Here is a 57,671-nt window from a genome sequence, read left to right on the forward strand (position 1 = left end):
AAAATTTTTACGGGCATCGTGAGTGAAGAAACAAACTTGGACGAGAAGTTAGCACGCATGAACGAACTGAAAACGAGTGAAGCGCTCGGCTTGTATCTCGTTAACTGGGCAAACGATTGTTTGGATGTAAATAATCTGAATGTAAATAAAGACGTACACGAGACGGTCTAAAAAATGGAGTGTGGATGATGAAGTATAGCGAACAAAAACGGAAAATCGACTTTATTCTTTCTTTAATCGGATTGATTGTCCTATCGCCATTGTTTATCGGGATTATGATTGCAATCAAACTTGAATCAAAAGGTCCGGTCTTCTTCAAACAAAGACGTGTTGGATTTCATCAATCGCACTTCAATATCTTAAAGTTTCGGACGATGCGGATCGATGCACCTAAAGATATGCCGACTCACTTATTAACAGATCCAGACCGGTACATCACGAGAACAGGAAAATTTCTTCGGAAAACAAGTCTTGATGAATTACCACAGATCATTAATATTTTAAAAGGTGAGATGGCAGTGATAGGTCCCCGACCAGCACTTTGGAATCAATATGATTTGATTGAAGAACGTGAGAAATATGGCGCGAATGACGTTTTACCAGGTTTGACAGGATGGGCTCAAATCAACGGGCGTGATGAATTACCTATTGAAATCAAAGCAAAACTAGATGGTTATTACATTCAGAAATTATCATTTTGGATGGATGTACGTTGTTTTATCGGAACGCTCTTAAGTGTTATGAAAAGTGATGGGGTTTTAGAAGGCGGAACGGGATCGATGATTAAAGAACTTGCTTCAACAACGGAGCAAGCTGAGAGTACTAATCATGAAAAAAAATAAGCATATTTTAGTGATTAGTCAGTATTTTTTTCCGGAAAACTTTAGAATCAACGATATATGCAAGGAATGGGTTCATAAAGGTTATAAAGTTACCGTTGTTACTGGTATTCCAAATTATCCTGAGGGAGAGTTTTTTAGTGGGTACAGTTTTACTAAAAGACGGACGGAAAGATATCATGGTATAGACATTATACGTTTACCGATTATTCCAAGAGGAACCTCAAAAATTTCTCTTATTTTAAATTATTTATCGTTTGTGGCATCTGGATATATTTGGTCTGTATTCTCGAAATTAAAACCAGACAATGTTTTTATTTTTGAGGTTTCCCCGATGACACAAGCATTACCAGGCGTGTGGTTTGCTAAAAAGAAAAAGATTCCTTGCCATATATATGTTCAAGATTTATGGCCGGAAAATGTAGAGATTGTGACTGGTATTAAATCAAAAAGAATCCTTGAACCTATTGGAAGAATGGTCGATTATATTTATTCAAACTGTGATCGTATTTTTACAACTTCTCATAGTTTTGCTAATTCTATCCTAAATCGCGGAGTTCAAAAGAACAAAGTATTTTATTGGCCACAATATTCTGAAGAACTACAAATTAATATTAAACACAAAAAGAAGGTTAAAGAAGAACTTTCGGTTGTGTTTACGGGGAATATTGGAGAAGCGCAAGGGCTAGAACAACTTGTTCCGCTATCACAAAAATTGAAACAGTTAGGTTATGAGGATCGGGTTCATTTTACATTAGTAGGTGAAGGACGCTTCAAAAATTATTTAATAAAAATGATTGCTGATAAAAAACTTACAGCTATGTTTACGTTCACGGGTCGTGTATCTGCAGACAAAGTACCGACAATATTGAGATCACACGACATTGCTTTATTGTCCCTTTCACCGAATCCGCTATTTGATAAAACCATTCCAGCGAAATTGCAAACATATCTCTCGGTTGGAATGCCTATCTTTGGTTTAGTAAATGGAGAAGCGAAGAAAAGTATAGAAGAGTCTAAAACAGGTCTTGTGGCCAATCACGGAGATATTGATAAACAAGTTCATCTCATTCTAAGTTTTTTAGGAAAAGCAGAAGCTGAAATGATTGAATATAGAAATAATGGAATGGTTTATTCAGACATACATTTTAATAAAGATAAACTAATGGATGTTATGGATAAACATTTAAATAATCAACCACTTGAAGAGAGTGGTGAAATGAAGAAGGAGAATATCTATGTTTAATAATAAAACATTACTCATTACTGGAGGTACAGGGTCTTTTGGTAATGCAGTAATGGAACGTTTCCTTGAAACTGATATTAAAGAAATTCGGATTTTCTCGCGCGATGAAAAAAAGCAAGAAGACATGCGCAAAATGTATCAGAACGATAAGTTAAAGTTTTATATTGGTGATGTACGAGATCAGAATAGTGTAAAAAATGCCATGTATGGCGTTGATTATGTTTTTCATGCAGCTGCATTGAAGCAAGTGCCATCATGTGAGTTTTTTCCGTTAGAAGCTGTAAAAACAAATGTGCTTGGAACTGAAAATGTTTTAAACGCTGCAATTGAAATTGGCGTCAAGAAAGTAATTTGTCTTTCAACAGATAAAGCAGCGTATCCAATCAATGCAATGGGAATTTCAAAAGCGATGATGGAAAAAGTTTTTGTGGCAAAAGCTAGAACGATTGATTCGAATCAAACATTAATCTGTGGAACTCGCTATGGTAATGTTATGGCTTCTCGTGGATCCGTTATTCCATTATTTATTGAACAAATTAAAAGTGGAGATCCATTGACTGTTACAGATCCAAATATGACACGTTTCTTAATGAGTTTGGAAGAAGCAGTTGAATTAGTCGTATTTGCATTCAATAATGCGGCAGCAGGAGATATCATGGTTCAAAAATCACCAGCATCCACGGTGGGAGATTTAGCTGTTGCTTTAAAAGAGCTTTTTGAAGCGGACAATGAAATCAAAGTAATTGGTACCCGTCATGGAGAGAAGTCCTTCGAAACACTATTGACTCGTGAAGAGCACATCGTAGCAGAAGACATGGGTGACTTTTATCGCGTACCTGCGGATACTCGTGATTTGAATTATGATAAATACTATAGTGAAGGCGATCAAAAATTGACACAAGAAAATGAATATAATTCGAATAACACACAGCGCTTAACAATCGAGCAAATTAAACAACGACTATTGACGCTTGATTATGTTAAAGCTGAACTTGAAAAGCGAGTAAAATCATGAAAATTCTTATAACAGGAGCAAACGGTTTTGTTGGAAAGAATCTTGTGGCAGAGTTAAAAAATCAAGGTTATAGCGACTTACTGTTATGTGATCGTGGTACAACAGAATTCGAATTAGCGGAATTCGCGAAAAAGGCAGACTTCGTTTACCATCTCGCTGGAGTGAATCGTCCTAAGACTGAAGCAGAGTTTGAAGAGGGAAACAAAGGGTTCACTGAAAAATTATTAGAACTACTCTCGAAAAATCAAACACCACCGCCAGTTATGTTTGCTTCATCAACTCAAGCCGAGCTTTCGAACGCATACGGAATGAGTAAAAAAGAAGCCGAATCATTGATAATATCTTATGGACAAGAAGAAACTGTAAACATAATGATTTACCGTTTCCCAAACTTGTTTGGGAAGTGGTGCAAACCAAACTATAATAGTGTAGTTGCGACATTTTGTCACAACATCTCACATGGGATGCCGATTCAAGTTAATGATGATAAAGCAGAGCTTACGTTGGCTTATATCGATGACGTTGTTTCTGAGTTGATTAGTCAACTTGATGAAAACGATAGTAATCAAACGGTATATTGTGAAGTTAATCCAACTTACAAGATTACATTAAAGGAGCTCGCTAGATTATTAAGCTCTTTTAAAGAGACAAGAAATAATTTATCAGTTCCAGAATTAAATGATTCGTTAATTAAAAATTTATACAGTACTTACTTAAGTTATTTACCAGAAAGTCAATTTTCCTATGAACTGACAATGCATAAAGATCATCGTGGATCATTCACTGAATTTATTCGAACACCCGACAGAGGTCAAGTCTCGGTCAATATCTCTAAACCGGGAATTGTAAAGGGTAATCATTGGCACCATACAAAAAACGAGAAATTTCTTGTGGTAAGTGGTAAAGGTGTTATTCGTTTTAGAAAAATTGAGTCCGAAGAAATTATTGAGTACGTTGTGAGTGGCGATAAGCTTGAAGTAGTAGATATTCCTGTTGGGTATGCACATAACATTGAAAATTTAGGTGACTCTGACATGGTCACAATTATGTGGGTGAACGAGTCATTCGACCCTATGAACCCTGATACATATTACGTGGAGGTTTAATTTATAAATGAAGAAATTAAAAGTTATGACGATTGTTGGAACGAGACCAGAGATTATTCGACTATCTGCAACCATTAATCGTCTTGAAAAATCAGAAGCAATTGATCATATTTTAGTGCACACAGGACAAAACTATGATTATGAATTAAATGAGGTATTCTTTGAAGACTTCAATTTAAGAAAACCAGACTTTTTTTTAAATGCAGCAAATGGAACAGCTACAGAGACAATTGGTCATATTCTTATTGCGGTTGATCCTATTTTAGAACAAGTTAAACCAGAGGCTATATTGATTTTGGGGGATACTAACAGTTGTCTATGTGCAATCGCAGCGAAGAAACGTAAAATTCCAATTTTTCATATGGAAGCAGGGAATCGTTGTTTTGACCAACGGGTACCGGAAGAAACAAATAGAAAGATTGTAGATCATATTGCTGATATTAACCTGACTTACAGCAGCATCGCTAGAGAGTATCTTTTAAGAGAAGGGTTATCAGCGGATCGGATTATTAAGACAGGAAGTCCGATGTACGAAGTTTTGCAATCTAAGCGATCAGAGATTGAGAATTCTGACGTTTTATCTAGACTAGGTTTAGAAAAAGAAAGATACTTTTTAGTATCAGCCCATAGAGAAGAAAATATAGGATCTGAAAAGAACTTTTTAAATTTAGTGAAATCATTGAACACTATTGCAGAGAATTATAACTTGCCAGTCATCCTTAGTACACACCCACGTACAAAAAATATGATTTCAAAAAAGAAAATTCAGTTCCATAAAAATATTATCACATTAAAACCTTTGGGGTTCATTGACTATAATAACCTTCAAATAAATGCGAAAGCAGTTTTAAGCGATAGTGGAACTATAAGTGAGGAGACATCTATACTTGGACTTCGGAGTTTAAACATTAGAGAGGCTCATGAAAGACCAGAAGCCATGGAAGAGTCTACAACGATGATGGTGGGATTAGAGATAGATAGAATTTTACAAGGATTAAAGGAATTAGAGGATAATGTCAATATGCCTAAATCAATAGTTGAGGACTATAACGTAAACAACGTTTCATGGAAAGTGCTAAGAATTCTTATTTCTTATACAGATTATGTTAAAAGAAATGTGTGGAGGGAAATCAATTAATGGCTGATTTAACTACCATTATTTTAACTTACAATGAAGAACTCAATATTGAAAAGTGTATAAAATCAATATCTTCTATTTCTAAAAGAGTAATTGTTGTGGATAGTCATAGTACAGATTCTACTGTAGAAAAAGCTAAAAAAATGGGAGCAGAAATTTATCTTAATCCTTTCATTAGCCATTCTAGTCAATTTGAATTTGCAATTGAAAATTGTGACATAAATACAGCGTGGATTTTGAGGCTTGATGCAGATGAGCGACTAACAGAAACCTCAAGAAATGAACTTAATTCCTTATGTAACAAGCATGAATCCGAAAAATCTATAACAGGAATTGTGTTGCGATTTGAAGTTAATTTTTTAGGAAAAAAATTGCGGCATGGTGGAATTTATCCTTTTAGAAAACTATTAGTTTTTAAAAACGGCGCTGGAAAGATTGAAAGACGCAACATGGATGAACATATTTATCTAGCTTATGGTAAATCTATAGAAATGAAATCAGATTCATTACATGAAGATTATAAAAATTTATCTCGATGGATAAGTAAGCATAACAATTATTCGGACAAAGAAGTTTTAGATTACAAAGGTGAATTAATGACAACTAATTCTAAATTACACATTAATGCCAAGTTTAAAAGATGGACTAAAGTAAACATTTACTATAAATTACCTTTAGGCATAAGGCCGTTTATTTATTTTATGTATAGATTTGTTTTGAAAAAAGGATTTTTAGATGGTAAAGAAGGATTTATTTTTGCGGTTTTACAAGCTTTTTGGTATCGTTTTTTAGTCGACGCAAAAATTTACGAGGATCAAAAGACAAATGGGGTAAGCAAATGAGAAAAAAAATTTTAGTTTTAGCAGGTCATTACTTACCTTCTATAAATGCAGGAGGACCAGTACAGTCCATTAAGAATTTAGTTGATCACCTCAATCATGAGTATGAGTTTTATATTATTGCTTTAGATAGAGACTTCAATTCAGACACTCCTTATAGTGGAATTAAAACTGATAAATGGACCACTATAGATAATACTAAAGTTATGTATATAAGAGAAAGTTATAAAAATATAATAGAAATCAAATCTATAATTAATAAATTGCAACCAGACGTATTGTATTTAAATAGTTATTTTTCTTTCAAATTTAGTATTTTACCACTATTACTAAAAAAAATCAGATATATATCAACCCCCAAAATTATTGTAGCACCTAGAGGGAATTTCTCTGAGGGAGCTTTAAATTTGAAAAGAAATAAAAAAAGTATATTTATTCTACTTTCCAAATCTCTTTCTCTGCACAAAAATGTAATTTGGCATTCGACATCTGTTGTAGAAACAAGAGATATCGACAAAATAATCACATATTCTAACAAAAAAGTCTTTCTTTCTCCTAACCTGACCAAAAACTATCAAGGAATAAAGTATAAAAAAAATAGTGTTAAAGAAATTGGTAAACTAAAAATTATTTCAATTTCTAGAATTCATCCAAAGAAAAATTTACTCTATCTATTAAAAGTATTACCGGACATAAAAGGTGAAATAACATTGAATATTTTTGGGCCCATTGAAGACGAAAAATACTGGAATTCCTGTGAAAAAATTATTAACGAATTTCCATCAAATATAAAAGTCAAATACTGCGGAATAATTGAAAATGAAAAAGTAGTAACAGAATTCCAAAATCATGATATCTTTATTTTTCCAACACTAGGAGAAAACTTCGGCCATATCATTTCTGAAAGTTTAGTGGGGGGCTGTCCAGTAATATTGAGCGATCAAACTCCTTGGAATATGCTAGAACAAGAAAATGCCGGATTTAACATTCCTTTGGCACAAAAAGAGAGGTACGAGAGCTGTATTCAACTTTTTGTTGACATGGATTTAGAAGAATATAAAAAAAAATCTCACTCTGCTTTTGATTTAGGGATTAGAAATTCAACTAATAGTTCAGTCGTGAATGCTGCTATAAACTTATTTAAGTAATCTGTTGAAAAATATGACTATGAATATTTTGAAGAAGAGATGAAGCTACTAGTTTCTTAGAGCGAGTAATTACTAGGAACAAATATTTATAGAAATAGTTAGAGGAGAAGCATTATATGATAAATAAGAAGTTATCAATTGTAAATATAGGGGGTTCAAAAAGGGGAATTTTCTTTTCATTTTATTTCACCTATGCATTTCTAATGATTGTAAACTTTTTTTTGACACCTAATCCGTATGCGGCGCTACATTCTGGTAAAGCTGGATATCAATCATTAGTTCATAGTACATCTTTTTTTATAAACCCAGCTATTATTCTGTTGATTTCGCTCTTAATTGTATGGTCTATAGTAGATAAAAAAGCGATATTTGATATTAGAATCCTGCTACTTATTTCTTTGATGTGGATTTCCTCTTTGTACAATAATTTAATAGTTAGTTCCTTTACAACGCTAGCGTATGATTCTATAGTTTTTTTACTGGTCTCCATTTTTGCTCTAAATCTACAGAAAAATAAAGATGGACAAAATTTCACTTTTAAAACTTTAAATAAAGTATTAATAATTATTACATTTATAGTTATTTTAGGTTTCATTCTGACTTTACTGAAGCCAAATGTGTATGGATATCTTCCTTTTGAATTTTCTAGACTTTCAAGAGGTGAAGTAACATTGTGGAATATTACTAGCGTTTTTTTGATTTATACTACGTTATCTATAATTGCGTATAGAAAATTTAAAATAAAAGTTTATTTATTTATATCATTTTTTATTTTGATAATTATTGCATCGACTATGACTCGATCATTAATTCTATTAACGGTTTTACCTTTTCTTATTTATGTATTTTTTCTTTCCAAACCTATAGTAAAGGCATTATTTGTTTTACTGAGTATCTTGTTCATTTCCATAATCTTCAAAATTGGTATAACAAATTTTTTGATGACCGGATTAGATAGTGCCGGAAATTTCAGTTTAGAAATTTTCCTTAATGGAAGATTAGAGTTATGGAGTTTTCACTTTAACGAATTTTGGAAATCACCTTTTCTTGGGAATGGTGTAGGATTTATGAAAGAAAGTTTCTATAGTGCGGATGCAGTTTCTGAAGTTGGCTTGCTACTGTTTTTTTCTGAAAAAGGACTATTTTACGGCTTATTAATATCTTACTTTTTATTAACGGCTTTATTTAGAAGCATTAAAATCTTGTCAGGAAAATCTAATAGCAATAGTACGGATTTACAACTATTCATGGCAATTATATTTTTAACAATGCTTCCAAATTTTCTTCAGGATTATGGTCGGATACTAAATATCGAAGACGCAATTTTTTGGTCGGCACTATTATTTCTAAATTACGGATTTAAAGGAATTCCAAATATAATAATAAGTGAAAAATAGGGGGACTTATGAAAAAAATAGCGTTTCTAATACCTACACTTCAGGGTGGTGGGGCTGAGAAATTAGTATCTATTTTATCTAAAGAACTAGATAAGCATTATGACCTAACAATTATATTCTATAATGATTCTAATAGAGCCTACTCATATTCCGGGAAAATGATCAACTTGAATATAAGTAATGATGGGAATTTTTTTAGACGAACTATCAATTTCTGTAAAAAGATAAAAGGTATAAGGAAGATTAAAAGTGATAATAATTACGATGTAGTAGTAAGTTTTATGGATGGCGCAAATATAGTGAATTTATTAACGAAAAAAAATGAGAAAGTAGTTACCTCTTTACACACTATGATTTCTGAAAGAAATAAAGATATTAACTTTTATTTGTACACCACTGCTGTAAAATTTCTTTACAAAAAATCTGATTTAATAATAACTGTTTCTAAAGCAATTAAACTTAATTTAATAAAAAAATATAAAATTAAATCTTCCAAATTAAAAGTGATTTACAATCCAATTGAGTCTGAGTTAATAAGTTCTAAAATAATCGAGCCTTTAGAAGAAGGTGAGCACAAAATTTTTGATAAACAGACAATAATTAATGTAGGAAGAATAGAAGAGGTTAAAGGACAAATTCATTTGATCAGAATTTTAAGTGAGCTCAATAAGCAAGGAAGCGATATAAATTTAATTGTTGTTGGCGAAGGAAATCTAAAATCGAAGTTATTAGAGGCTGTAAAGTTTTATGGTGTGGAAAATAATGTGTTTTTTCTTGGCTTTAAAAATAATCCCTATAAATATTTGAAGAGATCCTCGTTATACGTACATACTTCGTATTTTGAAGGTTTTGGCAATGTTTTAATTGAAGCAATGGCATGCTCACTTCCTGTGATTGCTACAAATTGTCCGGGGGGGCCTTTAGAGATACTTTCAGGTGAAGAAAGTTCTCAGTTAAGTTCATCTTTTACAATTTCATATTTGAATTATGGAGTATTAACTCCCCCTATCTCAAAAAAAGATAGTTCTTTAAATCATTTAGTTGCTTCAGAGAAACACCTATTAAATGCGATAAAATTGATGCTTGAGGATCGTGATTTACTTGAGGAATATTCACAAAAAGGTAAAGAAAGAGCAAATTCATTTTCAACAAAAATTATAATTGTTAAATGGAAAGAATTACTGAATGAAATTTAATAAAATTTTAGAATGAACAACTATCAGTTTTTGAATATCTGATAAAATATCGATTATTGTGTTTCTTAATTTGTTTAGTAAATATAGTATCAAGTAAAAACAGTGCATAATCTAAAGAAAAGGAAATTAGAAATGCTAAATAAAATTTTTTCGTTTTCATTAGGCAGCTTAGGTTCACTAATAATTGGTCTCATAAGTATTCCGATTATAACGCGTTTACTTTCACCAGATGAATTTGGAATAGCCTCATTATTTATGACAATTGCGACGGTGCTTTCAACTACAGCTCTTCTTGGAACCGATCAGAGCTTAATCCGTTACTTTTTTGAAAAAAATAGAGTTTCTTTATTAATGAAGAGTATCAAAATTTCTTTTTTAACTATTGGGATTCTAGTAGTTATTATCCTTAATTTTAATAAGGAAATTTCATTGATAATCTCCGAGAAAAACACATATGGAATCTTGTTGATATTATATATTTTAATATCTGTCATTCATAGATTTAGTACTATAGTTTTAAGAATGATGCAATATGGCTATCGCTTCTCATTTATTCAAATTTTGCAAAGGGCTTTAGAATTGGTCCTAGTCATAGTGATAGGAACTACGTTGGTGTATGATCATTTAACTTTAATATATAGTTGGATATTATCTTTATTAATCTTATCTGTATTAACAAATGTAATGATAATACCTTTTTGGAAACAAGCAAATGAGAATAACTCAGAAATTAAATTTTCTGAAATAATTTCATACTCCGGTCCTTTTGCTATTTCAGCGATTCTTATAATGTTATTTCAATCTGCGGATAAGTTATTACTAGGAACTTTAAGTACAACTAGAGAGATTGGAATTTATATGGCGACATTTAAAATAGTAGGTATTATAAACGTTATACAAAGTACTTTTACAACTCTATGGACACCTGTTAGTTTGAAAAGGTTTAGAGATTATCCGAAAGACAAACAATTTTTTGAACTGGTTTTTTCCACTACAACTATTATCATGGTTACGCTTGGAGTTACAATCGCATTATTTAAAGAGGCCATAATTCTTGTATTAGGGCCTGACTATAGAGAAGCGGTTTTCTTGTTACCTTTGTTACTATTAATGCCTATTTTATATACAATGTCAGAAATTACAGTCCAAGGTGTAAACTTCTATTTAAAGTCGAGATTACACATAAGGATTTCAATTGTTGTATTGATAAGTAATATTAGCTTATCACTGTTGTTTATACCTTTTTTTGGTGCCAAGGGTGCTGCTCTGGCGGTCGCAATATCATATATTTTATTTTATGGTTTTAGAACAAAATTCGGTACTAAATTTTATAGTTTCAATACTAGTTCCACTAAAGTATTCATTATAATTGGAATGTATTTTTTATGGTCTTTAGAGATAATGTTCCTCAATTTCAAAACGATAGATAAAATCGGTGGATTAATAATATTACTAGTAACATATACGCTTTTTAGAAAAGAGTACTCAGTTATTTGCAAATTTATAAATAATAAAGTTAAGAATTATCTTTGAAACGAAAATATTAAATCGGGGGAAGTCAAATGGTTAAAATCACTATAGTAGGTGCTGGCTATGTAGGTCTATCAATGGCAGTTTTATTATCGCAGAGTAACGAAGTAATTGCCTTGGAAAATGTTCCGGAAAAAGTAATTAATATCAATAATAAAATATCTCCAATAGTGGATAATGAAATAACACATTTTTTGCAAAATAAATCATTAAACTTAATAGCTACGACAGATAAAGTCCAAGCGTTTCAAGATGCAGAATATGTTGTAATCGCAACTCCTACAGATTATGATCCTGAACTTAATTATTTCAACACTAGTACAGTAGAGAACGTTATTGCATCGGTGATTGAAATTAATCCAAATGCAATTATGATTATTAAATCTACAGTCCCGGTAGGATACACTAAAGAATTACGATTAAAGTATGATACCAATAATATTATATTTTCTCCTGAATTTTTACGTGAAGGTCAAGCGTTACATGATAATCTTTTTCCATCACGCATTGTGATAGGTGAAAAATCCAAGCGAGCAGAGGCTTTTGCGAACTTATTAAAACAGGCTGCTATAAAAGAGGAAATACCAGTTTTGTTAACGGATTCTACCGAGGCAGAAGCAATTAAATTATTTTCTAATACTTATTTAGCAATGCGGGTGGCATTTTTTAATGAGCTTGATACGTATGCAGAAGTAAGAGAACTTGATTCAAAACAGATAATTGAAGGAGTGGGATTGGATTCAAGAATCGGATCTCATTATAATAATCCTTCATTCGGCTACGGAGGATATTGTTTACCAAAAGATACAAAACAATTATTAGCGAATTATAAAGAGGTACCAAATAATATTATATCTGCAATTGTAGAAGCAAATAGAACAAGAAAAGATTTTGTGGCTGAATCTATTTTAAAGCAAAATCCAAAATGCGTAGGTGTATATCGTTTAACAATGAAGACTAATTCTGATAATTTTCGCGCTTCTTCAATTCAAGGAATTATGAAACGCATTAAAGCAAAAGGTGTTGATATAGTAATTCATGAACCCGCATTGAAAGAGGGTTACTTCTATAATTCTCCGGTGATAAAAGATTTGAATGAATTCAAAAATATGGCTGATATAATTATTACCAATCGTTTACATTTGGATCTTGATGATGTTCGTGAAAAAGTTTATACTCGTGATTTATATTCTAGGGATTGAAAGACCTAAACTATGTTGTGTAAAAGAGACGGAGGCTCAGTATGAATTTAAAAATGAAAGTCAATTACTTACTATATCACTATTTCGCAAAGAAATTACCGCCCTCAAATATACAACCAAATATTGGACAAAAAAAAATAAGATACTTCTTTGCAAAGTCTCTCATATCCCATATGGGTAAAAATGTAAATATAGAACAAGGGTCGGTTTTTACAAGAGACTTAATTATTGGTGACAATTCTGGATTGGGCATTAACTCCAAAGTAACTCGAGGAGTTGAAATAGGGGATAATGTGTTAATGGGACCCAATTGCTTCCTATGTACCGAAAGTCATGAGTTTGAGAGAACGGATATTCCTATTATTCAACAGGGTTTTAAAGATGTTAAAAGTATCAAAATTAAAAATGATGTGTGGATAGGTCAAAATGTAATTATTCTACCAGGTGTTACTATTGAAAAGGGATGTATTATTGGTGCAGGGTCAGTTGTGACTAAAAACATTCCTGAATTTTCTATAGTAGGAGGTAATCCAGCAAAAATAATAAAGAAAAGAGATAAAAGCGATAATTTTTAAATTACACAATAATCTGTAGCTTAAAATAAGGAAATTTAATTTGGACAATTTAAACCAACTAAAACTTGATCTTAAATTGCTTTTAAAAAAATTGAGTTTAAAATGTGATATATCATTGGTTAACTTATTCCTTTAAAAGTAAAAATGAAGTATGAAATTTTAATCAGTAATTAGACTGATTTCAAATATACAATGGCTTATTAAATAAATGAGAATTACTATGTGTCATTATTATTTATACTCACTAACTGTAAATAATGGTATTTTTTGTTTGAAATAGAAAGGAGTATAAATGAAAAAAATATTAGTTACTGGGGCAAATAGCTATGTTGGGATTTCATTTAAAAGATGGGTTGAGAAAAATCACTCTAATTATCTTCAAGTATCTACTGTTGGAATACGAGACGGGGAGTGGAAAGAAACTCCATTTACAGGGTATGACGCAATCTTGCACGCTGCCGGGATTGCCCACGTCTCGACGGACAAGAGTATGGAGGACTTGTACTACAAGGTGAACACGGACCTGACCGCGGAAGTCGCAGCCAAGGCGAAGCAGTCTGGCGTCAAGCAGTTCATCTTCCTGAGCAGCATGATCGTCTACGGAGATGCGACGAATGCGCGTTTCATCACGGCTGATACGATACCGAACCCGACCAACTTTTACGGGAACAGCAAGCTCCAAGCCGAGAACAAGCTTGCGGAGTTGGCAGACGAGATGTTCATGGTCGCGAACGTCCGGCCACCGATGATTTACGGGAAAGGTTCGAAAGGCAACTACGTGAAGCTCTCGGGCCTGGCTCAAAAAATACCTTTCTTCCCGAGCTATCAGAATAAACGCAGTATGATCCATATCGATAACTTATCTGAATTTTTAGCACGTATCGTGCTGAACGGGGATAGCGGAACGTTCCACCCGCAAAACAAAGAGTATGTCTGTACGACGAATCTCGTATCGACAATTGGATCAGTTCACGGTAACACCGTTCGAGGGATTGGATTGTTTAACAGTGTTATCGACAAACTGATTGACCGGAACGTGACGGTGAACAAGTTGTTCGGTGACTTCTCCTATGCCAAAGAGCTGTCGGTGTATAGAGATGAGTATTGCGTACGCGGTTTCGAAGAAAGTATCGTCGAGACGGAAAAGAATTAAGCCTTATTCGAACGAATACTTAAGAAAGCGACATAAGGCGTTTGAGAAGTTACGTCGCATTAGAAAGATTTTAAAACGACGAATTGATGACTCTTTAAACTATATCGATGAATTATAAAAAAGCAGATAGCTCTTTATAGAAGCTATCTGTCAATTATACGATTTACTTATTCATTTAACCCTTCAATCAATTTACGACTCCGCTCCTGAGACACATGCAGATAGCGTTCTGTTGTCTTGGTCGATGTATGGCCTAGCAGATCCGCGACTGCTAAAATATCATGACTTTGATTATAGAGTGTCGTCGCAAAGCTATGACGCAACATATGACTCGTTAAGTGGAGGCCGAGTTGGGCTTTCGCAATCTGTTTCAAATCATCGTTCACAAAGTTCGCCTGAACGACGCGTCCGCTTGGCATGAGGAAGACATGGTTGGAGTCTCCGACGTTTGGTCGGTCCTTCTCGATGTACGTCTTCAGTTCTTGGGCGAGTCGAGGCGTCATCGGGATCAATCGCGTTTTTTTGCCTTTCCCTTTCCAGACGATTAGGATGCTGTTTTCGAAATCGAGATGGTTCAGTTCTAAATTTAAAATTTCACTGATTCGGAGACCGGCGTCACCCCCGACGAGATAAATCGTATAGAGCGTCGTGTTCCGCGCGTGATACAGGACGGTATTCAGCTGGTCGCGACTGAGGATGGTCGGTTGTTTTTGGACGCTCTCGCGCGTGACGATCCGGCTGAAAGGGTTTTGTTTCACCCAGCGTCGTTCCATCGCGAACGTGAACAGACTTCGCACCGCCATGATGTAGGACCGGACCGTATTGTCAGCTTTGTCGTTGATGGATTGTTTGTAAGGGACGGCATGTTTCTTCTCGGTGACGTCTTGGATGTAGACGGCACCACGCTCTAGCGCGAACTGTTCAAAGCGTCGCAGCGTGTTGCGATACGATTTCAATGTCGTCTCGGGTTTCTCACGTCGAGTCTCCAAGTCTTCCAAATAAGCGGTGATTGCGTCATGTAACAACATTTTCTTCATCGTGTTCACTCCTTCATCTGGATTGCCTCTCGCAGTTCGCGTTGGACGTCCGCCTTGTACGCCCGGAGTCGGCTCGGGGAGTAAGGCAACGTCTGTTCGGTCCCGTCGATCAAGTGGCAGAGGAGTTCGAAATGGCGTGGTGACAGCAACATCCGTTGTTCGTCGAGCCAGTCGTAGAAGTGACGCTCGGACTCGATGCATTGTTCGGGCAGGCGTTCGGCCGCGACTTCATGTTTCAAGTGACGGGCGTTCTTTTGTTGGTGGTTCAAGATCGCTCCCCGGATGCGCTGGAAGCAGTACGTCTTCGATAACGTGCAGCCGCGGTTCAATGCCTCCCATAAAGCAATCCTTGCGATTTGGGCGCAGTCTTCTTGTTCATTCGGATGGATGTGTAAGTGGCGGATGACGTAACGAATCATCGGCTCCCACTCGTGAATTTGATCATCGATTGTGTTCATTGGTTGCTCTTTCTCGAGCGCTCGTTTGTTTTCCCAGGGTCACTTCGAGTATAGTCATTGATATCCCCGATGCACCAACGGCCTTATCGCACGTAAGCCTAGGCCTTATATCAAATATCTCCCTAAGATAAGGTATGGAGTCGAAAGGCGACCGTGGAGCAACATCCGAAAATTGAATATCAATGAATATTCTCCGCTTGGTCAAAAAAGGTGATTCGGCGATGGATGCCATCCGAATTAACCGTAAGTTGGCTTCGTTTGATCAAGCAATTTAGAAGTTGGACGCTCCGTGTAATCAACGCTGTTAAAATGGTTCTTCCTCACTTTTGATGAAACGCTCCATCTCTACGGTTATGTAGACATCGATTCATATCTCAGTAGAAGATCAGGCTTCAAGTGATATTCAATATTTTGATGCGCAACAGCGCCAATCCCGCCCGACCATACATTTGACGTTTGATCGTTTTCAGTCGATTGACCTGTCCTTCGACCATGCCATTTGACCAGGGCAGCGTCATCCCGAGCCGGATGGCGTCGACATCGCCTCGTATATAGGTTGCGAAAGAGGATAGTGGTGTTTCGTTCATCCGTTCCGCCTGTTCACACCACTTTAAGATATCCTGTTCAGACGTCGTCTCCCCGAAAAGTTCCTTGAATGAACGGACGAGCTCGTTCAATTGCTTCAAGAAGGGGTAGATGTCCAGTATCTTTAGGAGAAGTGGTTCGTTGGAAGGCTCGTCCTCCCAAAGGACTTTCTGGATGATTCGTCGATTGATGCTTATTTCGTGTGGGACTGCTTTTTTCAACTTTGCGACATAGGGTCGAAACGTACTGATTCCACGCGCATATCCTCTCCGGCTCAATGTCCGATGCATCCATTCTGTCGTCCTGCCTTGACGGATCCATCTGACGATGTCTCGTTTGTAGATGTCTGCGCTGTGTTTTCGGTGAGACCGATTGATCTTTGGTGGCTCAGTCATCTTCAGATATCTTCGGCATGTTTTCGGATCAATCTGGTGTCGTCGGACCAACGCGGAGATCGGGACACCTTGCTTGGCATCTTGTTGTACGGATTGAACGAGTGTCCACTTCCTTCTCTCGGCATCGGTCATCTCACGTTCGACGCTTAAATCATCCGGTTCGAGAAGAATCTTTTCGCTAGATGGAAGGCGCCGTTTCAAGATCTCTTCAATTTTCTTTCCTAAATTATGAAACAGGTGCCATCGGTCACTCACCTGTTGAATCGTCTCATCGGCCAAGCGGATGGCCTCCCGGAACTCGACCGATCCGTCCCGTGCCACGACCTGGACAGTTGGATGTGAACGGATCCAGGCACAGACAGTGTTGACGTCCCGAGAGGGAAGCAAGGCGATTGGGCGTCTGGTCTCAAGGTCGCAGATGATCGTCCCATACTTTTTTCGTTTTCTCCAGGCCCAGTCATCGATACCGATAACGCGAGGGGCAGGTCTCTTCACATGATGTTCCGATCGTTTCAACATTCGGAGTAGCGTACTATCGCTGATGTTGTTCAAGATACGTTCCAGCCCAATCGCACTCATCCCACTCAATAGCCTCAACAGGCCGCGTTCCAAACGAATTGTTCTGCGGGAGTGTGGTCGACATAGGGAAGGAAACCTTTCCGTGAAGATACCCGTGGGACAGGCAAGATCGTCACAGAAGAAACGTCTCGCCTGAACCCGTAGCTGCACATCCATCCCGAACACACGCTCATCCTTCAATGTTCTGATGTATCTGCTGTGGACACGGTATGAGCACTTTGTGCAACGGGGACAGGAGGCGCACGACTTTTTCCCATGACAAATGAACTGATATGCTTTATCGCAGCGGTTCACATCGACCACTTCTAGTTCTGGAAGAAGCTCGTCTAACATCATTGATCCCTTCAATCCTTTTAGTGAACTAATTCCCGAAGATGGGCTTCATCAAAAGTGAGGAAGAACCAATTTTAAACCGCTGTTGACACTCCGTAAATGAGCGTTCTTTTTTATGCGTATCCAGTGACAAATACGGGAAGAATTGTAGAGAAGTGGAAAGGGCGATTGAACCATACATAGGAGGCGATACCGTGAAGCGAGTGTTGATTACCGGGGAAACGAGTTTTGTCGGCGATTCATGCAAGCGTTGGATCGAGGAGCACTACAAGGAGCAGATTCACGTCGATACGGTCGGGATGCGTGACGGCGCATGGAGACAACGTTCGTTTGAAGGATACGATGCAATCTTGCACGTGGCCGGGATCGCCCATGTGTCGACGGACAAAAGTATGGAAGACCTCTACTACAAGGTGAACACGGAACTGACCGCGGAAGTCGCAGCCAAAGCGAAGCGGTCTGGCGTCAAGCAGTTCATCTTCCTCAGCAGTATGATCGTCTACGGAGACGCGACGAACGCGAAATTGATCACGCGCGACACGGTGCCGAACCCGTCCAATTTTTACGGCGACAGCAAGCTTCAAGCCGAGAACAAGCTCGCGGAGTTGGCAGACGAGACGTTCGTGGTCGCGAACGTCCGGTCGCCGATGATTTACGGGAAGGGCTCGAAAGGCAATTACGTGAAACTGGCGGGCCTTGCTCAAAAAGTCCCGTTCTTCCCGAGCTATCAGAATAAACGTAGCATGATTCATATCGACAACTTGTCCGAATTGTTAGCGCTCATCGTCTTGAACGGAGATAGCGGGACGTTCCATCCCCAGAACGCGGACTACGTGTGCACGTCCGACCTCGTCTCGATGATCGGTGCCATCCACGGCAACCGCGTCCGGCGCTTAGGTCTGTTCAACGGTGTCATCGGAAAACTCGTCGACCGAAACGTCACGATGAACAAGCTGTTCGGGGATTTCGCGTACGCGAAAGAACTGTCGGTGTATCCGCAGAATTATCACGTTCGTGATTTCTTTGACAGCGTCGTCGCCACCGAAAAGAATTGATTTGCCAGATTTTTTCAGTCAACCCATGACCGCTTTCTTCGACATGCTATACTAAGAAAAAAGCACAGAAATGGGTGGACTAGTTATGGGGAAGACGACACCACGGAACTCGAAATGGATGCGGACGTATAACCGCTCGCTCATCCTCCGGCTCATCCGGCTTCATCAGCCGGTGTCCCGGGTCGAGCTCGCCAAGGCGACGAATTTGACGAAGCCGACGATCTCGAACATCGTCAACGAATTAAAGGAAGAAGGACTGGTCAACGAGCGTGAGCTCGGTGTATCGAGCGGGGGACGGCGCCCGATCATGCTCGAGCTCGCGGCGAGCGACCGCTTCGTCATCGGCATCGACGCGACGCAACGAAAACTGCACGGCGTCGTGACGAACATTCACGGAGAATTACTTGACGAGGCGTGGCACGACGAGCGGTTCGATACGAACGAGGAGTTCATCGACGCCATCGTGACGCTATACATACAACTGGCCGGCAAGACTTCCGGGGACGTGATCGGACTTGGGGTGTCCGTCCACGGGATGGTTGAGGCCGGAGCGGGCGTCGTCTTGTTCGCGCCGCGCTTCCACTTGCACGACATCCCGCTGAAGCGGGAGCTCGAGGCGCGCCTGAAACAGCACGTCTTCGTCGAGAACGACGTCCGGACGCTCGCGCTCGGGGAGCTCTACTTCGGCGAGGCGATCGGCATCGACGAGTTCTTCTACGTCTACGCCGGCTATGGTATCGGCGGCGCCTACGTCCATGGCGGCGAGTTGATCGACGGCGAACACCATATCGCCGGTGAGATCGGCCATATGCGCATCATGCTCGAGGGGCCGATCTGCTCGTGCGGCAACCGCGGCTGCTTGGAGGCCGTCGCCGGCGAACGTGCCATCTTGAACGAGGCGCGAGAGCTCTATGACTTGACGCTCGACGGTATGCGCGACGCGGTCGGGACGAACCCGGACGTCCAAAAACTGTACGAGCGGGCCGGGGAATACGTCGGCATCGCGACGCTCAATATGATCCATCTATTGAACCCGAGCCGGATCTTGCTCGGGGGGCCGCTGTTCAACTACGCGCCACAAGTCGTCACGAACATCCAGGAACGCGTCGCCCAGACGGCGTTGACAATGGACGCGCGTCAGACCGACATCCGCGTCGTCCCGTGGAACGCCAACCACGGCGCGCTTGGTGCGGCCGCACTCATCACGAACCAGCTGTTCGGCGAAATTCAATGACTTCTTACAAAATAGGGCGTAAAAGTGTCTATGTCTCCATAACACACTTTTACGCCCTATTTTTAGATGGAAAACTGAAAATGAATTACGATAAAAAATTTAATGTCCTATCAATAAATCTATAATTTTATATATTGTCAAAAGTTTAAGGTACTTAACAAAATATTTAAGAATGGAGGTTATAGTTTTTTGCCTTCAATAGTTACATTTTTATTTGAAGTATCTGGGGTGTCTAGTGTAAATCCAACAAATTGATCTTCAACTTTCGTAATTATAGATGAACTATCACCATAACCTACTCCGGCAAATGTTTGTTCAAATAATTTTTGACGAACAGAAGTCGGCTTAAGAGTCATTTGATAATCTCCATGCACCCATTCTAATGAATTTGGTACATATGTTTGTGGGTGATATTGTTGATAACCTTCTTTATCCTCAAAACGCCCATAATTATTTAATGAGTTAATATATTTTTGTTTATAAGATTCATGTTCTTCAGGAGAATTCCATTGGAGTCGAATGCTATCAATAAAAATATATAAAAAAGAGAGATATTCATCAAAAACTAAAGGTGAGGCAGACTCACCATCTAACGTACTCACAGCATTTTTCATATTTAGAGTCATGCTTTCAGTGTTTGTTCCCAGGCTATCCAATTTTAAATCTAGTGTATATTTTTCTTTTGCAATTGAGTAGTTTCCTGTCGCTTCAATTTGAATATCGCTATCCATAGGTTTTAGTTCTTCAAAATATTTCAGAACCTGTTTATCGTCTTCACTAATAGACTCGTTATCGCTTATTGAGCCAACCCAGTCATAACTTTCCATCATATTGCTGTACTTTTCGATATCAAAAAGTTTTCGATTAGATAGCATTTTTTCATAGCCTTTTTCAGTAGTCATCTGAGCATATTCAATAATTTCTTGATCAGACATGGAAACAACTTCTTCCATTAGTAAATCTTCGTCATCATGATGATCTAAGTCCAAATCGTAGAAGGTTAAGTCATTTTTATCTGTCACTATTATTTTTTTCACAATTGATTCTCTAGTAGGACTGGCATCAGTCACATACCAAAGTGAGTACTCTTGAAGCCCATTGCTAATTGGCATAAATTCATCTGCGGTAAAACTCCTTGGGTCGTTTTCCATTCTTTGAGCTACATCTTCTTTCGATGATTCAGTTCCACAACCAGCAAGTAAAGTAAAAGCGCTTAAAATAGTTATTATTTTACTTTTAATTCTAAACAATGTTTAAAAACCTCCATTTTAATATTTTTTTAATTTAATTTTGTTTTAATTATACATTAATTAGAATGACTTATTAAGTTTTTCTCTTCGATTTTTTATTGAAACCGTTTACAAATCTAAAAACCATATGGTATAGTCTGTTTGTAGTTAGATAATAAATTTAATTTACTAAGTAAGGGGTGACACTCTCAAACGGGAAAGTGGAGGGGTAGACATGGACATAGAGACACCATTGCTGAAAGACAAGTTTCACGATATATTCGGTCGCTACGGGGCGACGCGACTATTCACAAGGGACGGTTCGACGTTCGATGAATTGGAAGCGTTCACAAAAGCGGACGGCGTCGTCGTCACCCGCTCACGGCGGGACGGCATCTTCCGGCTATATGACGAGGAGGCACGCGACATCCGCTTGTTCCGCGTCTCGGACTTGAACCAGGCCGAGCGGGCGAACAGCTTCGACGAACTGTTCGAGATGCTGCTCTGGCGCTTGAAGCAACAGGACGCGCTGCCGTTCGGGGCGGACCTGTACGTCGTCGGCTCGTACATAGACGACCATTGGCAGTTTGACTTGGAACTGATCGCGTACACGCTCACCCGGCTCGGGGATCAACCGATGCCAGACCACTTGATTCGGGAGCTTTGCCTCAAGTTGGTCGCATAACATTCAAAGGAGAATTGGACATGAAAAAATCGACAATCGCACTCGCATCATCGGTACTCGTCTTGTCATCATTGCTCGCAGCTTGCGGCGAGAAAGAAGAGGCGGCCGCGACGACAGAAGACGGCAAGCCGGTCATCAACTGGTGGGGCTGGGCGCCGCAACCGGAAGTCGGCGAGGCACTCGCCAAATCGTTCAACGAGTCGCAAGACGACTACGTCGTCAAGTTCAAGCGTCTCGAGGACTATGAGCAGCAACTCCAAGTCGCCATGCTCGGCGGCGACGGCCCGGACGTCATCGGCCTCAAGGAACCGATGATCCCGCAATACAAGGACCGTCTCGTCCCGGCGAAAGACTACATGGACAAAGCGGCCGGCGCGGGCTGGAAAGAAAAGTTGATCGAGCTCGGCGTCGAACAGACGACGGTCGACGGCGAACAGATGGCGGTGCCGGTCGGCTTCACAGGTCAGGCCTACCTCATGTACAACAAGACGATGCTCGACAAATACGGCGTGACGCCACCGAAGACGTATGACGAGACGCTCAAAGCGATCGAGACGATCAACGCCTCGGGCGACGCGGTCATCCCGATGCAGCTCGGCGCGAAAGACGCCTGGGTCGGCACGGACGTGTTCAACGTGTTGAGCCATCAGGTCGCACCAGGCTACATCCAAAAAGTACTCGAAGGCGAAGCGAAATGGACGGACAAAGAGATGGTCGAGACGGCCGAACTTTGGCAACAACTGTTCGAAGACAAAGTCTTCCAAGAAGGGGCGCTCGGCCTCGCGACATACATGGACGGCATGAACAACTTCTTCGACAAGAAGGCGGCGATGTGGGTCATCGGCTCATGGGAAGCCCACTCGATGACGACGGTCGAGAAGCGTGACAAGTGGAACAACTTCGAAGACGAGATCGGTTTCGTCCCGCTCCCGAACCTCGCGGGTGGCACCGAGCAACCGGTCATCGCCTCGATCGACATGGCGCTCGGCGTCAACAAAGAGTCAGAGCAGCAAGACGGCGCGGCCGCTTTCATCGCCTACATGACGCAAGGCGAGGGCCAAGCGCTCTACATGGAGAAGTTCGAGATGGCGCCAGCCGTCAAGGACATCGAAGTCGCGTACGAAGACAAGTTCACGTCTGACGTCGAGCGCGAATCGTACGAGATCTTGAACGAGACGGTGAAGAACGCCGTCGCGGGCCGCGGCATCCGTGACCCGAAAGTGTACGACACGCTCGGCAAAGAACTCCAGAACATCGCGGGCGGACAAGATGCGAAAGAAGCACTCGCACGCATCCAAGCCATCGCCGATCAAGGTAAATAATCGACACGAGCGCCAGTGGCCAGCCTGACTGGTGCTCGATTTTTTTAGCGGAAAGTGAGGGAACACTATGCAACACGCAACCGACTTAACGGAACAGGAACCAAAGCTGTCCGCAGTGCCGCCGAAACGGCCGGACCCGGTGAAGAAGAAGGCGCAGCTGAAAAAGAACTTGATCGGCTGGGCGTTCGTCGCCCCGACCGTCCTGTTCGTCATCGCCTTCATCTATTACGGTATCTTCTATAACGCGTATCACTCGGTGTTCTCATGGGACGGCATCTCGTTCGAGAAGACGTACATCGGGCTCGAGAACTTCGGCCGCATGTTCAGCGACCCTGAATTTTATAACGCGCTCAAGAACACGGGCATCTTCACCGTCCTGACCGTGACGATCCAAGCCGGGCTCGGGCTCGTCTTGGCGTACTTGCTCCACACGAAAGGAGTCGGCCGGACGTTCTTCAAATCGGTGTTCTTCTTCCCGGTCGTCCTGAGCCCGGTCGTCCTCGGCGCCGCGTTCTCGCAAATCTTCGACTTCCAGTTCGGTTACATCAACGAATTCTTACGCATGATCGGCTTAGACGCGTTCGAGCAGAACTGGCTCGGCGACCAAGACGTCGCGCTCTACTCGATCATCTTGATCAACATCTTCCAATGGACGGGCTCGTCGATGATCATGTACTACATGGCGATGCTCGCGATCGAACGGGAAGTGTTCGAGGCGGCCAACATCGACGGCGCCGGCTTCTGGCGCACGCTGTGGAGCGTCGTGTTCCCAAACTTGAAAGGGACGACGTTCACGCTGACGATCCTCGGGGTCATCGGTGGACTGAAGACGTTCGACATCGTCTGGATCTCGACGCAAGGCGGACCGGGCAACTCGACCGAGGTCATCTCGACGTACTTGTTCCGCAAGTCGATGCTGCACCAAGAGGTCGGCTACGCCAGTGCCGTCGCCATCATCTTGTTGATCATCGCGCTCGGCATCACGTACTTCCAGACGCGTGTGCAGAAGAAAATGGACTGAGGAGGGGTACCCATGGAAATTCAAACGAAAAAAGGAAGATGGCTCACCAATGTCGGCCTGTCACTTATGGCGGTCATATGGTTGTTCCCGATCTTCGTCATGTTCAAAGAGAGTTTACGGGTCAACGGCTTCAGTAACTATATCGCGACGTTACAGAACCCGAACTTTCCCCAGTTCGTCTTCAACAGCTTCATCGTCGCCTTCTTCATGATCATCATCTCGATCTCGTTTCTCGCCTTCGCGGCGTTCGGCTTCTCGAAGCTCGAGTTCGCCGGGAAACGGTTGCTGTTCAACCTCGTCTTGGCCGGGCTCATGCTGCCGGTCGCCTCGCTCATCGTCCCGCTCTTCTTCACGCTGCGGACGCTCGACGGGCTGAACAGTTATTGGGGCTTGATCGGCGCTGAGGTGGCGTTCTTCCTCCCGTTCGGACTCATGCTCATCAAGAGCTACTTCGACGAGCTGCCGAACGAATTGATGGAAGCGGCCCATATCGACGGGGCGTCGACGTTCCAAATCTTCTATAAAATCATGATGCCGCTCGCCAAACCGGCGCTCGCGACAGCGACGATCTACGCGTTCCTCAACTCGTGGAACGAGTACTTGATGGTGCTCACGTTCATGACGGACCCGGCCAAGCAGACAGTGACGCTCGCGCCGACGTTCTTCACTGAAGCGCTCGGCGGGGACCCGGGTAAACTATACGCCTCGCTCGTCTTGATCAGCTTGCCGACGATGGTGTTCTATATCTTCTTCCAACGCTTCTTGCAAAAAGGGATGACTTCGGGAGCGGTCAAATAATCGATTGAGGTGACTAACATGTATGTAGGAGTAGACTATTACCCAGAACAGACGGACCGTGCCCTGTGGGACACGGACGTCCGCTTGATGAAAGAGTTAGGCGTCAACGTGATCCGGATGGCCGAGTTCGCGTGGACGATGATGGAGCCGGCCGATGGCGAGTTCGACTTCGCGTTTTGGGACGAGGTCGTCGCCAAGTTCGGTCAAGACTTCGACATCATCCTCGGCACGCCGACGGCGACGCCGCCCGCTTGGCTGATCGAGAAATATCCGGACATCTTGCCGGTGACGGCTGACGGGGTCCGCATCAGTTTCGGGGCCCGGCGTCACTACACGGTCAACAGCCCGGTGTACCGCGAGTACTGCGAGCGCATCACCCGCAAGATGGCCGAGCGCTTCGGCAAGCATCCGCGCGTCATCGGCTGGCAGACCGACAACGAGTACGGTCACGAGAAATCGGACCGCTCGTACGGCGACGTCGACCAAATCGCGTTCCAAGCATGGCTACAAGACCGCTACGAGACGCTCGACGCGTTGAATGCGGCCTGGGGGACCGTCTTCTGGAGCCATACATACTCGGCATGGAGCCAGATTCCGGTCCCTCGCACCGTGTTCCAAGAGCACAACCCGTCGCTCCTCGTCGACTTCGATCGCTTCTGCTCGGACGCGTACCGCTCGTTCAACAAGCTCCAAGTCGACACGCTCCGTCCGCTCATCCATGACGATGCGTTCATCACGCACAATCTCGTCTATAGCGACATGGCGATCAACCAGCAACAGATGGCCCAAGACCTCGACTACGTCTCATTCGACAACTATCCGGTCTGGGGCGGGCTACCGGAGCCGAACCGGTTCGAGAAGACGGCGCACGACCACGATCTGTGCCGCTCGTCGAAACAAGGTAAAGGCTTCTGGGTGATGGAGCAGTTGAGTGGCGCCCAAGGCTGGAGCCGGATCGGCTACTTGCCTCGTCCGGGCCACATCCGTCTTTGGACACACCAAGCCGTCGCCCGCGGCGCCGAGGCGATCGTCTACTTCCGTTTCCGGGCCGCGCACTTCGGTACCGAGGAGTTCTGCCACGGCATCATCGACCACGACGGCAAGCCGAAACGTAAATTCGATGAAGTACAGGGCGTCATGAAAGAGTTGACGACGCACGGCGACATGATCAACGCGGCCGAATATAAGGCTGACGTCGCCGTCTATTACGACCAAGAGAACTTATGGGCGTGGACACATCAGCCGCACTCGGACGCGTTCAACTTCAAGCAAGAGTTCGTTCGCTTCTACGGGGCGGCCGTGCGCCAAGGCGTCAACACCGACATCGTCTTCCCAGGGGACGCGCTCGACAAGTATAAACTCGTCGTCGTGCCGCTTTATTTCCTCGGCAATGACACGTTCGACAAATCGCTCATCGACTATATCGAGAACGGCGGCCACGTCATCTTCACGTACCGGACCGGCGTCAAAGACCCGATCAACCGCTGTCACTTCGACACGCTCCCAGGCAAGTTCGCGACATACGCCGGTATCGAGATCGACGAGTACGAGAGCCTGCAGGCCGTCCAGTCGAACCAGGTTCGCCTAGGCGACTACGTGTCTGAGGCGAACATTTGGTGTGACTTGATCACGCCAAAAGGTGCCGACGTGCTCGCGACGTATGAGCAGGCGTTCTACAAAGGAACGGCCGCCGTCACGCGCCACACGTATAAAGGCGACGTGACGTACATCGGCTCATCGGTCGACGATACGATGCTTGATGTGATCTACAATGAGGCGCTCACGCGCGCCGGCATCGACGCAACGCGTCTTCCGGACGACGTCGAGAAAGTCGATCGTCACGGCGACGGTCACGTCATCCGCTTCTATATGAACCATTCGACGGACGTCACGTCGACGGTCGAGATCGGTGACGAATGGCAGACGCTCGACGGGGACGCGGTCTCGGGGACACTCGAGCTCAAACCGCTCGACGTCATTATGTTGAAACGGGAGGTGGGGGCATGATTTATCGCTTCGACAACCGGTTTGTCATCGAAGGGAAGCAGATTGCCTACGTGTTCGACGTCGACGACCGGGGCCGGCTCGTCCATCAATACCTCGGCGATCGACTCCATGAAACGGATTACATGGAACTACCAGATCGTCGGGTGTTGCACTCGTCGTTCGAGACACCAGAAGGCGTCGCCGCGTACGAGTTCGTCTCGTTCGGCGACCTCGTCTACACCGAACCGACGCTCAAAAGCCATACGGCGACTGAACGGCTGCACGCCTTCACGTTCCAAGACGCACGGATCGGTCACGACACGCTCGAGCTCGACTTGGTCGACTCAATCCAACAGTTGACGGTCACGCTCCACTTCACCGTGTATCCGGCGTACGACATCATTGAACGGAAGATGACGGTTCAAGCCGGGACGGACGTCACGCTCGAGAGCGCGCAGTCGTTCAGCCTCGGGTTGACCGAGCGCCCGTTGCGCCTCAGTCATTTTTCAGGGGCGTGGACGGGCGAGTTCCAACTCCAACAAGGCGAGTTACTCCCAGGTAAGAAGACGATCGAGAGCCGCCGTGGTTTGACGAGCCATCAAAGCAACCCGTGGTTCGCGCTCGACGACGCGGCGACGGAACAGCACGGCGAGGTCATCTACGGCTTCCTCGGTCATTCCGGCAACTGGGCCATCCATTTCGAGCGCGACCAGTTCGGCTTCACGCAAGTGACGGGCGGGCTCAACACGTTCGACTTCGCGAAACGGCTGTCTTCAGGTGACGTGTTCACGACGCCAGCGGCCTATATCGGCTACACACAACTTGGTTTCGGGGCGATGAGCCGGAACGCGCACGACTTCGAGCGCGACGTCATCATGCCGGAACGGACGCGCGAGACGCTGCGTCCCGTGCTCTACAACTCATGGGAAGCGACGTATTTCGACGTCAGCGAGGACGGTCAGAAACGGCTCGTCGATGAGGCCGCTGCGATCGGTTGCGAGCTGTTCGTCGTCGACGACGGCTGGTTCGGCGAACGGAACTCGGACGCGGCCGGTCTCGGCGACTGGCACGTCAACAAGACGAAGTTCCCGAACGGGCTAGAGCCGCTCATCCGCTACGTCGAGGACAAAGGCCTCCAGTTCGGCCTCTGGGTCGAGCCGGAGATGGTCAACCCGGATTCGGAGCTCTACCGGTCGCATCCCGACTGGATCTACCACACGAATGGACGCCCGTCGACGACGTCGCGTAACCAGTTCGTGTTGAACTTGGCGCTGCCGGAAGTCGAGGCGCACGTGACGCATCTGTTGGACGACCTGCTCGAGAACCATGCGATCCGCTACATCAAATGGGACATGAACCGCGCCTTCTCTGAACCGGACAGCCCGCATTTAGGTGACGCGAAAGAACTGTGGCTCCGTCATACGGAAGCGGTCTACCGCATTCTCGACACGCTCCGGGACAGACACCCGGACGTCGCCTTCGAGTCTTGTGCCGGCGGCGGCGGTCGGATCGACCTCGGCGTGCTCTCGCGCGTCGAACAAGTCTGGACGAGCGACAACACCGACGCGCTCGACCGGCTCGAGATCCAGGAAGGGTTCTCCTACGCCTATAACGCCAAGATGATGAGCTGTTGGGTGACGGACGCGCCGAACTGGCTGAACGCCCGCGCACTCCCGCTCAACTACCGCTTCGTCAGCGCGATGCAAGGCACGCTCGGCATCGGCGGCAACTTGCTCGAATAGAGCACGGAAGACCTAGCCGCGTCGAAGCGTTGGATCGAGACGTACAAGTCGATCCGCCCGCTCGTGCAGCACGGGACGAGCTATCGTCTCGCCTCACTCAAGAAACAAGGGTTCCACGCGATGGGCTATACGGACGGGGAGGACTATGTCGCCCTCGTCAACGCAGACCGCCGTCATTACGGCAACAACAAGTTGCGCCTCAAACTCGCCGGGCTCGACCCGGACCGCGTCTACTTATATGAAGGAAGACGTTTGAGCGGTCGCTACTTGATGCAACAAGGGATCACATTTACACAACAAATCGATTATGACGCTTACTGCCTGGTCATCCACCCGGCGTGAGCGATGGAAGGGATGGAGTCGTATGCTTGCATTTGATTTAGCACACCTGAACGAACAGTTCGAGACCGTGTTTTTGGCGGGGCCTGAGCGAATCTTCTTCGCACCGGGCCGCATCAACTTGATCGGCGAACACACGGATTACAACGGAGGTCACGTCTTCCCCTGTGCCATCACGTTCGGCACGTACGGGCTCGTCCGGAAGCGCGAGGACGGAATTATTCGCGTCTACTCGCTCAACTTCGAGGACGTCGGTGTCGTCACGTTCCCGGTGACGGACGGGACGTATGACGCCGGTCACGACTGGGCCAACTACGTGAAAGGGGTCGTCGCGCTCCTACGTCAAGACGGACACGACGTCGGAGGATTCGACTTCTTCCTCGCCGGCAACATCCCGAACGGCGCTGGATTGTCGTCGTCGGCCTCACTCGAACTCGTGACGGCGCTCATGATCAATGACGTGTACGGCCTCGGGCTCGAGCGAATCGATCTCGTCCATCTCGGTCAACGTGTCGAGAACGACTTCATCGGCGTCAACTCAGGCATCATGGACCAGTTCGCGATCGGGATGGGCAAGGCCGACCACGCCATCCTGCTCGATTGCGATACGCTCCATCACGACTACGCGCCGATCAAGCTCGACGGCTACGATATTTTGATCATGAACACGAACAAGCGCCGCGAACTGGCCGACTCGAAATACAACGAGCGCCGGACCGAGTGCGATACGGCACTCGGCCTGCTAAAAGAGCGGTTCGACGTCGCCTCGCTCGGCCAGCTGTCGGTCGAGACGTTCGAGACGGTCGCATCAGAACTCCCGGAGACGCTCCGGAAACGGGCCCGCCACGCCATCTCGGAGAACGAGCGGACGAAGCTCGCCTTCACCGCCCTTCAAGACGAAAAGCTCGACGTGTTCGGGCAACTGCTGAACGACTCGCACGCGTCGCTTCGTGACGATTACGAAGTGACCGGCGTCGAGCTCGACACGCTCGTCCAGGCGGCGCAAGATTGCGACGGCGTCATCGGCGCCCGCATGACCGGTGCCGGTTTCGGTGGCTGCGCCATCGCCATCGTCGACAAGACGTCGACGGAAGCGGTCATCCAGACAGTGTCGACCGTATACGAAACAACGATCGGCTACGCGCCGACATTTTATATCGCGTCCGTCGGGGACGGCGCGCGTGAACTCGTAGAGGAGGAAGTCAAATGAGTGTACTCGTCGTCGGTGGGGCCGGTTATATCGGCTCCCATGCAGTCCGCGCCTTGCTTGCGCGCGGGGAAGACGTGATCGTGATCGACAACCTTCAGACCGGGCATATCGAGTCGGTCCCGAAACAAGTCCGCTTCTATGAAGGCGACATCCGTGACCGTGCGTTCATGGACGAGACGTTCGCGAACGAAGACGTCACGGAAGTGCTTCATTTCGCCGCCAACTCGCTCGTCGGTGAGTCGATGGAGGAACCGCTCGCATATTACGACAACAACGTCTTCGGGACGCAAGTGTTGCTCGAAACGATGCGCAAACACGGCGTCGCACGGATCGTCTTCTCCTCAACGGCCGCGACGTACGGCGATCAGGACGAGATGCCGATTCGGGAGACGGCTGAAACGAATCCGACGAACACGTACGGGGCGACGAAGCTCGCCATGGAGACGATGATGAAGTGGTGTGACCGCGCCTTCGGCATCCGTTTCGTCGCACTCCGCTACTTCAACGTCGCCGGGGCTGATCCGTCGGGTGAAATCGGCGAAGACCACACACCGGAGACACACCTGATCCCACTCGTCCTCGAAGTGGCGAATGGACAGCGTGAGGCGATCACCGTGTTCGGCGACGATTACAACACGCCGGACGGGACGTGCATCCGTGACTACATCCACGTCCAAGACCTCGTCGACGCCCACGTTCGCGCGCTCGACTACTTGAAACGAGGCGGAGACAGCGACGTGTTCAATCTCGGTACGGAGACGGGACTGTCGGTGCTCGAAATCATCGAGGCGGCCCGCCGTGTGACGGGACACCCGATTCCGGTCAAGACGGGGACACGCCGTGCCGGCGACCCGGCGATGTTGATCGCGTCACCGGACAAGGCGAAACGCGTGCTCGGTTGGACGCCAGAGCGCTCGACGGTCGATATGATTCTCACAGACGCTTGGAACTGGCACGAGTCACATCCGGAAGGCTACAAACACGTAGAGGGGGCGAGACGATGATCGATGCAACGATTGAAGCGCTCGTCGAGGCGACGATCCGCGAGGAACTGATCACGGAGCAAGACCGCATCTACTCGCGGAACCGTGTGCTCGCGCGATTGAACAAGCTCGACTTTGACAAGCCGACGTTCGTGCCGCGCGACTCGATCCCGAACTTGCTCGAGACGTTGACCGAATACGCGGTCGAGTCTGGGCTCGTCGAGAATTTATTAGAGGAGAAGGACCGATTCATGGCCGAGGTCATGGACGTGTTCGTCTCGAAACCGTCCGAGGTGACGCGCACGTTCAACGCGCTCCGGGCAGTTGACGTCGAGGCCGCGACGAGTTTCTTCTATAAGATGAGCCAGGCGTCGAACTATATCCAGACGCAGCGGATCGCAAACAATATCACGTACAAGGCACCGACCCGCTACGGCACGCTCGACATCACGATCAACTTGTCGAAGCCGGAAAAAGACCCGCGCGAGATCGCGCGGGCCCGGCTGCAACCGGCGCCAGAGACGAACTATCCGACGGGGTTGCTCGCGATCGAGAACGAAGGTTACGGCGGACACTTGAAGCATCCGGCCCGGGCCAATCACCGCATCATCCCGCTCACGCTCGGCGGGGAAGAGTGGTCGTTCCAATACTCGCCGTACTTGTACTACAACGAACACTCGATTTTACTGTCGAACGAAGTGCGCGACATGGTCATCGACCGATCGGCGTTCGAGCGTCTGCTCGACTTCGTCGGTCAGTTCCCGCACTACTTCGCCGGGTCGAACGCGGACCTGCCGATCGTCGGCGGCTCGATCTTGACGCACGACCATTACCAAGCCGGCCGCTACCGGTTTGCGATGGACGATGCCGACGTCGTCGCGACGTACCGCTCGGACCGTTACGACCAAGTCGACATCGAGACGCTCGAATGGCCACTCTCGGTCGTCCGGCTCCGTTCGACGCAGCGTGAGCAGCTCGCTATGTTGGCGAACCAACTGCTCGGCCACTGGCAAAACTACGAGGACGGTGACATCGTTCCGTATACGGGCGACGTCCGCCACAACACGGTGACGCCGATCGCCCGGCGCCGCGATGGACGCTACGAGCTCGACCTCGTCCTTCGCAACAACCGGACGAGCGAGGCGCATCCGGACGGCATCTTCCATCCGCACGCCGACGTCCATCACATCAAGCGCGAGAACATCGGCTTGATCGAAGTGATGGGGCTCGCCGTGTTGCCGGCCCGACTCAAGACAGAGCTCGAACAAGTCGTCCGTTTCATCGAAGGCGAGGACGTCGAGGTCGCGGACATGCACAAGGCGTGGGCCGAGGAGTTGAAGACGAAGTCAGGTGACGCTCGGATGATCGTCGACCAGGCCGTCGTCGACAAGTTCGTCAAAGGATTAGAGGACGCGGGTGTGTTCAAACAGACGGTCGAGGGGCAGGAGCGCTTCACGGCGTTCATGAGCTCATTTTTGAGTCACGTCGATAAAGTGGAGTACGGCGCGTCGACTACGGGAATGAACAGGTAAACTAGTCGAAGTAGGTGAGCCAATGAGAGAAGCAACGATTGAAAACAAGAACGGGATGCGGCTGTCGGCGATCGAGTATGGTTGTGCCATGACCGAACTGACGGCACCGGACCGTGACGGCAACATGGACTCTGTCATTTTGAAATATGGCGACTTGGATCAATACCTCGAGAACCCGGTCTATTTGGGCTCGGTCGTCGGCCGTATCGCCGGAAGAATCCGTAACGCCGAGATTGATGGTGTGGCCTTGACCCCAAGCGAGGCCCCGCATCATATCCACGGCGGGACGGACGGTATCACGTCGCGGTATTGGGACATGGACGTCGACGGACAGGCGATTCAATTCATATACTTAAGTCCGGACGGGGAAGAAGGCTACCCGGGGAACGTCCGCTTCAAAGTCATCTATGAACTGACGGACGACAATGAACTCGTCGTCACGATGACGGCTGATACGGATAAACTGACGTGGGTCAACTTGAACCATCACAACTATTTCAACCTCGGCGGGCGACCGACGATCCACGATCACGTGCTGACGCTGCCGGCCGACCACGTCGCGCGCCTCGATGACGAGTCGCTCCCGACCGGGGAACTGCAGCCTGTCGATGCGACACCGTTCGACTTCCGCGACGGGAAACGAGTCGGCGAGGCGATCACGTCAGACGATGAAGCCATCGCGAAAGCCGGCGGGCTCGATCATCCGTTCATCTTGAAGGATGGGGTGGCGCGGTTGCACGACCCGGTGAGTGGACGCGTGCTCGATGTCGAGACGAACCAACCGGTCATGGTCGTCTATACGGCGAACTTCCTCAGTGAAGAAACACCGGTCACGCTCGAGGGACGGCAGAAGCATAGCGCCATCTGTTTAGAAGCCCAGGCGCTTCCAGACGCGCCGCATTATCCCGACATCGCCACATCGATCGAACTGAAACCGGGTGAGTTGTATCATTCGCGGACGGTGTATAAGTTTAGTGTTGAATAAAATGGAAGACCATCGGACCTGTCGTAGACAAGGATGATGGTCTTTTTTCTATTTACATATGATTTTCGATCAACAGCGAATCACTTCTTGTGAATATGGTCCAATGATATGTCAGATCCTGTCGAACGACATTCGTTATTTCTAAAAAATGTATTCCCTTCATTATGAAAGAATCATCCGGTATTTGATATGGACTTGATACACTAAAATCATAGATTAATTAATAGATCATACATAGTTCCATAATTCTATAAGAAGCGATCATCTTGAGTCACTCGTTCCGTAGAGATGAAGAAATGCAATTCCAATACTTTTAAGAGCGATTTAACAGTTACTCGGAAAGCTTGACTGGAGTAAAAACAACTAAGGAGGAACCGATGAAAACATATTGGCAAATCGCAGCAGGGAATGGAGAGGTCGATTTAGAAGAGTTATTTTTAAAGTTAAATGTTGCGCTGATTGGTCCTGGCCGTTTGGGTGAATATTTTGAGAATCGTACTACCTACGACCAGTTGCCCGACGGACACCTCGTCAAAAAGTTTGCATCTGAAGTTCAAGTAGGCGATGTTCTCGTTTTGAAACGCCTCGTTAATCCTCACACATAACAATGGGAAATCAAAGCGGTTGGGGAGGTCATAGGACCATATCGCTATGAAGCTATTTTTAGTCAAGTTACTACTCATAGCTGGGATGTTCAACATTGTCGACGGGTGAATTGGACCATTGCGTCGCCAAGTATATTTGTCACAAGCGGCGGTGCGCCAATCCGTCTTCAACGGCTGAGTGATACGAACCCGTTGCGTCATGCTGCGGAGAAACTCTTAAGCTAAATTGTCTGAAGAAGCCATCTTTCTACTTAAGGGAATGATGGCTTCTTTTGTCGAGTGATTATAGCGGCTGTCAAAAGCATAACGCCATCTGCCTCGAAGCGCAGGCGTTCCCGGACGCACCGAACCATCCGGATGTGGCGACGTCAATTGAGTTGAAACCGGGTGAGTTGTATCATTCGAGGAGGGTGTATAAGTTTAGTGTTGAATAAGTGAATTGGACCTCACTGCGCAGCGATGCGTAGTGGGGTCTTTGAGTGGTATCGATTAATATAATAGTAACGAATGTTACGAAGATGAAAGGAGGATCTAAATGCGACACGAATCGATTGAATAGGTCGTAGCGCGAAACATCAAGGCATACATCCGAGCTATCGGTAAAACGAACAAATCTGCTTATGAGCAGGCTGGCATCTCAAAGTCAACTTTCAAATGAAGTGGCATCGTTTGAAAGCGTCAAATAGACCGGCAAGATGTTTCGAGTCAGAAACGTCTCGTGGATGTAATCGAAGTAATAATTCAGTTGGCCGACCGACTCACTACAATGGAATTTATTCTCGATAAGGAGCATCAAATTCAGTGCAAAGATATCAATCAATAAGTCGATGGTTCTCGTTCGGATCGAATAATCAGGCGAGGACATTCGAGTGGCGAATTTCATATTGATCGACGCGAAGCACTTTGAGCGGGTTGAACTGATGGAACTGTTATGGAAGTTGTGTGAATAATGACCGTGGCCAGGAACATTTTCAGGAAAGTAGGAATAGAATAAGTAACATCTAAAAAGAAAAGATGAGACTATGATGTTTTGGTAATTACATAATGCTCTGTTTGGATTTATTGTATAATCTATTACATATAGTTACAAAAGTGAAATTGAAGGAGTGAATAAAATGCCTCGTAAAGTACGAAGTGATTGCACAGTAGGAACGTTTGAAAAAAAGAATGGTTTACCCCCGGGAACTATTCGAAATCCGAACGGCAGAGATACACGAAGCGATAAAAAGATTGGCACAATCAGAAAAGAATCAGAGCGTAAATGAATCGATAAAAGCTTTAATCATCTTGTATAGGTATGACGAGCACTAATCGAACGGACTTCTCAATTTAATAAGAGATGTCCGTTTTTTAACTGATTTTCATGTGTTCAACTTATGAAATATAAGCGCTTGAAAAAACGAGTCAAAGGAGCGTACTTTTATGAACCAATCACTTGAATTTAAAACTGAATTCACAGTTCAAACAATGATTCACGATTTGCATGAATTAATCGCGAAGACAAATCGACTTAACATTAACACCACAGAACTAGAAAAGATTTACCGTAGATTACAGGTCATGAATTTGATTTCAACACGTCATGTAATTAGTGTTGCTGGTTTACAGAGCGCAGGGAAAACTTTAATTGTAAAACGAACGCTAGGTTTGCCGGACGATCTTTTACTATCGGAAGTGGGTGTTGGAGAGAAGCGACCTGTACTGATTTCATCTGATAGTACTGCTTCAAATATTAAATATTTGGTGACACGCGCTGCTAAAACTAAATCAGGAAGCTTTGAAATTCAGAATGATGTTATCACAAAAGAATTATTAAACGAAGGTGTTCAAAATCCAAATGAAGAGATGCTTTGGTTTGAAATTGTTCTTCCGAAAAATAATGTCCTGGGACATTTGACGCTGGCTTTATTACCGGGATTTGAACGTAGCAGTCGCACCGATTCTCAAAAATTTCTTGATATCTTTCTTAATAGTTCAACAGGCGTCATTCTTGTATTGAATCATATGCGCCTTGCGCAAATGAATCAAGAAAGACTACTTCAAAAAGTTGCTGATACCTACAAAGACAAGTCACCAGGTTTTGTAATCACTCATGCTAGCGAGCTGTCACCTGATAAAATGGAAATGATTCGTCATAATTTATTTGAAAAATTTGAAATGGCTGATGAAGCTCAAATCATTTTATCGGATACAGATATTAAAAATGTGCCTCAAGAAATGGAGAGATTAATCAAATCAAATAGTCAGTATACACAGGAGTCTTTAAGTCTCCATCATGAAGAACTATTACAACTCGGTGAGTCTTTATCATATGAACTAACTTCTCTTGAAGACCAACTTGAGATTAAAGAGAACTACTCACTTAAATCACGGCGAGAACTTCGGACTATTCAACGCATTTTCGAGGCGGCACGAGAGAAATATATAAAAAATTTAGAAGATAATTTAAAAACACGCCTTGATTCACACGTTCAAAAATGCGTAGGTGAAATTACAGAAAGTATAAAAAACGAAAAGTATAATAACGTTGACAAAATTAAGTCTTTATTCAAAAGCGATTTAAAATTTAATGAGCGATTGAAAATACTGGAACTAATTCGACAGACTTACGCACAAGAGGGAACGCGAACAATGGATTACATCATAGTAGATTCTATTGAGGCAATGAATCGACGAAACATAAATATGCGTAGGCAGCACGTGTCACCTATCAAGCCAATCAAAACATCACTCCCTCCTAAAACAATGAAATTTTTAGAGACAAGTAATGAAAATAGACTAAGCAATCAAGCCAATAACGAAGTGTCTGCCAGTGATGGAGAAATTGGACAGTCTAATTTCACTCAAGCTCTAGCTGTCATCGATCAGTATTTAAATACAGATGATCTTGAGGTGACATTGACGGAACAGGATATCCAACAGCTCCCTGTTATCTCGGGGATAATTATGCAGCATTTGATATTGACAAAAGGGGACGTTGGTAGTCATAAGATGCTTACTGAAGGAATCGAGCAACTCAAAATGTTTCAGGGTCAGCCGAAAGATTTGGAAGAGTTTCATCAAGAGTTTTCAAATCTCTTTTTAGATGCGAATCGTATTGCGACTGGAGCAGCAGTTTTCTTTGGTATAGATGCACTAGATGGAACACTAAATGGTTTTGCCGCAATTAATGGATTACTTGGAACCCTCGGAATTTCAGCAGCGTTGACTTCCGCACTTTCTATTGCCGGGCTCGGTAGTGTAGCGGGACTTATAGCAATTCAAAAGGGATCAGCAAAAATCGAGAAGTTTAAATATGAACGTCACGAATATTCGCGTAAGGTACTAGAAGCAACAGCAAATTATCAACGTGAGGTAATTGTCGAAGGTGCAAATAGAATTATGGATGAAATGCAGGATAAGCTGACATATGCCTATCGATTACGGCGACAAGATGGATCAGACCTCGGACTGTATGAGGAGGTTGAAGTTCGGTTAAAACGATTAGAATATCAATGTGGGAAATTAAGAGAAGAGGCGTTCCGAAATGCAGGATTCCTTAACTGAGTTTCCAAAGATGCGGTTCAAATGGGCCAATGCTGCAAGAGAAGATTTCCTGGAACGATTTGAAATGTATGATATTCAATCAGTTAGTCCTGATTCTGAAGCTGTCATTTTATCGGTTTATGGACCAACACAAGTAGGGAAGACGACATTGATTTTAAATTTATTAGGTGTTAAAGAAGAAGCAATCAATGAACTTTCAACGTTTCTTCGAGGTAAACGCAATTTAGGGGAGTCTGCGACAGTCACGGTCACGCGATATCAAATTTCAAAGACGGAAGAATACGTGTTGACCTTGCCAGACGAAGCACCGACAGTCATTCACACATCGACCGTATTGGAAGAAAAACTAGCTGAGCTAAGACAGAGAGTAGAACAGGGGCAACATAATGCGATTGCCCCTGTTCTAATTGAATTGCCAAAATCAAAATTTGTTCAAACTAACGTCACTCTCGAATTATTAGATTTACCTGGTATTGAGTCCGCCGAAGAAAGAGAAAGACGACATGTTGAAAGATGTATTGATTATTGGATTCCGCGCTCGCACGTTTGTTTGATCGTTAATAGTGCATCAGATTTAACTTTTCTACGAGACATTGGGATGAGCCACCTGAAGCACTGGTATGACTATCCTGATAATTTTTATGTCGTGCTGACACGTGCTTTTTCGCCTGATTCAGTCAAAAAGAGACTTCAAAATAAAAATATTGGTGATGTGGAAAACCTTAGGAACTATTACAAAAGAGAAATGAATGACATTCTTGGGCGCATCACGGAGACGATTTATCCAATTGAAATTGGTCATAGTCTTGAACGTTTGCAACCATTTGAACAAGAACTAGCAAAAAAAATTTTAAATGAACTGAAAGAGCAAATTCAAAATATAAATTATCAGCATGTGTCTTTTAGTTATTTGACAAGGTATTACGCGGAAGTACTACGTGAAAGCGAAGAGGACATTACGTTCCTAAATAAAAAACTCACACTAAAGAAATCTCAAACTGAACAATGGAAAATCCGGCTAGGCATACTCATAGATGGTGATGAAGAAAAAAGGATTGCTCACGAAGAGCATTTAGAAATAATAAAAGAAGTTCAGGATAAGTTCAGAATTTTTTTCACATATCTGTGGAAACGAAAAACATGGGAACAACAAGTTGATAAATTGGTTGATGAGTTGCAGTCATGCATGTCTAAAAAATCATTGAATAATGGGTTTCGAGAGTTGAAAATTTCATTTGAAGAACAAATAAATAGTCAAATTTTAAACATGAATAAGCTATTAGAAAAATTGTACAAAGAGGACGATTTATTAAATTTAAATGTGAAATTAAACGTGAATGTGTGTATTGATTTTAATAATTGGGATGAATCGAAAATTGATAGATATCTTTCCCGAAGAAATTATAACGATCAAATAAAATTGATGAAGGCTAATTTAGTAGGCGTGACAATGAATTTCTGTAAATCAGTTTACAAAGAGGCGGACGAAATCTATAGAAGCCTTACTAACCTTTATGACGATTTAATAAGATTACATGCTTTGGAACAACGACGTGGAAATAGACGAAAGAGGACCTACGAGCAGAGAATAAGAAAGATTGAATATGAAATCTCTGAGTTCGAGATAGAATTATTAAAGACTCAATCCTCTTGGCAAAAAGATCAACACCATGCTCGAACATACAAATACTATTTTATCGAGCGTTTTAAAAGTAGAAAGGAAGAACTGTGCAAACAAGCAGTATATGGGGATGCGAAAGAACGTTACATGGCCGGAATATATCTACTTATGCTTGAAAAGGATTTCGAAAAAATTATTGAGACGTTAGGGTGAGAAAAAATGAATATAAGTAATCCTAAATCAAGTGAAGAAGCCCTTTATGAACAAGCTCTTGTTTCATTAAAAGAACTTAATGACGAAGTTTTTTTAAATCGTTTTCGAAAAGAACTAACGGAAGCCATTATTTCCATTCAAAATGAAATTGACGATTTGTCTGTGGAGATAAAAAGAGAGCAGAAAAATGTTGGGGCCGCTATCAAACATATGAATCATGTAGTAGAAGGAGCTAATAATCAGTCAATCTCAAGCGTTCAAAACATGGTGCAAGATGTCCAAACATATTTTCAAAGTTTTTCTGCCGAGTATAACAACGGAGTTGAACGAGTAAGAGACCTGATCAGTCAGTCTAATGAACTTTCTAAAGGACTGATTGATTCTTACGTCGCTAAACACGAAAAGAGATTTATAATGGCGCAGGAACGACATGAAATAGAGCATGGTCGTTTGAAGACGGTCGTAACTGAAATCGGAGAACATGTCTCTGTTCTAGAGGAACTTCATAGACTCTGGCTTGAACTGCTAAATGATTTTAAAAATAGCATGGCTGAGCAACGTGTTACATTCGAACGTAATAACGAGAACCAGCGAAATCTACTAATAACGACGGAAGAAAAATTATTATGTCAAATTAATCAACTGGAGGAAAAGATAGTTAAAACCGATAGAGAGCAACGAGATTCAGCAGAGATGCATAAAATGAACTGGCAGTCAGCGCTCAAAGAACAGAGTAGGGCATTCGAAAAAATAGAAGAACAATTGACAGGCCGTGTTAGTGAAATGGAGGACGCCATCAATCAGTTCACGAACGAGCATAGGGGTTGGGAGATAGCGATAAATGATCAAAAGAAAGTATGGGAAAATGAGTGGATTGAACGGACAGAAACAGATTTAATCAATCGAATTCAGGTAGTGGAGGAATTAAAAAATGCACATCGACAGTTAGCTCTGCAAACTATACAAGAGCTCCAAACAGAGAATAATCAATTGAATGCTCGATATGATACTCTAGCGAAGCAGAACCATCTATTTTTGGGTGGATTGATTTTTTTAAGTGCCATTCAAATTATTTTGCATTTTATTTGAACTATATTAAAAAATGAAGTTTGAGATGAAAGGGAAAAGTAACTTTTCGTCGGATATACAGATACACCAGTTTATCGCGTTTTGAAAACCTAGATGGATACTGGAATACGCTCGACGTTGTAGAAGGGTATGTACGTCACGATGGCCGATTTCAGTTCTTCATAAGTTTGGATTTCATGTAGGCAGTACATTTACACCTTCAAAGTACCTCAAAAACTCTTAATTGGGGTATTGTCGATGCAGCGGGCCAAGCTCGTGTCCTCAACTCACCCGTTTAGTTCTTTGGGATGTGTACTGGAAGCTCTGGTCGCTGTGAATCATCACGGCGCTCCGGTAGAAAGGGAAGCACCGGTAACTGACGAAGACGCGATGCTGCTTCAACATCGGATTGTCCATCGCTAGACGAACGCGGAATGTCTGGACTGGAGAACCGCATACGGGGCCTGAGCCGAGGAAGTGTTGCGCTTGATTTGACAAACCGTCGTACATAAAAGTTAAAGCCGCTATTAATAAATTGTGACAATGGTTATTTTGGTGTTGAGACGAACTAGGATGAGGAGTGCGTGTGTGCATACTTTAATAGTCTTTTTAATCGTATTGGTAATTTCGACTCCGATTTTTCTGTTACTCATTCGTGATTTTCGACGTCGCCAAATGATCCATACTTATCTAAAACGTCAACTTGATCCACTTAAGAGTGAACTGAAGAGCCACGAGCACAACCCAGCTAAACAATTCGAGTTACTCGACCCGATCTACCGAGCCGTCGTGTTTCAGACGCATTCAAAACTGAAGATGAAACGGGCACGGCTTGAAGAGATGGTCAGCGATGAACTCAATCGTCTCCTCAAAAGTAGACGGTCGGCACTTTGGTCGTCAATCGTCGTGATCGGACGTGGCGTGCTCGCGTTGATTATGCTCAGCGTGAGTACTGCGAGCGGTTATATCGTCTACACGGAGCTCGAGACAAGTGATTTATTCGGTCCGAAACAGGTCGAGAGTCAAACCGCTACGATTTTAGGGGACACGTTCGAGTTACCAGGCCAGATTGCCTCACCGGAAGAACTAGGCATGGCGCTCGCTTATCATATGAGCCAGTTTGATGAGTCGTTCGCCATCCGTTATATTGGCAAGAACAATGATTTTGAACAAATGATGGAGCAGGCAGGAGACTGGATCGAGACGAATCATATTTACGTCTATCGCTTATCGCGACAGTGGGAAACACAATTTACGGATTACGGAGGTTACGTCGACATCGAGTTCGACATCGCTTATGATATGACGACCGAACAGGCGCATCAAATCGAAGAAAAAATTGATCAAGTCGTCGAGGAGATCCCAACCGGCTTGAACGATTATGAGAAAGTTAAATATGTGAATGACTTTGTCGTGTTGAATACAGCCTATAATTTGTATAGCGTGGCGAGTCCGTTTACCCCGTACTCGATTCTATTCAATGGGGAAGGTGTCTGTGAAGGGTACGCGCTGACGACGTTGCTTCTATTAGAAGCGGCTGGAGTAGAGGCGAGATACATCTCAGGCGAGGCCGGGACGGAGTTGCACGCGTGGAACCTCGTGAAACTTGACGGTGCTTGGTATCACTTGGATACGACGTGGAACGATCCGGTCCCAAACCGTCCAGGGGAAGTCGGGTATAACTATTTTTTAGTGTCAGATGAGACACTTCGGGCGGACCATACGTGGGAAGAAGAGACGTATCCGGTGACGGCGACAGCGAACTATCATTGAGGTAGGAGTGAAGCGATTGAAGCTTCGCTCTTTTTTTGTTGCATTCATACACTTGTTTTTAAAAATAGGTCATTTCGTTTTTGAGAAACGTGCTATATTTTTATATGGGATTTATAGGATTCATATTCAAAAACATACACATTGACTAAAGAGAAGAGGAAAATATATGAAAAGGTGGTTAGGTTGGTTTCAGAATTAACTATATACGACGGTTATCTAGCTGTTCTGTACAATATACAAAGATTGAACGAAGTAATATAAGGAGGAAGTTCATGTGAAGAAATTTATGAGTTTACTTATTTGTACTATGCTACTTTTTGGCGTCCACATCGATTCTTTTTCTCTAATCGTGAATGCGCAAGTGGATACAATCAAGCCGGAACTAGAAAGTATTAGTCTCGACAAGAAATCCGTCATCCCAGGGGAGAGCGTCGGCATCACAATTGACGCCTTTGATGAGGGTAGCGGAATTCGTACGGTTGATGTTTACTACAGTAGCCCGGTCACAGTCAAAACGAAAAGCGTACGTCTGACGTTGGGCGAGGACGGCAAGTACCGGGGGCAGCTCGCGATGACGTCAAACGACGAGTCGGGTACCTGGATCATCTATCATGTGTCGATATACGACAACATGGGGAACTATCTAGAAATTTACAATTCGAATCATAGCAAGGTGCTTTCATCTTGGAACAAGAGAGATTTCAGCGAGTATAACTTCGAATTGAATGGAACGCAGGTGGACACGGTCAAGCCAATGCTGAAGAGCATCGGCCTCGACAAGAAGTCCGTCTTGCCAGGGGAGAGCGTCGGCATCACAATTGACGCCTTTGATGAGGGTAGCGGAATTCGTACGGTCGATGTTTACTACAGTAGCCCGGTCACAGTCAAAACGAAAAGCGTACGTCTGACGTTGGGCGAGGACGGCAAGTATCGCGGACAGCTCGCGATGACGTCAAACGACGAGTCGGGTACCTGGATCATCTATCATGTGTCGATATACGACAACATGGGGAACTATCTAGAAATTTACAATTCGAATCATAGCAAGGTGCTTTCATCTTGGAACAAGAGAGATTTCAACGAGCAGAACTTCGAATTGAATGGAACGCAAGTGGATACAATCAAGCCGGAACTAAAAAGTATTAGTCTCGACAAGAAATCCGTCTTGCCATGGGAGAGCGTCGGTATTACAGTTGACGCTTTTGATGAGGGCAGCGGAATTCGTACGGTCGATGTCTACTATGGTAGCCCGGTCACAGCCAAAACAAAGAGTGTACGTCTGACGTTGGGCGAGGATGGCAAGTATCGCGGACAGCTCGCGATGACGTCAAACGACGAGTCGGGGACCTGGATCATTTATTACGTGTCGATTTATGACAACATTGGGAACTACTTGACGACATACAATTCGAATCATGACAAAGTTCTTTATTCATGGAATAAAAAAGATTTTAGTGATTATAATTTTGATTTAATTGAGGACAACACGGTTCCTATTTTTGAAAAAATCGAATCAACTTCATTTGAATTGGACGACGATGGCTTCCAATCGTTTACCGTGTTCACTTCTGACAATTCAAAATTGAAGTCAGTTGATGCCACGTTTGTGAACGAATCCGATGAAACGATGGCGATATCGAGTACGAATGTCACGACAGATGGGTTTAACATGGAGTTGCCTCGTAGTGCGTTCCCTAAAGAAGCATCGACTTGGAAACTTCAATCATTGCGTATAAAAGATATGAACGGGAATGAAACGACGGTGACGGAAGGTTTATCTCTTACGATTAAAACGCTCGCTGCTATCACGCCTATCGATGCACGCATCGTCACATCAAATGAAAAATGGACTAACACAATGGTGAACCAAGATGTGTACATCATGCCAGGTGTCACATTGACGCTCGGCCAAGGTACAGTCCTCAACGGAAAGGTGTATGTCGGTGGGCGGTTACGGCTCACTGGAGGTGTGACAGCATATGGGCAAGTTCGTGCAACTTATTTTATTACCGGCTACTATACACCTTCCCAAGATGGGATGGTCGTCATATCTGGATCAAATCTTGTATATTCAAAAGCTGCGACGAATCAATTGTATGACACATTGCCATTCGGACTTGAAGCCACACCTGTATTCGAACAAGACGGCATGGTGTCAATATCGGGATCCTTCATTCCGCTGTCGACTCTCTACTTGAACGGAGAACCGCTCCAAACAAAAGCAAACGGAACGTTCCGTGTCGATATGAAGGCGCCGAAAGACCAAACTTTACGTTTCTCGATGACTGATGTGTACGGTAAGATTCATCGATGGTCGTATCGAGTGTATAAAACGGATGCTCCGATTGTAACTGCCACACTCGACAGTGGCATCTATTTGAAAGGTCAGATGGTTGAATTGACGACGACCGATGGAACGATTCATGTCACACGTAACGACCAATCATCTGTATACGAAGGACCTTTCACTCTCGACAAGACGGTGAGCCTCTCTGTTTATGCCAAAGATGAGATTGACCGTACGTCTGAGACCATATCACGGCGATATGAAGTCATGACAATTGACCCTGTGACGAATCGAGATACGTCGATTCAAGGAACGGCGGAACCGGGTACAGATGTAACATTGTCACTCGGCGCAAACACCTCTACAGTCATGACCGATGAAACGGGCCGTTTCGTCTTCGACGCACTACGTCTAACGAATAACTCTATGTTCTCCATCCAAGCCACTCACGGGATGTTGACAAGTGATCTTTGGACGAAGTCAATCCAAGACGTCATCGCGCCAATCGTGACCGGTGTCTCGCATGACCAGTTCTACGCTCAACCTGTTTCGTTCACATTCAACGAAGAGACAGCGACGTTGAATGGCAATGTCGTCACGTCGCCTGTCCGTGTGGAAACGGACGGCACTTACGAGCTAGTTGTCAAAGATGAAGCGAACAATCAGACAACGATGCGCTTCGTGTTAGATCAAAAAGCGCCTGTTTTGATGGGAGTACCGAACGGTGTGACAAATCAAGTCGTGACACCGACCTTCAATGAAGGTGTAGCGCTTTTAAATGGGAAGCCGTTTACGTCAGGCCAATCAATCACGACAGACGGTGTGTATACGTTAGTCGTTCGAGACAAGCCAGGAAATGAAACGAGGCAATCATTCAAGATTGACCGTACCCCACCTATCGTCAGTGATGTTAAAAATGGATCTTTCAACCGAGATATTACTCCTGTCTTTTTAGAGGAAACGGCGCTTTTGAATGACAAACCGTTTGAAAGTGGGACGATTTTGACGAAAGAAGGCCTCTATGACCTAGTGGTTAAGGACGAGGCGGGGAACGTCACGAAAATCACCTTCACCATCGACAAGACGGCGGTTAAGGTTCTCGGTGTGACAGAAGGTGACACGTATCCGTCCGCTCGCCCGACGTTTAGTGAGGGAGAGGCGACATTAAACGGGAAGCCGTTCACTTCGAATCAAGCCATCACGACCGATGGAGACTACTCATTGATGGTCACCGATCGAGCTGGAAATCAGACTGTCGTTCGTTTCACGATTGATGCGACACCTCCTGCTTTAAGCGGTTTGACGAAAGGGAAGACACATTACCGTGAAGTCGCACCCCTCTTTATGGAAGGGACGGCGACACTGAACGGGCAACCGTTTGTATCAGGGACACGTATTTCCCGGGAAGGTATGTACACGCTCCGTCTCATCGATTCAATCGGAAACGAGACGATTGAGACGTTCACGATTGACCGAACACGGCCTGGCGTCACCGGTGTCACGGCGAACCAACTGACGAACCAAACCGTTACGATTCGTTTTAATGAAGGGACGGCGACGCTTAATGGCAAGGCGTTCCGTACGAACACGCAAGTGAGCACCTCTGGTAAATATGCGCTTCGCGTGACGGATGCAGCGGGCAACTATAGCTCGATTTCCTTCACGATTGACAAGGTCGGTCCAATCAAGCCGACAATCCTCACACTGACGAACAAGTCGACACGGGTGACCGGTAAGACAGAAGCGGGTGCGACCGTACTGATTACGTATGACGGCCGGACGTACACGACGAAGGCGAGTTCGACCGGTGTCTATGCGTACAACCTGAAGACGACGAAACCAGGTGCGACCGTCTCCGTCCGGGGGCGCGATGCGGCGGGTAACGTCTCGAGCCTGACGTCGAAGAAAGTGCTCAATACGTTCTCGACGTTCACGACCAATCCGGTCAAGTCGACGCAAACAATCGTGACCGGCAAAGGGAACCGGGCCGCGACGGTACAGGCGTATGTAGGGACGAAAGCAATCAGTAAAGCGGTAAAAGTCGATGTGAAAGGGAACTATCGGTTGATGATCCCGAAACAAAAGACAGGGACGGTCATTACGGTGAAGATGACCCAAACCGGCTATCAAGAAGTGAAGAAGACGATGAAAGTCGTGAAATGACAACAACGCAGGTTGGCGAGATGCCAATCTGCGTTGTTGTCACTTTAGGGATAAGGAAGGGCACTTGGATTATGTAGATACCATAGGCGGGATATGTGAAACAGACTCAGTCGGTCATCGTCAAATAACCGTACCGGATGAAGCCAATGCTTCATCCGGTTTTTGAAACCAATCGAACGAACGCCCGTATACAGATTAACGACTTGAAAAGGAGCGCTGACCTATGAAACGCGAACAACATATCCGCCGCCTCGTCGACTACGCACGGCAAGGCAAAGCAAAAGCGATTATGATCGGAGCCGGTTCCATCTTCCTGACGAGCACGTTCCTGCGAACGGACGACCTCTCGCAACCGCTCCTCATAGGACTCGGTTTCCTCGGCGTCGTCCCGCTGCTCGTGCGTGAATGGAAACTCGGGACAATCCGGAGTACGTTCAACGATGACGCGACGTATCAACGGCTCATCCGCTTCCCGTTTTGGCTGACGCTGTTTGGCCTCCTTGTCTTGTACGCGTTGCTTGGGTGGTTTGAAACCGGCTCGCCGGGGACGTCGTTCTTTCTAGCGCTCGGTGTCCTGTTGCTTGGCATGTTCGGCCTTCAACGCGCCTTCGACCGCGTCATCTTAAAACTCGAACCCGACTACATCACCGACCGCGAACTGCAGCGCGAACTGAACTGATCGACCGTCTCCTCGCGAGGCGGTCTTTTTTTAGGTCCAAGTTCCCAAAAAGACAAAGAACGAAACGGAACGGCAACATGACATGATGTTGCGAAAAAATGATAAATGATTCCCTCCGATTGTCAAGATGAACAGGGAAAGAACGTATTACGGTAGACTCATGCCTTATTTCTGTCGTCCATTTTGTCTATAAGGAGGGAAACATTCATGAATCAGCAAACGACGATCGTCGGTGATCTCGTCGAGGTACTTAAGAAAAGCAAGTGGTTACTCGTACCGTTCATCCTGCTCGGCGGGCTCGCTGCTTATTATGTAAGCACGGCGTTCATCCAACCGACGTACGAGGCCTCGACGCAAGTGCTCTTAGTGACCGAACAAGAAGGCGACCGCGTCGACAGCTCGGAAGTGCTCTCGTCGCTCTCGCTCGTCAATACGTACCGGGTCATCATGAAGAGCCCGGCCATCTTGAACGAAGTGACAGAGCGCGTCCCGAACGCGCCAGACCCGATCAGTGACGCGCTCACGGTCGAGAGTGAGGAAGAGTCGCAAGTCATCAGCGTCGTCATCACCCATACGGACGCGACGGTGGCGGCCGAGACGGCGAACGTCATCAGCGAAGTGTTCGCGGACGAGATCCCGGACCTGATGAACATCGACAACGTCCGCATCTTGTCACCGGCTGAAGTGCCGCTCAACCCGGTGTCGCCGAACATTCTCGTCAATACAATGATCGGTATGTTCGTCGGCTTGTTCTTCGGCGGGCTGATCGGTCTCTTACGCTACGTGTTCGACAAACGGATCCAAAACGAACAAGAGGCGGAACGGCTGTTAGACCTTCCCGTCATCGGATCGGTGCCGGTCATCGAACGGCGTGACATGAAACCGAAAAAAATAAAAACGAACACCCCTAAAGGGAAAGGAGAGGTCCCTCATGTTTCTGAGAAAAAAGAACGACAATCTTCCTGATTACGGGCAGCGTGATTTGATCACGCTCGCCAATCCGAAGTCGCCGATCTCGGAGCAGTATCGGACGATCCGGACGAACCTCGAGTTCACGTCGATCGGTCAGAAGCTACAGATGATCAACGTCACATCAGCCTCGACCGGGGAAGGGAAGTCGACGACCGCGGCGAACCTCGCCGTCGTCTACGCACAGCTCGGAAAGCGTGTCCTTCTCATCGACTGTGACCTTCGTAAACCGACGGCGCAGTTCACGTTCAACCTCTCGTCCCAAGCCGGGCTATCGACGATTCTCGTCGGACGGATCTCGCTCGAGCGGGCCATTCAAAAGACGGGCGTCGAGCGGTTGTCGCTCCTCACCGCAGGACCGATCCCGCCGAATCCGACCGAGCTCATCGCTTCTGACCAGATGGTCGAACTGCTCGATGAGGTGCGCCGGCAATACGATATCGTCATCCTCGACGCACCGCCGATGATGCAAGTGGCGGACGCCCGTCTGCTCGCAAAAATCGCCGACGGCACGATCCTTGTCATCAGCTGCGAAAATTCAGAGCGCCAACTCGTCGTGAAAGCGAAAGAACAGCTCGAGCGGACCGGGACGCATATGCTCGGCCTCGTCTTGAACAAGCGGAAGAGCAGACGGCATAAGTATTACGCGTACGAGTGAGGTGGCGACGATGAAGATTCTCCATATTAACGCGATCAACGACGTGAAGAGCACTGGACGAATCTGTAAAGAACTCGCATCTGTCCATCACGACTGCGGACACGAGACGCGTGTCGCCCACTCGACGGGACCGGTCACCGAGGCGAGTTACGTCATCGGCGATCCCGTAGACGTGAAGATACACGCGCTGCACGCCCGGCTCACCGGACGGCAAGGCTACGCCTCGAAGCTCGCGACGGAGAATTTGGTCCGTGACATCGAGCGCTACACCCCGGACGTCGTCCATCTCCATAACTTGCATGCCAATTACGTTCATCTCAGGACGTTGTTCGAATACTTGGCCGCACGCGACATCCCGACCGTGTTGACGCTCCATGACTGCTGGTTCTTCACCGGCAAATGCACGCATTACACGACGGTCGGGTGCAACAAGTGGCAACACGGCTGCGGCGACTGCCCGCAACTTCGGGACGATATCCCGAGCTGGCTGTTCGACCGGACGAGCGAGATGCTCGAAGACAAGCGTCGCTGGTTGACGGCGATCCCGCGCCTCGCCGTCGTCGGGGTCTCCGACTGGATCACGACCGAGGCGCGCTTTTCGTTCCTCCGACACGCTGCCGTATTGCGCCGGATTCATAACTGGGTCGACCTCGACGTGTTTCGTCCGGTCGACGCGACCGAGCTCCGGGCACGGCTTCAGTTGGCCGACAAGATGGTGCTTCTCGGTGTCGCGAGCACGTGGAGTGAGGCGAAAGGGCTCGGTGCCTTCCTCGACCTCGCGGCGGCACGTCCGAACGACGCATTTCTCTTGATCGGCCGGCTTGACGACACAGAGCTCCCGGACAACGTCATCCACGTCAACGAGACGAACGACGCCCGTGAGCTCGCCCGCTACTACGCGCTCGCCGACGTGTTCCTCAACTTATCGGAACAGGAGTCGTTCGGCAACGTCACGGTCGAGGCGATGGCGTGCGGGACGCCGGTGCTCGTCTTGGACGCGACCGCGAGCCCTGAACTCGTCACAGATGACACTGGTATCGTCGTCGCGACACGGGGACTCGCCGATTTGAATTACGGGATCGAGCGCATCTTTGCCCGTGGCAAACGGTCGTACAAAGACGCGTGCGTCACCCATGCCCGGACGAACTTTGCGCTCCGTGACCGCGCCGTCGACTACTTGGACGTCTATGCGGCGCTCCGACACGAGAAAGTGAGGAATATTCTATGAAACCACTCGTCTCGATCATCATCCCGGTGTATAACGGGAGCAACTATTTGGCCGAATGTATCGACAGCGCCCTGGCCCAGACGTATACGCACATCGAAATCATCGTCGTCAACGACGGCTCGACCGACGGAGGGAAGACGGCCGCCGTCGCTAAGACCTACGGCGACCGGATCCGTTACATCGAGCAAGTGAACGGCGGCGTCTCGAGCGCGCTCAACCGTGGGATCGACGAGATGCGCGGTGACTTCTTCTCTTGGCTCAGCCACGACGACTTGTACGCCCCGCGGAAGATCGAGGCGCAGCTCGAGACGCTCGAGCGGGAAAAACTCGACCCGTCACGGACGATCCTCGTCACCGGCACCCGCTTCATCGACGAACACGGGGCCCCGATCCGGCGTTACCAGCGCAAGTTCACCGGGCTATATCAAGCGGGTGATATGTTCCGTCACTTGATGCTGACGTCGAGCCTGAACGGTTGTGCGCTCCTCATCCCACGCGCGGCGTTCGCAATGCGGCGCTTCTCGCAGGAGGACCGGTTCATCCAAGATTGGATGTGTTGGATCGGGTTCGCGCTTGACGGGTTTGACTACTATTTGACGGATGAGCCGCTCGTTCTGTCCCGGATTCACGGGGCCCAACAGACGAAAAAGATTGCCCACCGTGCCGAAATCGAGTCGGACCGCTACCTCAGCCAGTTACTCCTTGACGTCGAGCGCCGTCCGGACGCGGGTACGCTCATCCCGATCATCTTGCGCCATACGTTCAAAGAAGACGCGGCGGCGGTGCGTGAAGCGTATCTCGCGACCCGGGACGTGCGTGACTATTTCAGTCCGTTCGAACATGGGCGTCTGCGGTTCAACGGACTGTTGATCTCGAACTTGCTGTCGCTCTATCGGGGCGTCACGAACCTCATCTATCGTTAGAAAAGAGGCGACCTCATGACCATCTATCTCGTCAACATCGCACTGCTCGTCCTCTGGGCGATGCTGCTCATGCGTTCTGACACGACTTACAGGCGCGGTTGGTTCGTGACGTTCGCGACCGTCCAGTGGATCGTCTTGTCGGGATTTCGTCACATCTCGGTCGGGGACGACACGGCGCAATACGGAGCGCTTTTCCTTGCGACGAAGCCGTTGCCGCTCGAAGCGCTGACGCAGGACTTCTTTACCATCGTCTTCACCGAGAGCGAGGACCCGGGCTATTATTTGTTCCAACGGCTCACCCAGTTCGTCATCTCGGACTATCAACTGTATCTCGTCTTGATCGCCGTCATCTTCATGGTGCCGCTCGGTTACTTCATCTATAAATATTCGAGCGAGCCGCTCATCAGCTTTTTACTCTTCTCGGTCCTGTTTTATGAATTTTTCGCCGTGACGGGGTTACGCCAGACGGTGGCGACGGCGCTCGTCGTCCTCATCGGTTATCACTTCGTCAGGGCCCGCAAGCTCCTACTGTTTCTCGTCCTCGTGTTCGTCGCCATGACGATCCATAAGTCGGCGCTCGTGTTCTTGCCGTTTTATTTCTTGGCGAACCGGCAACTGACGAAAGCGTACATTCTCGGCATGCTCGGCTTCATCGCCGCCTTGTTCGTGTTTCGGGGCCCGTTCTTTGAGATGTTGGTGACGTTATCTGGCTACGACACGTATGACTACATGAATGGTGCGGGTGCGATCAACTTCAGCGTCATGCTCCTGTTCGTCCTGTTCGTCGCCTTATGGCGGCGCGATGAGATCTTGGCGAACAACCCGTCGGCGACGCATTACTTTAACGCATTGTTCCTCGCGGCATGCTTCTTGCCGCTCACGTTCATCAACCCGTCGATGATGCGACTCGTCCAATACTTCACGCTGTTCTTGATTCTGATGATCCCGGAGATCCTCAAGACGTTCGAGCGGCGCGAACGATTGCTCGTCTATTACGCGGCGGTGACGCTTTTAGTCTTGTTGTTCCTGCAGGACGCACCGGTGTATACGTTCTTCTGGCAGTAAGGAAGAGAGGTGGAAACACATGTCGACACGCGTCGAGCCCGATGAGGCCGCGAGCACGCGCAAAATCAAATACGGGGCAGCGATGTCGTATACGCAAATCTTTTTCGGCATCTTGTCCGGATTGATCTATACGCCGTGGATGATCCAGGAGATCGGTCAAGCGAACTACGGGCTCTACATGCTCACCATCTCGCTGATCAGCATGTTCGCGATGGACTTCGGGCTCGACGCGGCCGTATCCCGGTTCATGAGCAAATACATGGCCGAAGGGGACGAGGATAAGGCGGCACGCTTCCTCGGCGTCGCCTATAAACTGTTCACCGTCATCGGCTTCGTCTTGTTCATCATCCTCGCGGTCGTCTATTTCTTCCTCGACTCGGTATACGCGGGGCTGACCGCGGCCGAGCTCGACAAGTTGAAAGTCCTGTACGTCGTCGCCGGTCTGTTCATCGTCATGTCATTCCCGGCAAAACCGTTCACGGGCATCCTTGTCTCACATGAGTACTTCTTGTTCTCGAGCGCGCTCCAGTTGACAGAAAAGATCGCGACCGTCGCCCTCATGGTGACGGCGCTCCTCCTCGGATACGGGCTGTATGCGCTCGTCCTCGTCACCGCGTTCGTCGGCACGCTCGTGCTCATCATCGAATACATCTTTATCCATCGGAAGACGACGGTCCGCGCGAACTTCCGTGAACGCGACAAAGGAATTTATAAAGACATCTTCGGCTTCATGACATGGAGCACGGTCACGCTCGTCGCCCAACGCTTCATCCTCAACATCACGCCGAGCCTGCTCGGGATGCTCGCCGGCAGTGCCTCGATCGCCTTGTTCTCGATCGGGATGGTCATCGAAGGGTACGTCTGGACGATCGCGTCGGCGCTCGGTTTCTTGTTCTTGCCGAAAGTGAGCCGGATGCTCACGCGTGACGACAGGGGAGGAATCGCCGTCTTGTTCGTCCGGATCGGCCGCATCCAGCTCTATATCGTCGGATTGATCGTCACGTCGTTCTTCGTCCTCGGGCAAGAGTTCATGCGGCTCTGGGTCGGCGAGGCGTTTCGTGACTCATATTACGTCGCGCTCCTCCTTATCGCCCCGAGCCTCATCACATTGACACAAGACATCGGCAACACGACGCTCATCGCCGAGAACAAAGTGAAATATCGGGCTTACGCGTCGCTCATCGTCGCCTGTATCAGCATCACGTTATCTCCGCTCCTCATCCCGATTTACGGGCCGATCGGGGCGGCTGTCGCCATCTGTATCGGCAATATCGTCGGGCTCGTCGTCTACATGAACTTCGTCTACAGCCGTGTGCTCAAACTCGACATCGGGCTATTTTTCCGGTCATGCCACATGAAGCTTCTTCCGGCGCTCGCGCTCTATACGGTCATCGGCTGGGGCATCCAACAGCTGTTCCCGGCGTCGAACCTGTTCGCCTTCGCCTTGAAAGGGGGCGTGCTCGTCGTCCTCTATGGCATCATCATGTGGTTCCTCGCGTTTGATGACAGCGAGAAAGCACTCGTCCATCAAGTGTTCGCCCAAGTGAAGATCCGCATCCTATCCATCCACCATACTTCTTAGGAGGGAACGTTATGAATCGACTCAAAGTGATGACCATCGTCGGCACGCGCCCGGAAATCATCCGTCTCTCGGCCGTCATCGCCAAGCTCGAGGCGTCGGAGGCGATCGAACACATCCTCGTCCACACCGGACAAAACTACGACTACGAGTTGAACGAGATCTTTTTCGAGGACTTCGGTCTACGCACGCCCGACTACATCCTCGACGCCTCCGCTGACGGGCCGATGGCGACGATCGGCAACATCTTGATCGCGGTCGATCCGGTGCTCAAGGCTGAACGACCGGACGCCGTCCTCATTCTCGGCGACACGAACAGCTGCCTCGCCGCCATCGCCGTCAAACGCCATAAAATCCCGATCTTCCACATGGAGGCAGGGAACCGCTGCTTTGACGAACGGGTGCCGGAAGAGACGAACCGCCGCATCGTCGACCATATCGCCGATGTCAATTTGACGTACAGCGACATCGCCCGCGAGTATCTTCTGAAAGAAGGGCTCCCGTCCGACCGCGTCATCAAGACGGGCAGTCCGATGTTCGAGGTGCTCACGCGCCAGCGAGACAAAATCGACCACTCGGACGTGCTCGACCGGCTCGGTCTGACGGCAGGCGGCTACTTCGTCGTCTCCGCGCATCGGGACGAGAACATTAGTGCGGATGAGAACTTCTTCGATCTCGTCGACACGTTGAATGCGATCGCCGAGACGTACGACCTCCCGCTCATCATCAGCACGCATCCGCGCACCGCCAACCGGATTCGCGAGACCGGGGTGACGCTGCACCCGAATATCCGCACGCTCAAGCCGCTCGGGTTCAGCGACTACGTCCACTTGCAGATGTATGCGAAAGCGGTGCTCAGTGACAGCGGGACGATCAGCGAGGAGAGTTCGATCCTCGGGCTGAAGGGCTTAAACATCCGCCAAGCGCACGAGCGGCCCGAGGCGATGGAAGAAGGGGCGGCGATGATGGTCGGCTTGAAACGCGACCGCGTCCTCCAGGCGCTCCGCGTGTTAGAGGAGACGGAGACGCCGATGCGCCTCGTTTCCGACTACGCGATGCCGAACGTGTCCGATAAAGTGCTCCGCATCTTGTTGTCGTACACGGATTATGTGATGCGTGAAGTGTGGAAACAGACTCCGGGGAGTCCGCTCAAGAAGGAGGTGTGAGGGATGCGCTATTTGAATCAAAAGCGGAAACTCGACATCGTCTTAAGTTCACTCGCACTATTTTTGCTCGCACCGTTGCTCGTGTTGATCGCGATTTTGATCAAACTCGACTCGAAAGGACCGGTCCTGTTCAAACAGCAGCGCGTCGGTCAGGACGAGACGTTGTTTTGGATCTATAAGTTCCGGACGATGCGGGACGACACGCCGAAAGACGTGCCGACCCACATGTTCGCCGACTCGACGAAACACATCACGCCGATCGGTAGCGTCCTCAGGAAGACGAGCCTCGACGAACTCCCGCAACTCGTCAACATTTTAAAAGGCGACATGGCGCTCGTCGGTCCGCGGCCGGCGCTGTGGAATCAGACCGACTTGATCGAGGCGAGACGCGCAGAAGGCGTCGCCCCGGTCAAACCAGGCCTGACCGGTTGGGCGCAAGTGAAAGGACGCGATGAGCTCCCGATCGAGGTGAAGGCGAAGTTTGACGGGGATTACGTCCGGCACATGGGTCACCGTCTCGACCTCGTCTGTATCTTGTTGACGGTCCGAAACGTCCTCCTTCGCAAAGGCATCATCGAAGGGCAGGTCGAACCGCCGACCGTCCCGTTGAAAGAAAAAGAGATGACACATGTTGCGAAAAAATGATAGGAGTTTCCCTTCTATTACCAATTCATTTCAAATTTGGCGGGTAAAAGACTTCATACACAAGCTCCTGACCTCTCAGACAATGCACCTCAGAAAGGAGACTCGATCATGTTTTCGAATAAGACTTTGCTCATCACCGGCGGGACCGGCTCGTTCGGCAACGCCGTCATGGAACGGTTCCTCCATACGGACATTAAAGAGATCCGCATCTTCTCACGTGACGAGAAAAAACAAGAAGACATCCGCAAACGCTACAACGATGACAAACTGAAATTTTACATCGGTGACGTGCGCGATTCGAATAGCGTCAAGAACGCGATGTACGGCGTCGATTACGTGTTCCACGCCGCGGCGCTCAAACAAGTCCCCTCGTGCGAATTTTTCCCGATCGAAGCCGTCAAGACGAACATCCTAGGCACCGAGAACGTCTTGAACGCTGCCGTCGACGCCGGTGTCGCCAAAGTGATCTGCCTGTCGACCGACAAGGCGGCCTATCCGATCAACGCGATGGGCATCTCGAAAGCGATGATGGAAAAAGTATTCGTCGCCAAGGCACGCGCCGTCGGTCCGGACAGGACGCTCATCTGTGGTACCCGTTACGGTAACGTCATGGCGTCCCGCGGCTCGGTCATCCCGCTCTTCGTCGAACAGATCAAAAACGGGGAACCGCTCACCGTGACCGACCCGCTCATGACCCGGTTCTTGATGAGTCTCAGTGACGCGGTCGAGCTCGTCGTGTTCGCCTTCAATTATGCGCACGCGGGCGACATCATGGTCCAAAAATCACCGGCTTCGACGATTCAAGACCTCGCCGAGGCGCTCAAACAATTGTTCCAAGTCGACAATCCGGTCAAAGTCATCGGTACCCGGCATGGCGAGAAGACGTTCGAGACGCTCATGACACGTGAAGAACACGTCCTCGCCGAAGATATGGGTGGTTTCTTCCGCGTCCCGGCTGACAACCGTGACCTCAACTACGATAAATATTTCAGTGAAGGCAGCAGGGAGCTGACGGTCCAAGGCGAGTACAACTCGAACAACACCGAACAGCTCGGCGTCGAAGACGTGAAACGGCTGCTGTTGACGCTGCCCTACATTCAAGCAGAACTCGCAGCTTGGCACGTGCCGAGCTCGACGAAGCGGATCGGGTGAGGTGAATATGATGAAACAACGACTCGTCTTCATCACGAACATCGCCGCCCCGTATCAAGTCAAGTTCTGCTACGCGCTCCAAGAACATTTCGATACCGAGTTTTGGTTTTATGACCAATTGACTGCCCGACGTCCCGACTGGTGGAAAGTCCCGCTCGGCGACCGCTGTAAAGTGCTCAAAAGCAACTACTTCGCCGGACCATTGAACTATGTGTCACTCCAAGTGTTCCAAGAACTTGCCCGCTTCAAACCGGACATCATTCTCGTCGCCGGCTTCACACCGCTGCACTCGCTCATCTTGAAGCTCGCGAAACGGAAAGGCAGTAAAGTCGTCGTCTTGAGCGAGCCGATCCGCGACGTGTCGGGTGAGGATAACGCCTCGGACAAGCTGCTCGAACAAGCGAACGCGAAGTGGAAGACACGGATCATCCACACGATG

General features: G+C 46.7%; 50 protein-coding genes and 2 pseudogenes (2 of these 52 cut by a window edge). 46 read left to right on the top strand and 6 right to left on the bottom strand.

All coding sequences use genetic code 11. From position 1 onward, the window contains the following. The 15 genes and pseudogenes from BJU60_RS08205 to BJU60_RS08270 all read left to right on the top strand — a co-directional run. On the top strand, nucleotides 1-171 hold the 3' portion of the coding sequence (locus BJU60_RS08205) for a nucleoside-diphosphate sugar epimerase/dehydratase (protein WP_070328572.1). The gene continues 1,662 nt to the left of window position 1, outside the view; 171 of the gene's 1,833 nt are visible here — the last part of the coding sequence; the start codon falls outside the window, past its left edge; it ends in the stop codon at nucleotides 169-171. A 17-nt stretch (nucleotides 172-188) separates the two neighbouring features. Then, nucleotides 189-842, top strand: a complete 654-nt coding sequence (locus BJU60_RS08210) for a sugar transferase (protein WP_070328407.1) — start codon at nucleotides 189-191, stop codon at nucleotides 840-842. Further along, nucleotides 829-2,085, top strand: a complete 1,257-nt coding sequence (locus tag BJU60_RS08215; RefSeq protein WP_070328408.1) for a glycosyltransferase family 4 protein — start codon at nucleotides 829-831, stop codon at nucleotides 2,083-2,085. The genes BJU60_RS08210 and BJU60_RS08215 overlap by 14 nt, the downstream gene beginning before the upstream one ends. Then, nucleotides 2,078-3,100, top strand: coding sequence for a polysaccharide biosynthesis protein (locus tag BJU60_RS08220; protein ID WP_070328409.1), 1,023 nt, complete (start codon nucleotides 2,078-2,080; stop codon nucleotides 3,098-3,100). Before BJU60_RS08215 ends, BJU60_RS08220 begins: the two co-directional genes overlap by 8 nt. After that, a complete protein-coding gene (locus BJU60_RS08225) occupies nucleotides 3,097-4,206 on the top strand; it encodes a polysaccharide biosynthesis C-terminal domain-containing protein (RefSeq protein WP_070328410.1) in 1,110 nt (369 codons plus the stop codon). The genes BJU60_RS08220 and BJU60_RS08225 overlap by 4 nt, the downstream gene beginning before the upstream one ends. 7 nt (nucleotides 4,207-4,213) lie before the next feature. After that, nucleotides 4,214-5,344 carry a non-hydrolyzing UDP-N-acetylglucosamine 2-epimerase gene (gene wecB, locus BJU60_RS08230; RefSeq protein WP_070328411.1) on the top strand — a complete coding sequence of 377 codons (1,131 nt, stop codon included), beginning with the start codon at nucleotides 4,214-4,216 and terminating at the stop codon, nucleotides 5,342-5,344. Beyond that, entirely contained in the window at nucleotides 5,344-6,186 is an 843-nt protein-coding gene (locus tag BJU60_RS08235) for a glycosyltransferase family 2 protein (protein WP_070328412.1), read from the top strand. The genes wecB (BJU60_RS08230) and BJU60_RS08235 overlap by 1 nt, the downstream gene beginning before the upstream one ends. Beyond that, nucleotides 6,183-7,331, top strand: coding sequence for a glycosyltransferase family 4 protein (locus BJU60_RS08240; protein ID WP_070328413.1), 1,149 nt, complete (start codon nucleotides 6,183-6,185; stop codon nucleotides 7,329-7,331). The genes BJU60_RS08235 and BJU60_RS08240 overlap by 4 nt, the downstream gene beginning before the upstream one ends. Before the next feature lie 116 nt (nucleotides 7,332-7,447). Further along, entirely contained in the window at nucleotides 7,448-8,728 is a 1,281-nt protein-coding gene (locus BJU60_RS08245) for a hypothetical protein (protein WP_070328414.1), read from the top strand. A gap of 8 nt (nucleotides 8,729-8,736) precedes the next feature. Then, nucleotides 8,737-9,924 carry a glycosyltransferase gene (locus BJU60_RS08250; RefSeq protein WP_070328415.1) on the top strand — a complete coding sequence of 396 codons (1,188 nt, stop codon included), beginning with the start codon at nucleotides 8,737-8,739 and terminating at the stop codon, nucleotides 9,922-9,924. A gap of 132 nt (nucleotides 9,925-10,056) precedes the next feature. Beyond that, entirely contained in the window at nucleotides 10,057-11,457 is a 1,401-nt protein-coding gene (locus BJU60_RS08255; protein WP_070328416.1) for a lipopolysaccharide biosynthesis protein, read from the top strand. A gap of 29 nt (nucleotides 11,458-11,486) precedes the next feature. Beyond that, nucleotides 11,487-12,656: a nucleotide sugar dehydrogenase gene (locus tag BJU60_RS08260; RefSeq protein ID WP_070328417.1), complete on the top strand. Its 1,170-nt coding sequence runs from the start codon at nucleotides 11,487-11,489 to the stop codon at nucleotides 12,654-12,656. 173 nt (nucleotides 12,657-12,829) lie between these two features. Continuing rightward, a pseudogene (locus tag BJU60_RS15500) lies at nucleotides 12,830-12,964 on the top strand (hypothetical protein); the annotation flags it as partial. An 84-nt stretch (nucleotides 12,965-13,048) separates the two neighbouring features. After that, nucleotides 13,049-13,210 (top strand): annotated as a pseudogene (locus BJU60_RS15505) (DapH/DapD/GlmU-related protein); the annotation flags it as partial. 313 nt (nucleotides 13,211-13,523) lie between these two features. Then, a complete protein-coding gene (locus tag BJU60_RS08270) occupies nucleotides 13,524-14,384 on the top strand; it encodes an NAD-dependent epimerase/dehydratase family protein (RefSeq protein WP_070328419.1) in 861 nt (286 codons plus the stop codon). Between the two features lie 167 nt (nucleotides 14,385-14,551). On the opposite strand, the gene BJU60_RS08275 is transcribed toward BJU60_RS08270, so the two are convergent. From BJU60_RS08275 to BJU60_RS08285, 3 genes are all read right to left on the bottom strand, one after another. Then, nucleotides 14,552-15,421 carry a tyrosine-type recombinase/integrase gene (locus tag BJU60_RS08275; RefSeq protein WP_070328420.1) on the bottom strand — a complete coding sequence of 290 codons (870 nt, stop codon included), beginning with the start codon at nucleotides 15,419-15,421 and terminating at the stop codon, nucleotides 14,552-14,554. Nucleotides 15,422-15,426: 5 nt separating this feature from the next. After that, nucleotides 15,427-15,879, bottom strand: a complete 453-nt coding sequence (locus BJU60_RS08280) for a sigma factor (protein WP_070328421.1) — start codon at nucleotides 15,877-15,879, stop codon at nucleotides 15,427-15,429. A gap of 392 nt (nucleotides 15,880-16,271) precedes the next feature. Next, on the bottom strand, nucleotides 16,272-17,774 hold the full coding sequence (locus tag BJU60_RS08285) for an ISL3 family transposase (protein WP_083274077.1): 1,503 nt from the start codon (nucleotides 17,772-17,774) through the stop codon (nucleotides 16,272-16,274). A 191-nt stretch (nucleotides 17,775-17,965) separates the two neighbouring features. Here BJU60_RS08285 and BJU60_RS08290 point away from each other — a divergent pair, with 191 nt between their 5' ends. Together BJU60_RS08290 and BJU60_RS08295 are read left to right on the top strand one after the other, a co-directional pair. Beyond that, nucleotides 17,966-18,826: an NAD-dependent epimerase/dehydratase family protein gene (locus BJU60_RS08290; protein WP_070328423.1), complete on the top strand. Its 861-nt coding sequence runs from the start codon at nucleotides 17,966-17,968 to the stop codon at nucleotides 18,824-18,826. Between the two features lie 85 nt (nucleotides 18,827-18,911). Then, nucleotides 18,912-20,060, top strand: coding sequence for an ROK family transcriptional regulator (locus BJU60_RS08295; protein WP_070328424.1), 1,149 nt, complete (start codon nucleotides 18,912-18,914; stop codon nucleotides 20,058-20,060). Between the two features lie 179 nt (nucleotides 20,061-20,239). Here BJU60_RS08295 and BJU60_RS08300 read toward each other — a convergent pair whose 3' ends face one another. Further along, nucleotides 20,240-21,310 carry a hypothetical protein gene (locus BJU60_RS08300; RefSeq protein WP_070328425.1) on the bottom strand — a complete coding sequence of 357 codons (1,071 nt, stop codon included), beginning with the start codon at nucleotides 21,308-21,310 and terminating at the stop codon, nucleotides 20,240-20,242. 214 nt (nucleotides 21,311-21,524) lie between these two features. Between BJU60_RS08300 and BJU60_RS08305 the strand changes: the two genes are divergently transcribed. From BJU60_RS08305 to BJU60_RS15160, 13 genes are all read left to right on the top strand, one after another. After that, the gene (locus BJU60_RS08305) at nucleotides 21,525-21,974 is read left to right on the top strand and encodes a hypothetical protein (protein WP_070328426.1); all 450 of its coding nucleotides are present in this window, start codon (nucleotides 21,525-21,527) and stop codon (nucleotides 21,972-21,974) included. Nucleotides 21,975-21,994: 20 nt separating this feature from the next. Next, nucleotides 21,995-23,296 carry an ABC transporter substrate-binding protein gene (locus tag BJU60_RS08310; RefSeq protein ID WP_070328427.1) on the top strand — a complete coding sequence of 434 codons (1,302 nt, stop codon included), beginning with the start codon at nucleotides 21,995-21,997 and terminating at the stop codon, nucleotides 23,294-23,296. A gap of 67 nt (nucleotides 23,297-23,363) precedes the next feature. After that, nucleotides 23,364-24,317: a carbohydrate ABC transporter permease gene (locus BJU60_RS08315; protein WP_141737235.1), complete on the top strand. Its 954-nt coding sequence runs from the start codon at nucleotides 23,364-23,366 to the stop codon at nucleotides 24,315-24,317. A gap of 12 nt (nucleotides 24,318-24,329) precedes the next feature. After that, entirely contained in the window at nucleotides 24,330-25,115 is a 786-nt protein-coding gene (locus tag BJU60_RS08320; RefSeq protein ID WP_016507830.1) for a carbohydrate ABC transporter permease, read from the top strand. Nucleotides 25,116-25,133: 18 nt separating this feature from the next. Next, nucleotides 25,134-27,122, top strand: coding sequence for a beta-galactosidase (locus BJU60_RS08325; RefSeq protein WP_070328428.1), 1,989 nt, complete (start codon nucleotides 25,134-25,136; stop codon nucleotides 27,120-27,122). Next, complete coding sequence (locus BJU60_RS08330; protein WP_254281674.1) at nucleotides 27,119-28,843, top strand: alpha-galactosidase; 1,725 nt, start codon at nucleotides 27,119-27,121, stop codon at nucleotides 28,841-28,843. Before BJU60_RS08325 ends, BJU60_RS08330 begins: the two co-directional genes overlap by 4 nt. 63 nt (nucleotides 28,844-28,906) lie before the next feature. Then, nucleotides 28,907-29,185: a GH36 C-terminal domain-containing protein gene (locus tag BJU60_RS15375; protein WP_254281675.1), complete on the top strand. Its 279-nt coding sequence runs from the start codon at nucleotides 28,907-28,909 to the stop codon at nucleotides 29,183-29,185. A 22-nt stretch (nucleotides 29,186-29,207) separates the two neighbouring features. After that, nucleotides 29,208-30,392, top strand: a complete 1,185-nt coding sequence (locus BJU60_RS08335) for a galactokinase (RefSeq protein WP_070328429.1) — start codon at nucleotides 29,208-29,210, stop codon at nucleotides 30,390-30,392. Next, nucleotides 30,389-31,396, top strand: coding sequence for a UDP-glucose 4-epimerase GalE (gene galE / locus BJU60_RS08340; protein WP_070328430.1), 1,008 nt, complete (start codon nucleotides 30,389-30,391; stop codon nucleotides 31,394-31,396). Before BJU60_RS08335 ends, galE begins: the two co-directional genes overlap by 4 nt. Next, complete coding sequence (locus tag BJU60_RS08345; RefSeq protein ID WP_070328431.1) at nucleotides 31,393-32,907, top strand: UDP-glucose--hexose-1-phosphate uridylyltransferase; 1,515 nt, start codon at nucleotides 31,393-31,395, stop codon at nucleotides 32,905-32,907. Before galE ends, BJU60_RS08345 begins: the two co-directional genes overlap by 4 nt. A 22-nt stretch (nucleotides 32,908-32,929) precedes the next feature. Then, nucleotides 32,930-33,892 (top strand): aldose epimerase family protein, encoded by a 963-nt coding sequence (locus tag BJU60_RS08350; protein ID WP_070328432.1) that lies wholly within the window; start codon nucleotides 32,930-32,932, stop codon nucleotides 33,890-33,892. Between the two features lie 377 nt (nucleotides 33,893-34,269). Further along, nucleotides 34,270-34,497 (top strand): hypothetical protein, encoded by a 228-nt coding sequence (locus BJU60_RS15015; protein WP_083274078.1) that lies wholly within the window; start codon nucleotides 34,270-34,272, stop codon nucleotides 34,495-34,497. Nucleotides 34,498-34,769: 272 nt separating this feature from the next. Continuing rightward, nucleotides 34,770-34,931 (top strand): hypothetical protein, encoded by a 162-nt coding sequence (locus BJU60_RS15160; protein WP_254281676.1) that lies wholly within the window; start codon nucleotides 34,770-34,772, stop codon nucleotides 34,929-34,931. A 209-nt stretch (nucleotides 34,932-35,140) separates the two neighbouring features. Here BJU60_RS15160 and BJU60_RS15380 read toward each other — a convergent pair whose 3' ends face one another. After that, nucleotides 35,141-35,572, bottom strand: a complete 432-nt coding sequence (locus BJU60_RS15380) for a PD-(D/E)XK nuclease family protein (protein WP_367946375.1) — start codon at nucleotides 35,570-35,572, stop codon at nucleotides 35,141-35,143. Nucleotides 35,573-35,919: 347 nt separating this feature from the next. Between BJU60_RS15380 and BJU60_RS08365 the strand changes: the two genes are divergently transcribed. From BJU60_RS08365 to BJU60_RS08375, 3 genes are read left to right on the top strand one after another with little or no spacing between them, the layout of a single operon-like run. Continuing rightward, nucleotides 35,920-38,043, top strand: coding sequence for a hypothetical protein (locus BJU60_RS08365; protein ID WP_070328434.1), 2,124 nt, complete (start codon nucleotides 35,920-35,922; stop codon nucleotides 38,041-38,043). Nucleotides 38,044-38,053: 10 nt separating this feature from the next. Then, nucleotides 38,054-39,877, top strand: a complete 1,824-nt coding sequence (locus BJU60_RS08370; RefSeq protein ID WP_217265641.1) for a hypothetical protein — start codon at nucleotides 38,054-38,056, stop codon at nucleotides 39,875-39,877. 6 nt (nucleotides 39,878-39,883) lie between these two features. Continuing rightward, entirely contained in the window at nucleotides 39,884-40,966 is a 1,083-nt protein-coding gene (locus tag BJU60_RS08375; protein ID WP_070328436.1) for a hypothetical protein, read from the top strand. A gap of 89 nt (nucleotides 40,967-41,055) precedes the next feature. On the opposite strand, the gene BJU60_RS15465 is transcribed toward BJU60_RS08375, so the two are convergent. Further along, nucleotides 41,056-41,157, bottom strand: coding sequence for an IS3 family transposase (locus tag BJU60_RS15465; protein ID WP_367946374.1), 102 nt, complete (start codon nucleotides 41,155-41,157; stop codon nucleotides 41,056-41,058). A 463-nt stretch (nucleotides 41,158-41,620) separates the two neighbouring features. Here BJU60_RS15465 and BJU60_RS08380 point away from each other — a divergent pair, with 463 nt between their 5' ends. The 13 genes from BJU60_RS08380 to BJU60_RS08440 all read left to right on the top strand — a co-directional run. Beyond that, nucleotides 41,621-42,718: a transglutaminase domain-containing protein gene (locus BJU60_RS08380; RefSeq protein ID WP_167615693.1), complete on the top strand. Its 1,098-nt coding sequence runs from the start codon at nucleotides 41,621-41,623 to the stop codon at nucleotides 42,716-42,718. A 274-nt stretch (nucleotides 42,719-42,992) separates the two neighbouring features. Further along, nucleotides 42,993-47,168 carry an Ig-like domain-containing protein gene (locus BJU60_RS08385; protein ID WP_070328438.1) on the top strand — a complete coding sequence of 1,392 codons (4,176 nt, stop codon included), beginning with the start codon at nucleotides 42,993-42,995 and terminating at the stop codon, nucleotides 47,166-47,168. Between the two features lie 223 nt (nucleotides 47,169-47,391). Next, entirely contained in the window at nucleotides 47,392-47,847 is a 456-nt protein-coding gene (locus tag BJU60_RS08390) for a hypothetical protein (RefSeq protein ID WP_070328439.1), read from the top strand. 207 nt (nucleotides 47,848-48,054) lie between these two features. Beyond that, a complete protein-coding gene (locus BJU60_RS08395; protein ID WP_070328440.1) occupies nucleotides 48,055-48,813 on the top strand; it encodes a YveK family protein in 759 nt (252 codons plus the stop codon). After that, nucleotides 48,779-49,474 (top strand): CpsD/CapB family tyrosine-protein kinase, encoded by a 696-nt coding sequence (locus tag BJU60_RS08400; protein WP_070328441.1) that lies wholly within the window; start codon nucleotides 48,779-48,781, stop codon nucleotides 49,472-49,474. The genes BJU60_RS08395 and BJU60_RS08400 overlap by 35 nt, the downstream gene beginning before the upstream one ends. Nucleotides 49,475-49,484: 10 nt before the next feature. Beyond that, the gene (locus tag BJU60_RS08405) at nucleotides 49,485-50,702 is read left to right on the top strand and encodes a glycosyltransferase (RefSeq protein WP_070328442.1); all 1,218 of its coding nucleotides are present in this window, start codon (nucleotides 49,485-49,487) and stop codon (nucleotides 50,700-50,702) included. After that, nucleotides 50,699-51,625: a glycosyltransferase family 2 protein gene (locus tag BJU60_RS08410; RefSeq protein ID WP_070328443.1), complete on the top strand. Its 927-nt coding sequence runs from the start codon at nucleotides 50,699-50,701 to the stop codon at nucleotides 51,623-51,625. Before BJU60_RS08405 ends, BJU60_RS08410 begins: the two co-directional genes overlap by 4 nt. Before the next feature lie 15 nt (nucleotides 51,626-51,640). Then, nucleotides 51,641-52,690, top strand: coding sequence for an EpsG family protein (locus BJU60_RS08415; RefSeq protein ID WP_070328444.1), 1,050 nt, complete (start codon nucleotides 51,641-51,643; stop codon nucleotides 52,688-52,690). 19 nt (nucleotides 52,691-52,709) lie between these two features. Further along, entirely contained in the window at nucleotides 52,710-54,272 is a 1,563-nt protein-coding gene (locus tag BJU60_RS08420; RefSeq protein ID WP_070328445.1) for an oligosaccharide flippase family protein, read from the top strand. Nucleotides 54,273-54,283: 11 nt separating this feature from the next. Beyond that, nucleotides 54,284-55,435, top strand: a complete 1,152-nt coding sequence (gene wecB / locus BJU60_RS08425; protein WP_070328446.1) for a non-hydrolyzing UDP-N-acetylglucosamine 2-epimerase — start codon at nucleotides 54,284-54,286, stop codon at nucleotides 55,433-55,435. Nucleotides 55,436-55,438: 3 nt separating this feature from the next. Further along, nucleotides 55,439-56,080: a sugar transferase gene (locus BJU60_RS08430; RefSeq protein WP_070328447.1), complete on the top strand. Its 642-nt coding sequence runs from the start codon at nucleotides 55,439-55,441 to the stop codon at nucleotides 56,078-56,080. Between the two features lie 108 nt (nucleotides 56,081-56,188). Further along, the gene (locus BJU60_RS08435; RefSeq protein WP_070328448.1) at nucleotides 56,189-57,232 is read left to right on the top strand and encodes a polysaccharide biosynthesis protein; all 1,044 of its coding nucleotides are present in this window, start codon (nucleotides 56,189-56,191) and stop codon (nucleotides 57,230-57,232) included. Between the two features lie 7 nt (nucleotides 57,233-57,239). Further along, nucleotides 57,240-57,671, top strand: the beginning of a protein-coding gene (locus BJU60_RS08440; RefSeq protein ID WP_254281677.1) for a glycosyltransferase family 4 protein. Its footprint extends 702 nt past the window's final position; 432 of the gene's 1,134 nt are visible here — the first part of the coding sequence; its start codon is at nucleotides 57,240-57,242; its stop codon lies beyond the right edge, outside the window.

The organism is Exiguobacterium aurantiacum (genome assembly GCF_001766415.1).
GTDB classification, from domain to species: domain Bacteria; phylum Bacillota; class Bacilli; order Exiguobacteriales; family Exiguobacteriaceae; genus Exiguobacterium; species Exiguobacterium aurantiacum_A.

Bases quoted from the DNA above. Each gene is read 5' to 3' on its own strand.
- BJU60_RS08210 (WP_070328407.1), top strand. From the start codon at position 189: ATGAAGTATAGCGAACAAAAACGGAAAATCGACTTTATTCTTTCTTTA.
- BJU60_RS08215 (WP_070328408.1), top strand. From the start codon at position 829: ATGAAAAAAAATAAGCATATTTTAGTGATTAGTCAGTATTTTTTTCCG.
- BJU60_RS08220 (WP_070328409.1), top strand. From the start codon at position 2,078: ATGTTTAATAATAAAACATTACTCATTACTGGAGGTACAGGGTCTTTT.
- BJU60_RS08225 (WP_070328410.1), top strand. From the start codon at position 3,097: ATGAAAATTCTTATAACAGGAGCAAACGGTTTTGTTGGAAAGAATCTT.
- wecB (WP_070328411.1), top strand. From the start codon at position 4,214: ATGAAGAAATTAAAAGTTATGACGATTGTTGGAACGAGACCAGAGATT.
- BJU60_RS08235 (WP_070328412.1), top strand. From the start codon at position 5,344: ATGGCTGATTTAACTACCATTATTTTAACTTACAATGAAGAACTCAAT.
- BJU60_RS08240 (WP_070328413.1), top strand. From the start codon at position 6,183: ATGAGAAAAAAAATTTTAGTTTTAGCAGGTCATTACTTACCTTCTATA.
- BJU60_RS08245 (WP_070328414.1), top strand. From the start codon at position 7,448: ATGATAAATAAGAAGTTATCAATTGTAAATATAGGGGGTTCAAAAAGG.
- BJU60_RS08250 (WP_070328415.1), top strand. From the start codon at position 8,737: ATGAAAAAAATAGCGTTTCTAATACCTACACTTCAGGGTGGTGGGGCT.
- BJU60_RS08255 (WP_070328416.1), top strand. From the start codon at position 10,057: ATGCTAAATAAAATTTTTTCGTTTTCATTAGGCAGCTTAGGTTCACTA.
- BJU60_RS08260 (WP_070328417.1), top strand. From the start codon at position 11,487: ATGGTTAAAATCACTATAGTAGGTGCTGGCTATGTAGGTCTATCAATG.
- BJU60_RS08270 (WP_070328419.1), top strand. From the start codon at position 13,524: ATGAAAAAAATATTAGTTACTGGGGCAAATAGCTATGTTGGGATTTCA.
- BJU60_RS08275 (WP_070328420.1), bottom strand. From the start codon at position 15,421: ATGAAGAAAATGTTGTTACATGACGCAATCACCGCTTATTTGGAAGAC.
- BJU60_RS08280 (WP_070328421.1), bottom strand. From the start codon at position 15,879: ATGAACACAATCGATGATCAAATTCACGAGTGGGAGCCGATGATTCGT.
- BJU60_RS08285 (WP_083274077.1), bottom strand. From the start codon at position 17,774: ATGATGTTAGACGAGCTTCTTCCAGAACTAGAAGTGGTCGATGTGAAC.
- BJU60_RS08295 (WP_070328424.1), top strand. From the start codon at position 18,912: ATGGGGAAGACGACACCACGGAACTCGAAATGGATGCGGACGTATAAC.
- BJU60_RS08305 (WP_070328426.1), top strand. From the start codon at position 21,525: ATGGACATAGAGACACCATTGCTGAAAGACAAGTTTCACGATATATTC.
- BJU60_RS08310 (WP_070328427.1), top strand. From the start codon at position 21,995: ATGAAAAAATCGACAATCGCACTCGCATCATCGGTACTCGTCTTGTCA.
- BJU60_RS08315 (WP_141737235.1), top strand. From the start codon at position 23,364: ATGCAACACGCAACCGACTTAACGGAACAGGAACCAAAGCTGTCCGCA.
- BJU60_RS08320 (WP_016507830.1), top strand. From the start codon at position 24,330: ATGGAAATTCAAACGAAAAAAGGAAGATGGCTCACCAATGTCGGCCTG.
- BJU60_RS08325 (WP_070328428.1), top strand. From the start codon at position 25,134: ATGTATGTAGGAGTAGACTATTACCCAGAACAGACGGACCGTGCCCTG.
- BJU60_RS08330 (WP_254281674.1), top strand. From the start codon at position 27,119: ATGATTTATCGCTTCGACAACCGGTTTGTCATCGAAGGGAAGCAGATT.
- BJU60_RS08335 (WP_070328429.1), top strand. From the start codon at position 29,208: ATGCTTGCATTTGATTTAGCACACCTGAACGAACAGTTCGAGACCGTG.
- galE (WP_070328430.1), top strand. From the start codon at position 30,389: ATGAGTGTACTCGTCGTCGGTGGGGCCGGTTATATCGGCTCCCATGCA.
- BJU60_RS08345 (WP_070328431.1), top strand. From the start codon at position 31,393: ATGATCGATGCAACGATTGAAGCGCTCGTCGAGGCGACGATCCGCGAG.
- BJU60_RS08350 (WP_070328432.1), top strand. From the start codon at position 32,930: ATGAGAGAAGCAACGATTGAAAACAAGAACGGGATGCGGCTGTCGGCG.
- BJU60_RS15015 (WP_083274078.1), top strand. From the start codon at position 34,270: ATGAAAACATATTGGCAAATCGCAGCAGGGAATGGAGAGGTCGATTTA.
- BJU60_RS08365 (WP_070328434.1), top strand. From the start codon at position 35,920: ATGAACCAATCACTTGAATTTAAAACTGAATTCACAGTTCAAACAATG.
- BJU60_RS08370 (WP_217265641.1), top strand. From the start codon at position 38,054: ATGCGGTTCAAATGGGCCAATGCTGCAAGAGAAGATTTCCTGGAACGA.
- BJU60_RS08375 (WP_070328436.1), top strand. From the start codon at position 39,884: ATGAATATAAGTAATCCTAAATCAAGTGAAGAAGCCCTTTATGAACAA.
- BJU60_RS15465 (WP_367946374.1), bottom strand. From the start codon at position 41,157: ATGTACTGCCTACATGAAATCCAAACTTATGAAGAACTGAAATCGGCC.
- BJU60_RS08380 (WP_167615693.1), top strand. From the start codon at position 41,621: ATGATCCATACTTATCTAAAACGTCAACTTGATCCACTTAAGAGTGAA.
- BJU60_RS08390 (WP_070328439.1), top strand. From the start codon at position 47,392: ATGAAACGCGAACAACATATCCGCCGCCTCGTCGACTACGCACGGCAA.
- BJU60_RS08395 (WP_070328440.1), top strand. From the start codon at position 48,055: ATGAATCAGCAAACGACGATCGTCGGTGATCTCGTCGAGGTACTTAAG.
- BJU60_RS08400 (WP_070328441.1), top strand. From the start codon at position 48,779: ATGTTTCTGAGAAAAAAGAACGACAATCTTCCTGATTACGGGCAGCGT.
- BJU60_RS08405 (WP_070328442.1), top strand. From the start codon at position 49,485: ATGAAGATTCTCCATATTAACGCGATCAACGACGTGAAGAGCACTGGA.
- BJU60_RS08410 (WP_070328443.1), top strand. From the start codon at position 50,699: ATGAAACCACTCGTCTCGATCATCATCCCGGTGTATAACGGGAGCAAC.
- BJU60_RS08415 (WP_070328444.1), top strand. From the start codon at position 51,641: ATGACCATCTATCTCGTCAACATCGCACTGCTCGTCCTCTGGGCGATG.
- BJU60_RS08420 (WP_070328445.1), top strand. From the start codon at position 52,710: ATGTCGACACGCGTCGAGCCCGATGAGGCCGCGAGCACGCGCAAAATC.
- wecB (WP_070328446.1), top strand. From the start codon at position 54,284: ATGAATCGACTCAAAGTGATGACCATCGTCGGCACGCGCCCGGAAATC.
- BJU60_RS08430 (WP_070328447.1), top strand. From the start codon at position 55,439: ATGCGCTATTTGAATCAAAAGCGGAAACTCGACATCGTCTTAAGTTCA.
- BJU60_RS08435 (WP_070328448.1), top strand. From the start codon at position 56,189: ATGTTTTCGAATAAGACTTTGCTCATCACCGGCGGGACCGGCTCGTTC.